Source organism: Micromonospora sp. RTP1Z1 (assembly GCF_033804685.1).
Taxonomy (GTDB): domain Bacteria; phylum Actinomycetota; class Actinomycetes; order Mycobacteriales; family Micromonosporaceae; genus Micromonospora.
Genome location: NZ_JAPFQV010000056.1, coordinates 1 through 43,942 on the forward strand (window position 1 = coordinate 1; position 43,942 = coordinate 43,942).

At 72.6% G+C, this 43,942-nt stretch carries 45 protein-coding genes and 3 pseudogenes; 28 read left to right on the forward strand and 20 right to left on the reverse strand.

Translation table 11 applies throughout. The features are described from left to right. Positions 1-8: 8 nt before the first annotated feature. The gene (locus tag SLP03_RS23885; protein WP_319462862.1) at positions 9-788 is read right to left on the reverse strand and encodes a D-Ala-D-Ala carboxypeptidase family metallohydrolase; all 780 of its coding nucleotides are present in this window, start codon (positions 786-788) and stop codon (positions 9-11) included. Positions 789-1,047: 259 nt separating this feature from the next. Here SLP03_RS23885 and SLP03_RS23890 point away from each other — a divergent pair, with 259 nt between their 5' ends. Both SLP03_RS23890 and SLP03_RS23895 read left to right on the forward strand, forming a co-directional pair. Beyond that, complete coding sequence (locus tag SLP03_RS23890; protein ID WP_319462863.1) at positions 1,048-1,689, forward strand: DUF6642 family protein; 642 nt, start codon at positions 1,048-1,050, stop codon at positions 1,687-1,689. Between the two features lie 62 nt (positions 1,690-1,751). Further along, positions 1,752-2,216, forward strand: coding sequence for a PPOX class F420-dependent oxidoreductase (locus SLP03_RS23895; protein ID WP_319462864.1), 465 nt, complete (start codon positions 1,752-1,754; stop codon positions 2,214-2,216). Positions 2,217-2,287: 71 nt separating this feature from the next. On the opposite strand, the gene SLP03_RS23900 is transcribed toward SLP03_RS23895, so the two are convergent. Both SLP03_RS23900 and SLP03_RS23905 read right to left on the reverse strand, forming a co-directional pair. Continuing rightward, the gene (locus SLP03_RS23900) at positions 2,288-3,406 is read right to left on the reverse strand and encodes a permease (RefSeq protein ID WP_319462865.1); all 1,119 of its coding nucleotides are present in this window, start codon (positions 3,404-3,406) and stop codon (positions 2,288-2,290) included. A gap of 328 nt (positions 3,407-3,734) precedes the next feature. Further along, complete coding sequence (locus tag SLP03_RS23905) at positions 3,735-4,376, reverse strand: NAD(P)-dependent oxidoreductase (protein WP_319462866.1); 642 nt, start codon at positions 4,374-4,376, stop codon at positions 3,735-3,737. 160 nt (positions 4,377-4,536) lie between these two features. On the opposite strand from SLP03_RS23905, the gene SLP03_RS23910 reads away from it, so the two are divergent. After that, entirely contained in the window at positions 4,537-5,586 is a 1,050-nt protein-coding gene (locus SLP03_RS23910) for a hypothetical protein (protein ID WP_319462867.1), read from the forward strand. A gap of 42 nt (positions 5,587-5,628) precedes the next feature. On the opposite strand, the gene SLP03_RS23915 is transcribed toward SLP03_RS23910, so the two are convergent. Then, entirely contained in the window at positions 5,629-6,861 is a 1,233-nt protein-coding gene (locus SLP03_RS23915; protein WP_319462868.1) for a serine hydrolase domain-containing protein, read from the reverse strand. Between the two features lie 65 nt (positions 6,862-6,926). Between SLP03_RS23915 and SLP03_RS23920 the strand changes: the two genes are divergently transcribed. The 4 genes from SLP03_RS23920 (at position 6,927) to SLP03_RS23935 (ending at position 9,540) form a co-directional block, all read left to right on the forward strand. After that, positions 6,927-7,520 carry a pentapeptide repeat-containing protein gene (locus SLP03_RS23920; protein ID WP_319462869.1) on the forward strand — a complete coding sequence of 198 codons (594 nt, stop codon included), beginning with the start codon at positions 6,927-6,929 and terminating at the stop codon, positions 7,518-7,520. A 141-nt stretch (positions 7,521-7,661) separates the two neighbouring features. Further along, positions 7,662-8,570, forward strand: coding sequence for a hypothetical protein (locus tag SLP03_RS23925; RefSeq protein ID WP_319462870.1), 909 nt, complete (start codon positions 7,662-7,664; stop codon positions 8,568-8,570). Between the two features lie 78 nt (positions 8,571-8,648). Continuing rightward, positions 8,649-9,086 carry a nitroreductase family deazaflavin-dependent oxidoreductase gene (locus SLP03_RS23930; protein WP_319462871.1) on the forward strand — a complete coding sequence of 146 codons (438 nt, stop codon included), beginning with the start codon at positions 8,649-8,651 and terminating at the stop codon, positions 9,084-9,086. A 103-nt stretch (positions 9,087-9,189) separates the two neighbouring features. After that, the gene (locus SLP03_RS23935) at positions 9,190-9,540 is read left to right on the forward strand and encodes a DUF1330 domain-containing protein (RefSeq protein WP_319462872.1); all 351 of its coding nucleotides are present in this window, start codon (positions 9,190-9,192) and stop codon (positions 9,538-9,540) included. Positions 9,541-9,782: 242 nt separating this feature from the next. Here SLP03_RS23935 and dacB (SLP03_RS23940) read toward each other — a convergent pair. The 6 genes and pseudogenes from dacB (SLP03_RS23940) to SLP03_RS23960 all read right to left on the reverse strand — a co-directional run. Further along, positions 9,783-10,367 (reverse strand): annotated as a pseudogene (gene dacB / locus SLP03_RS23940) (D-alanyl-D-alanine carboxypeptidase/D-alanyl-D-alanine-endopeptidase); the annotation flags it as partial. Between the two features lie 144 nt (positions 10,368-10,511). Next, positions 10,512-10,685 (reverse strand): hypothetical protein, encoded by a 174-nt coding sequence (locus tag SLP03_RS23945; RefSeq protein ID WP_319462873.1) that lies wholly within the window; start codon positions 10,683-10,685, stop codon positions 10,512-10,514. 116 nt (positions 10,686-10,801) lie between these two features. After that, positions 10,802-11,554, reverse strand: coding sequence for a GntR family transcriptional regulator (locus tag SLP03_RS31735; RefSeq protein WP_413644740.1), 753 nt, complete (start codon positions 11,552-11,554; stop codon positions 10,802-10,804). Between the two features lie 178 nt (positions 11,555-11,732). Next, positions 11,733-12,161, reverse strand: coding sequence for a helix-turn-helix transcriptional regulator (locus SLP03_RS23950; protein WP_319462874.1), 429 nt, complete (start codon positions 12,159-12,161; stop codon positions 11,733-11,735). Continuing rightward, on the reverse strand, positions 12,158-12,493 hold the full coding sequence (locus tag SLP03_RS23955; protein ID WP_319462875.1) for a type II toxin-antitoxin system RelE/ParE family toxin: 336 nt from the start codon (positions 12,491-12,493) through the stop codon (positions 12,158-12,160). Before SLP03_RS23955 ends, SLP03_RS23950 begins: the two co-directional genes overlap by 4 nt. Positions 12,494-12,572: 79 nt before the next feature. After that, entirely contained in the window at positions 12,573-12,857 is a 285-nt protein-coding gene (locus SLP03_RS23960; protein ID WP_319462876.1) for a hypothetical protein, read from the reverse strand. A gap of 271 nt (positions 12,858-13,128) precedes the next feature. Between SLP03_RS23960 and SLP03_RS23965 the strand changes: the two genes are divergently transcribed. Together SLP03_RS23965 and SLP03_RS23970 are read left to right on the forward strand one after the other, a co-directional pair. Next, positions 13,129-13,341, forward strand: coding sequence for a hypothetical protein (locus SLP03_RS23965; RefSeq protein ID WP_319462877.1), 213 nt, complete (start codon positions 13,129-13,131; stop codon positions 13,339-13,341). A 95-nt stretch (positions 13,342-13,436) separates the two neighbouring features. Beyond that, entirely contained in the window at positions 13,437-13,982 is a 546-nt protein-coding gene (locus SLP03_RS23970; RefSeq protein ID WP_319462878.1) for a hypothetical protein, read from the forward strand. A gap of 68 nt (positions 13,983-14,050) precedes the next feature. Here SLP03_RS23970 and dacB (SLP03_RS23975) read toward each other — a convergent pair whose 3' ends face one another. After that, positions 14,051-14,893, reverse strand: a complete 843-nt coding sequence (gene dacB, locus SLP03_RS23975) for a D-alanyl-D-alanine carboxypeptidase/D-alanyl-D-alanine-endopeptidase (protein WP_319462879.1) — start codon at positions 14,891-14,893, stop codon at positions 14,051-14,053. A 306-nt stretch (positions 14,894-15,199) separates the two neighbouring features. Here dacB (SLP03_RS23975) and SLP03_RS23980 point away from each other — a divergent pair, with 306 nt between their 5' ends. Continuing rightward, positions 15,200-15,481 (forward strand): adhesin, encoded by a 282-nt coding sequence (locus SLP03_RS23980; RefSeq protein ID WP_319462880.1) that lies wholly within the window; start codon positions 15,200-15,202, stop codon positions 15,479-15,481. A gap of 10 nt (positions 15,482-15,491) precedes the next feature. Here SLP03_RS23980 and SLP03_RS23985 read toward each other — a convergent pair whose 3' ends face one another. Next, on the reverse strand, positions 15,492-16,595 hold the full coding sequence (locus SLP03_RS23985) for a beta family protein (RefSeq protein ID WP_319462881.1): 1,104 nt from the start codon (positions 16,593-16,595) through the stop codon (positions 15,492-15,494). A 354-nt stretch (positions 16,596-16,949) separates the two neighbouring features. Here SLP03_RS23985 and SLP03_RS23990 point away from each other — a divergent pair, with 354 nt between their 5' ends. Next, complete coding sequence (locus SLP03_RS23990) at positions 16,950-17,342, forward strand: cupin domain-containing protein (protein WP_319462882.1); 393 nt, start codon at positions 16,950-16,952, stop codon at positions 17,340-17,342. A 42-nt stretch (positions 17,343-17,384) separates the two neighbouring features. After that, entirely contained in the window at positions 17,385-19,169 is a 1,785-nt protein-coding gene (locus tag SLP03_RS23995; RefSeq protein ID WP_319462883.1) for a glycoside hydrolase family 15 protein, read from the forward strand. Positions 19,170-19,254: 85 nt separating this feature from the next. Here SLP03_RS23995 and SLP03_RS24000 read toward each other — a convergent pair. The 4 genes and pseudogenes from SLP03_RS24000 to SLP03_RS24015 form a co-directional block, all read right to left on the reverse strand. Continuing rightward, positions 19,255-20,426 (reverse strand): annotated as a pseudogene (locus SLP03_RS24000) (threonine synthase). Beyond that, positions 20,417-21,616, reverse strand: coding sequence for a transposase (locus tag SLP03_RS24005; RefSeq protein WP_319462884.1), 1,200 nt, complete (start codon positions 21,614-21,616; stop codon positions 20,417-20,419). Before SLP03_RS24005 ends, SLP03_RS24000 begins: the two are co-directional and overlap by 10 nt. A 236-nt stretch (positions 21,617-21,852) precedes the next feature. Beyond that, a pseudogene (locus SLP03_RS24010) lies at positions 21,853-22,033 on the reverse strand (hypothetical protein); the annotation flags it as partial. A gap of 163 nt (positions 22,034-22,196) precedes the next feature. Beyond that, a complete protein-coding gene (locus SLP03_RS24015; protein ID WP_319462885.1) occupies positions 22,197-23,231 on the reverse strand; it encodes a DNA polymerase ligase N-terminal domain-containing protein in 1,035 nt (344 codons plus the stop codon). Positions 23,232-23,409: 178 nt separating this feature from the next. Between SLP03_RS24015 and SLP03_RS24020 the strand changes: the two genes are divergently transcribed. The 3 genes from SLP03_RS24020 (at position 23,410) to ctaD (ending at position 27,366) form a co-directional block, all read left to right on the forward strand. After that, positions 23,410-24,195, forward strand: a complete 786-nt coding sequence (locus SLP03_RS24020; protein ID WP_319462886.1) for an aldo/keto reductase — start codon at positions 23,410-23,412, stop codon at positions 24,193-24,195. Positions 24,196-24,375: 180 nt separating this feature from the next. Next, positions 24,376-25,482: an FAD-dependent monooxygenase gene (locus SLP03_RS24025; protein ID WP_319462887.1), complete on the forward strand. Its 1,107-nt coding sequence runs from the start codon at positions 24,376-24,378 to the stop codon at positions 25,480-25,482. Positions 25,483-25,608: 126 nt separating this feature from the next. Beyond that, positions 25,609-27,366 (forward strand): cytochrome c oxidase subunit I, encoded by a 1,758-nt coding sequence (gene ctaD / locus SLP03_RS24030; protein WP_319462888.1) that lies wholly within the window; start codon positions 25,609-25,611, stop codon positions 27,364-27,366. Between the two features lie 267 nt (positions 27,367-27,633). On the opposite strand, the gene SLP03_RS24035 is transcribed toward ctaD, so the two are convergent. From SLP03_RS24035 to SLP03_RS24050, 4 genes are read right to left on the reverse strand one after another with little or no spacing between them, the layout of a single operon-like run. Continuing rightward, complete coding sequence (locus SLP03_RS24035) at positions 27,634-28,872, reverse strand: MFS transporter (RefSeq protein ID WP_319462889.1); 1,239 nt, start codon at positions 28,870-28,872, stop codon at positions 27,634-27,636. A gap of 39 nt (positions 28,873-28,911) precedes the next feature. After that, positions 28,912-29,493 (reverse strand): isochorismatase family protein, encoded by a 582-nt coding sequence (locus SLP03_RS24040; RefSeq protein WP_319462890.1) that lies wholly within the window; start codon positions 29,491-29,493, stop codon positions 28,912-28,914. Between the two features lie 14 nt (positions 29,494-29,507). Continuing rightward, on the reverse strand, positions 29,508-30,794 hold the full coding sequence (locus tag SLP03_RS24045) for a nicotinate phosphoribosyltransferase (protein ID WP_319462891.1): 1,287 nt from the start codon (positions 30,792-30,794) through the stop codon (positions 29,508-29,510). A 16-nt stretch (positions 30,795-30,810) separates the two neighbouring features. Then, positions 30,811-33,489, reverse strand: a complete 2,679-nt coding sequence (locus tag SLP03_RS24050) for a LuxR C-terminal-related transcriptional regulator (protein WP_319462892.1) — start codon at positions 33,487-33,489, stop codon at positions 30,811-30,813. Positions 33,490-33,690: 201 nt separating this feature from the next. Between SLP03_RS24050 and SLP03_RS24055 the strand changes: the two genes are divergently transcribed. From SLP03_RS24055 to SLP03_RS24115, 13 genes are all read left to right on the forward strand, one after another. Then, positions 33,691-35,265 (forward strand): hypothetical protein, encoded by a 1,575-nt coding sequence (locus SLP03_RS24055; RefSeq protein WP_319462893.1) that lies wholly within the window; start codon positions 33,691-33,693, stop codon positions 35,263-35,265. A 115-nt stretch (positions 35,266-35,380) separates the two neighbouring features. Next, positions 35,381-35,671: an ATP-dependent Clp protease adapter ClpS gene (clpS, locus tag SLP03_RS24060; protein WP_319462894.1), complete on the forward strand. Its 291-nt coding sequence runs from the start codon at positions 35,381-35,383 to the stop codon at positions 35,669-35,671. Between the two features lie 2 nt (positions 35,672-35,673). Next, positions 35,674-36,186 carry a DUF2017 domain-containing protein gene (locus SLP03_RS24065; protein ID WP_319462905.1) on the forward strand — a complete coding sequence of 171 codons (513 nt, stop codon included), beginning with the start codon at positions 35,674-35,676 and terminating at the stop codon, positions 36,184-36,186. A 55-nt stretch (positions 36,187-36,241) separates the two neighbouring features. Beyond that, entirely contained in the window at positions 36,242-36,730 is a 489-nt protein-coding gene (locus SLP03_RS24070; RefSeq protein WP_319462895.1) for a M67 family metallopeptidase, read from the forward strand. A 68-nt stretch (positions 36,731-36,798) separates the two neighbouring features. Beyond that, a complete protein-coding gene (locus tag SLP03_RS24075) occupies positions 36,799-37,158 on the forward strand; it encodes a MoaD family protein (protein WP_319462896.1) in 360 nt (119 codons plus the stop codon). A gap of 12 nt (positions 37,159-37,170) precedes the next feature. After that, positions 37,171-38,136: a PLP-dependent cysteine synthase family protein gene (locus SLP03_RS24080; protein WP_319462897.1), complete on the forward strand. Its 966-nt coding sequence runs from the start codon at positions 37,171-37,173 to the stop codon at positions 38,134-38,136. Positions 38,137-38,360: 224 nt separating this feature from the next. Beyond that, positions 38,361-39,107, forward strand: a complete 747-nt coding sequence (locus tag SLP03_RS24085) for an MBL fold metallo-hydrolase (protein WP_319462898.1) — start codon at positions 38,361-38,363, stop codon at positions 39,105-39,107. A gap of 88 nt (positions 39,108-39,195) precedes the next feature. Further along, positions 39,196-40,338, forward strand: a complete 1,143-nt coding sequence (locus SLP03_RS24090; protein WP_319462899.1) for a glycosyltransferase family 1 protein — start codon at positions 39,196-39,198, stop codon at positions 40,336-40,338. Then, on the forward strand, positions 40,335-41,492 hold the full coding sequence (locus SLP03_RS24095; RefSeq protein WP_319462900.1) for a glycosyltransferase: 1,158 nt from the start codon (positions 40,335-40,337) through the stop codon (positions 41,490-41,492). Before SLP03_RS24090 ends, SLP03_RS24095 begins: the two co-directional genes overlap by 4 nt. Before the next feature lie 76 nt (positions 41,493-41,568). Further along, positions 41,569-42,297, forward strand: coding sequence for a ribonuclease PH (gene rph / locus SLP03_RS24100; protein WP_319462901.1), 729 nt, complete (start codon positions 41,569-41,571; stop codon positions 42,295-42,297). Beyond that, a complete protein-coding gene (gene rdgB, locus SLP03_RS24105) occupies positions 42,294-42,911 on the forward strand; it encodes an RdgB/HAM1 family non-canonical purine NTP pyrophosphatase (protein ID WP_319462902.1) in 618 nt (205 codons plus the stop codon). Before rph ends, rdgB begins: the two co-directional genes overlap by 4 nt. Positions 42,912-43,095: 184 nt before the next feature. Continuing rightward, positions 43,096-43,452 carry a hypothetical protein gene (locus SLP03_RS24110; protein WP_319462903.1) on the forward strand — a complete coding sequence of 119 codons (357 nt, stop codon included), beginning with the start codon at positions 43,096-43,098 and terminating at the stop codon, positions 43,450-43,452. 49 nt (positions 43,453-43,501) lie between these two features. After that, entirely contained in the window at positions 43,502-43,924 is a 423-nt protein-coding gene (locus SLP03_RS24115; RefSeq protein WP_319462904.1) for an IS607 family transposase, read from the forward strand. Positions 43,925-43,942 lie beyond the last annotated feature (18 nt).

Consider the following 43,942-nt stretch of genomic DNA (forward strand, 5'->3'; position numbering starts at 1 on the left):
CGGCTGGCTCAGTTGCCGACGCCGCAGTTCGGCGCGGACCAGGTCGTCGTGTTCGACGAACGGTCGCTGTTGTTCTCTCGACGGGAGTCCACGTGGACGTGGTTCGCGTGGCCCGGGTAGCCGGGACCGAAGATGCCGCTGAAGCCACGGCTGCGGGCCGTGCGGGCCACCTGGCACAGCGAGGAGCTGCCCGAGGTCAGGTCGGCGGCGTTGCCGTACAGGTGTTGGCTGTCCGACGCCCCGCCGACCTGCCTGTTGCAGGCGATGCTGCGGAAGCCGCTGTTCACGTGGAGCGGCTTGTCGCCGAGGCTGCGCCGCAGCGCCTCCAGCTTCCACATGGTGCGTAGCGCCTTCTCCCTCGTCGCGCTCGGTGAGAGCGGGCCCCCGCTCCACCCGCCCTTGCCGCAGCCGTTGTCCAGCTCGCTGTAGCTGAAGTGCTTCGGCGTGCAGTCGTCGTCCTGCAGGCTGTAGATCTTGGCGAAGGTCCGCGGGCCGGCGATGCCGTCGACGCGCAGCCCGTACGCGGACTGGAAGCGCTTGACTGCGGCGGTGGTCTCCGGTCCGTAGCTGCCGTCGACGGGGACGATGTCCCGGTAGGCGGCCCAGCCGGCCACCCGGATCTGCAGCTGCCGGACGTCCTCGCCGGAACGCCCCTGGGACAGGGGCCGTTGCCACGTGTAGCAGCCGTCCGCGTGGGCCGCCGGCGCGGCGACCACCGTGGCGATCGCGGCCCCGGGCAACGCCAGGGCGAACGCGACGACCGCCCGCTTCAGGGTGTTTGCGCGCACAGGAGTCCTCCCGATAGAAGATCCGATGGGATGGTGACCAGGGCATCGACCGGGACGTCCTGTCCCTTCCACCTTGGCAGCCTTCCGGGCGATTGGCGGCTGATAGTCAGAATCGTCCTCATATTTGTTTGTTCCTGAGCATCGCCCGGGGAGTCGCAGAGATGACGGAAACGGTGGTTCGGGGCACCCAGGGTGATGCCCGCTCGTGACCCGGGGCCGGTAACGTCTGCGCCGGGCTCCGCGAACGGGGGAGGTGGGCGTGGCGCGCGGTGGCGTCTTCTGCATCGAGGGCCAGTGGCACCGGGACCTCAACGAGCGCGGCTCCGTCCTTCCCACCCTCGAACTGCTCGAACGGCTCGGTCGGATCCGGTTCATCCACAAGGACGCGGCCACCCGCGACGAGCTCTACTACTTCCTCGACCGCTGGCTGCTCAAGCAGTACGCCGACTACCGGGTCGGCTTCTTCGCGATGCACGGCGAACCGAGCCGGCTCTGCCTCACCGACTGGGACTCCGTGGAGCTGGCCGACGTCGCCGAACGGATGGCTGGCCGGTGCGAGGGGCGGCGGCTCTACTTCGGCAGCTGCTCCGTGCTGCGCGCCTCCGACGCCGCGCTGCGGGACTTCCTCGACGTGACCGGAGCGGCGCTGGTCTGCGGGTTCACCCGCGAGGTCGACTGGGTCGAGTCGGCCGCCTTCGAAACCGTGCTGCTCGACGTGCTCGCCAACGGTCAGCGGCACAACGCCGCCGAGCTCCGGATGGGCTCGGCGCACTGGGCGCCGCTCGCGTCGTACCTCGGGTTCCGGGTGATCTACGCCAACGGCCGGGCCTGGCGGCCGACGGCCCGCCCCCGGGTGCCGGCGCAGTCGACCCCCGGCCGCGTCGCCGGCCGCTACCGCTGACGCCGCCCCGACCGGTCGGGGCGCACCCCGCCGGCCCGCCGGCGGCCTGGTAGAACCGGGGGATGGCACGCAGCATCGCGAGCAACACCCGGGTCGACCGGGACGCCCTCATCGACTTCCTCCGCCCCCGGCACAAGGTCGTGCTGATGACCACCCGCGCCGACGGCCGGCCGCAGTCCTCCCCGGTCTCCTGCGGGGTGGACGGCGCGGGCCGGCTGGTGATCTCCACCTACCCGGAGCGGGCGAAGGTGACCAACATCCGGCGCGACCCCCGGGTCTCCGCCTGCGTGCTCTCCGACGACTGGAACGGGCCCTGGGTGCAGGTCGACGGCACCGCCGAGGTGCTCGACCTGCCCGAGGCGCTGGAGCCGCTGGTGGAGTACTTCCGCAGCATCTCCGGCGAGCACCCGGACTGGGACGAGTACCGGGCGGCGATGGCGAAGCAGGGCAAGTCGCTGATCCGGGTCACCATCGACAGCTGGGGACCGATCGCCACCGGCGGCTTCCCCGCCCGGCTCGCCGACTAGTGCGAGGCCCGAGGTCCCCTCGCACACCCGGACATGACGCTGGCCCCTTGACCGCTCGGACCGCGCAGAGCTCACGAACGGTCGTCGGGGCTGCCGCCCATCATCTTCAGCATCGGCAACCCACCGGAAGTGAAGAACCGGGCCAGCAGCACCGCGGCTACGACCAGGAAGGCAATGTTGAGCCAGGTGGTGTAGTTCCAGGAGATGTGCGCCTCGATGACCGAGGCGTTGCGCTGCTTCGGGACCAGATGAAACAGGTTGAAGATCAGTTCGATGGCGTAGCCGGCGAAGACCATGGTGGCGTAAAACGTAGCGGCGATGAACGCGGCCATCTTCCAGCCGTAGTACTTCCGGTAGATGTTGAGGATCGGCAGGGTGATCAGGTCGGCGAAGATGAATGCCACCACGCCGCCGAAGCTGATCCCGCCGTTCCACAGCACGGCCGCGAGCGGCACGTTGCCGATCGAGCAGACGAAGCTGACCACCGCGACGATCGGCCCGATGATCGGCCCCCAGATCCCGGCGAGGACTGGATGGTCGGTGAGAAAGAAGCTCCTCCAGAAGTCCATCGGCACCCACGTCGCGAGGGCGCCGGCGATAAGCAGTCCGGCGGCGATGTCACGCCAGATGGCCGCCCACTCCATGACGAAGATGTGCGACACCGCGGTGAACCCGCGCGCGGAGGTCAGCCGCCGCCAGAACGAGCCGGGCCCGGCGACGGACATATCCATCGCGGCGTGGCCCTCCATCGAGCCGGCCACTCCCTTGTTGGCCTGATCGAGGGCGTCGGCGACCAGCCGTCTACGCAGGAAGATCCGGAACAGCACAGCCAGCGCCACGATCATGATCGGGCCGCCGATGAACTCCGCCAGGGTGAATTGCCAGCCCATCAGCAGGGCCAGGATGATGCCCAGTTCGATGACGAGGTTGGTGGAGGCGATCTCGAAGGCCATCGCCGCGGTGAAGCTCGCGCCCTTGCGGAACAGCGACCTGGCGAGGGCCACGGCGGCGTAGGAGCACGACGACGAGGCCATGCCCAGGCCGGTCGCCGCAGCGAGGGCGCCCGGCGAGTCGCTGCCCAGCGCCCGGACCACGGTCTCCCGCCGGACCACCGCCTGCACCACCGCCGACAGCGTGAACCCGAGGATCAGCGCCCACAGGATCTCCCAGGTCATCGATGCGGCGATCATCAACGCATGCCATAACCAGCCCATCGTCGCCTTCGCCTCTCACCCAGCGGCGCCGAGCAACGGCTCCTTCCGACCATGACCGTACCCCCGCTGGGTATCTGCGGAAGGGGGCACCGGAAATGCCCGAGCCAGCGCCGGGGTCTCGCAGCTGCGAGACCGGAGTTGGCCGGGGCCGTTCGGCCCAGACGGTTATCGGCTCACCGACCACTCCGCATAGCGCCGCGATGATCCATTCATCCGGGCGTGCTGCCAAGCCCTCGTCTGCGGTACATGTGGCGCATGAGCCGCAATCCGTGGCGAATGCATCACCCTCGATCAGGTAAGGGATCTAGTACGCCGCGGTGAACCGGGCGTTCGGGAACCGCGGCTCCTCGATCTCGTCCACGATCGCCACCGCCAGGTCCTCGTAGGTCAGCACCGAGCGGCCCTGCGCGTCCGTCACCGGGTGATCGGTGCCGGTGCGGTAGTGGCCGGTGCGCTCGCCGGGGTGGAACTCCAACGGCGGCGGGGAGACGTACGTCCAGGTCACCCCGTCGGCCGCGGAACGGTAGACGGCCAGCGCGTCGGCCTGGCCCAGCGCCGCGTCCCGGTACTCCTCGGGGAAGTCCGGCTCGTCGAGGAACGGGGTGTCCTTCGGTGTCAGCAGCGTCGCGCCGCCGCCGACGTGGATCACCCGGGGCGGGTCGGTCAGCCCGCGCAGGGTGTCGACCACCGTCTCCGCGGCGTCCCGCCACAGCTCCCGCTCGCCGCCGCCGACCGCCACCACGAACACGTCGGCGTCCTCGGCCAGCTCCCGTACGCTCCGCGCGGACGTCGCGTCGCCGGTGACCGTACGCACCCCGGCCGGCAGGTAGCTCGTCGCCTCCGGGCGGCGCACCGCCGCGGTGACCCGGTGCCCCCGTCCGACCGCCTCGGCGGTGATCCGCGACCCCGCGGTGCCACCGGCGCCGAACACGACGATGTTGCTCATGGCCTGACCGCCTCCCGCCCCGACCTGCCTCGCCTCCCAGGCTATGGAGCGGGCCGCCCGGCCGGTGCCGTAACGGCGATCCGGGGTCCATGGGGACGTGGAAGTCGCATCCATGAATTAACGTACGGGCGGCAAGATCCTCTCCACTACGGGGGAACCCATGAGTCGTCGTCCCACCCCACGCCGTCTGCTCGCCTGGACCGCGCCCGCCGCGCTCGCGCTGACCGCCCTCGCGCCGGCCCTCCCCGCCCAGGCCGCCCCGAAGCCCACCCCGACCGTGGTCGGCGCCCCGGTCGACAAGGACCTGAACGCCGACGGCGTGCCGGACCTCGTCACCGCCGGTGGCACCGCCGGCCTGAGCTCCGGCGTCTGGTCCGCGCCGGGCCTCAAGTCCCGCAAGACCGGCGTCGGCACCGGTCAGGTGCAGACCCCGGCCACCAACATCGGCCTCCGCGGCAACGGCTTCGGCGGCACCTATTCGGCGGCCGAGTTCGACGGCGGACAGGTCATCACCGGCCGCTTCTTCGGCGGAACCGAGGAGGACTTCGTCGTCTACTACCCGGGCGGGGTCTACGCCGGCAACGGCGCCGTCATCAAGGGCGCCGGCGACGGCACGATGCTCGACCCGGTCAGCGGCAACCAGGTGAACATCGGCCTGGACTACCTCCTCGACGCCAACGGCAACTCGCCGCTGACGCTGGTCAACGGATACGTCGCTGACGGCGTCGACAACGGCATCCCGGACCTGCTCGGCATCTCCGGTGACCCCACCAACGGCTACCGCCTCGGCTACCACACCAGCTGGGGCGCGCCCGGCGCTTACTACGGCACCACCTTGCTGACCAACCCGACCCCGACCGGCGGCACCGACTGGCAGAACTGGAGCCTCGCCAGCACCGAGACCGCCTCCGGCATCGCGCTCTTCCTGCGCAACGCCACCACCGGTGACCTGTACCTCTGGACAGGGGTCACCATGGTCGACAACGGCGACGGCACCGGCACGCTGAACCACACGCAGTACCAGGTCGCGGCCAACTGGAACACCGGCGTGGCGATCAACACCCTCTGGGCCGCCGACATCAACGCCGACGGCACTCCGGACCTGTGGACCGTGCTGCCGAACGGCACCTACCGGGCGTACCTGATCTCGGGCCTGCGCGCCGGCGGCACCGCGACAGTGACCGCTACCCGCGCCAAGCCGCTGGTCTGACCGGCGGGGCGCGTCGCCACCCGGCGGCGCGCCCCCGCCGGGTCAGTCGATCAGCGCGGAGTAGACCAGCTGGCGCAGCTGCGAGCGCAGCGGGTACGTGCTCGACGGCATGAGCTGGGTGAAGAGCAGCGCGGTGACCTCCTCCACCGGGTCCACCCAGAACGCGGTGCTGGCCAGGCCGCCCCAGTAGAACTCGCCGACGCTGCTCGGCACCCGGGCCGGTACCGGGTCCAGCACCACGGCGAAGCCGAGGCCGAAGCCGATCCCGTCGAGCACCGTCTCGGCGAACCCCTCGGGCGAGAACGAGGCCAGGTCGCGATCGCCGGGCAGGTGGTTGCGGGTCATGAAGCGCAGCGTCCGCGGCGCCAGCAGGCGTACCCCGTCCAGCTCGCCGCCGCGCAGCAGGAACTGGGTGAAGCGGTGGTAGTCGGCGGCGGTGGAGACCAGCCCGCCGCCCCCGGAGAACCAGCTCGGCTCGGCCAGCGCCGCCCGGCCGACGCCGTCCGCGCGGACCGCCTGCCCGGTCGCCGGGTGGGGGGTGTAGAGCGCCGCCAGCCGCTTCGCCTCCGGCTCGTCGACCCACCAGCGGGTGTCGGTCATCCCGAGCGGCCGGAGGATCCGCTCGGTGAAGAACTGGTCCAGCCGCTGCCCGGAGACCACCTCGACCAGCCGGCCCAGCACGTCGGTGGAGACGCCGTAGTTCCAGCTCGGGCCCGGCTGGAAGAGCAGCGGCAGCAGGGCCAGGCCCTGCGAGGCGGCCGCCAGGTCCGCGCCGGCCGGCACGCCCAGGTCGAAGCCCGCCGCCCGGTAGAGGCCGTCGACCACCGAGGTCTGGGCGAAGCCGTACGTCAGGCCAGCGGTGTGGGTGAGCAGGTGCCAGACCCGGACCGGCTCGACCGCCGGCACCGTGAACGGCTTGAGCACCGAGCCCTTGTCGTACACCCGGACGTCGGCGAACTCGGGCAGCCAGCGGCTGATCGGGTCGTTCAGCTCGAACCGGCCCTCCTCCCAGAGCATCATCGCCGCGACCGAGGTGATCGGCTTGGTCATCGAGTAGATGCGCCAGAGGGTGTCCGACTCGACCGGGGCGCCGGCCTCCCGGTCCCGCAGGCCGTAGGTCGACGAGTGGGCGATCTCGCCCCGGCGGGTGACGACGACCTGCCAGCCGGCGAGCCGGCCGTCGTCGACGTACCTGCCGAAGTGCTCGTCGATCCGCGCCAGCCGGGCGGGGTTGAAGCCGATACGGTCCGGGTCGGTGCTCACTGCCACGCTCACGTCGCCGAACCTACTCGCCGGTACGCCGGTCGGGAAGTGTCGGCCCGCGCCACTAATCTGGCCCGATGGCTGAGCCCACCGAGGACGTCACGTACCGCGACGAGGACTGGTACGCCGAAGAGCTGGTCGACCGGCACTTCGTCCGCTGCTCGTTCTTCCACGTCGACCTCACCGAGGCGGTCAGCCAGGGGGCGGTCTTCACCGAGTGCGTCTTCGGCAACGTGGCGTTCAACGCCTCCCGGCACACCGACTCGGCCTTCACCCGCTGCACGTTCAAGCGGTGCAACCTCTTCGAGGCCGAGTTCACCGGGTGCAAGCTGGTCGGCAGCGTCTTCGACCAGTGCGACCTGCGCCCGCTGCGGATCAGCGGCGGCGACTGGTCCTTCGCCGCGCTGCCCGGGGCGGACCTGCGCGGGGTGACCATCACCGACGTACGGATGCGTGAGGTCGACCTGACCGGCGCGAACCTGACCGGCGCGACGGTCACCGGCGTCGACCTGTCCGGCGCCCAGCTGCATGCCTCCCGGCTCTCCGGCGCGGACCTGCGCGGCAGCGACCTGACCGCGTTGGACCCGACCACCGTGGAGCGGGCCGGCGCGATCGTCGACGCCGCGCAGGCGATCGTGCTGGCGCAGGCGCTGGGCTTCGAGATCCGCTGACGACGTTCGCTACCGGCAGGTAACAAACTGGAAACGCACAGCCGTCCCCATATGGCGCATTCGCCCGACCGATGAAAACGTGAAGCGGGTCATGCCCCGCCCGTACCACCGGCCGGAGCGTGGTTGGGGAGCGGAGGTTCGGTGGCGGAGGAAGACCGCACTCGGGTCGGCGACGACACGTCGGCCCCGCCTGGGGTCGGGGAGTCCGGGTCCGCGTTCCGGCGGGTCGCGCGTGCCCGGCGACGCCGCCGCCGTCGGATGGTGGACGCGCTCGCCGCGTTCGCCTGCCTGGCCGCCCTCGTCGCGTACCTCGGCACCGAGCAGCACGCGGGACCCCGGGAGGAGCGGAGCGTCGTCCGGCCGGGACCGGCGCCCGGGGCCGGCCGGCCGGCGGTACCGTCCCCCCAGTGGCCCGGGGTCGACGCCGACGCCGCCTCGCCCGGGCTGCGGCCCCGGCAGCGGCCCCCGTCGCCGTCCCCGTCACCGTCGCCGTCCCGGCCGGCCGCCGAGCCGGTCCTCACCGTCACCCAGGCCGACGTGCCGGCGCACGTCAACCTCACCGCGGCCGGCCCGCTCGACTGGATCCACTGGGGACTCCTCCGCGCCGAGACGCCCGTCCGCAAGCGGAACGGCTCCGGGGCGGTCCGCGACGAGGGCGGGCGTGGCCGGCGGGAGAGCTACAGCAACAACCCCGAGGCGTACGCCTGGCGGGATGGGGCACCCGTCGCGTCCGCCAGCGGCACCACGTCCGGGGTCTACACCCGCGGCCAGGGCAGCGGCTTCGCGCTCGCCGTGACCGCCGACGGGGAGCCGCGCACGGTGCGGCTCTACGCCGGCCTCTGGATGGCCCGGGGCCGGCTCGACGTGCGGCTCTCCACCGGCGGGCCGACCAGCACCCTGCGGCTGGAGGACCCGCACACCCAGCACACCGCCGAGTTCACCATCCGCTTCCGGGCGGCCCGCGGCGGGAAGCTGCTGGTGAACTGGACGGTGGAGAAGTCCTTCGGGGACTGCGGCAACGTGAGCGTCCAGGCGGTCGCGCTGCGCTGACCCGCTGTTCGCCCGGTGCCGGCCGCCGGCCGGGAGTAGCGTGGGCGCGACGGCCGGCCGACGACGCGGGAGGGACCCATGACGGCGAGCGAGCAGGTGCTGGACAGCCCGGAGGGATGGGTCGCCGACCACATCCGCCGGTACGTCGAGACCGACGGCGCGGAGGGCCACGAGTGGCGTCCGGGCGTCTGGACCCTGCTGCTGACCACCCGGGGCCGGCGCAGCGGCAAGCTGCGGCGGACCGCGCTGATCTACGGCCGGGACGGCGACGCCTACCTGGTGGTCGGCTCCCAGGGCGGCGCGCCCGAACACCCCGCCTGGTACCTCAACCTGCTCGACGAGCCGGAGGTCCAGGTGCAGGTCGGCGCGGAGCAGTTCACCGCCCGGGCGCGGACCGCCACGCCGGAGGAGAGGCAGCGGATGTGGCGGACCATGACCGCGACCTGGCCGGCGTACGACGAGTACCAGACCAAGACCGACCGGGAGATCCCGGTGGTGGTGCTCGAGCGGGTCTGACCCGTCCCTACCTCGCGGGTAGTCGACCCCGGGACGCGCCGGCGGCAGAATCGGTGCCAGAGCCTGCGCCGGGAAGCCGGCGCACCTGCCCAGGGGAGGCACCATGCCCGCGTTCGCGCTCGCCCACCTGCATACCCCGCAGGTCAACGACGACATAGTCGAGTACCTGGAGAAGATCCAGGCGACCCTCGACCCGTACCAGGGCCGGTTCCGGGTGCACGGCGTCACGCCCGAGGTGATCGAGGGGGAGTGGCCCGGCACCGTGGTGATCATCGAGTTCCCGGACGTCGACCGGGCCCGCGGCTGGTACGCCTCCCCGGCCTACCAGGAGATCCTGCCGCTGCGGCTGCGGCACATCGAGGGCTCGGCGATCATCGTGCAGGGGGTCGGGCCGGACTACGACGCCGGCCGGACGGCCGCCCGACTCCGCGAGGGCGTGGCGAGCGCCGGCTGAGCCCGGGACAGGCTGTCCGTTGCGCGGCCACGGTGGCGTCGTACCGTCCGAAAGTGCCGGTCCGACCATCCCCTGTGGAGGCTTCATCGATGAGCAGCGGGTGCTCACGCTGCGCGGGCTGCCGGCGGCCGAGATCGACGCGCTGATCGAGCGCGGCGACCCGGCCGCTGAGCCGCGCCCGCACCGGCCCGGCGCCTGACCGTCGCCGCGGCCCCCTCCCCCGGGGACGGGCCCGCGGCGGTTCAGCAGGCGATCGGCTTCACCCAGGAGCACTCCAGGCCGTCCGGCACCCGCGGTGCCTCCGGCGCCGTCAGCCGCGCCGGGGTCGTCCCCTGCTCGGTGTACGAGGCCAGCGCGATCGCGATCTGATCCTCCAGCCCCTTCACCGAGGAGGTCAGGTAGTTGTTGAGCACGATCGAAAAGGCCAGCAGGTGGCCGTCGGCGTCGGTGACGTAGCCGGAGAGGCTCGACGCCCCGGTCAGGCTGCCGGTCTTGGCGTGAACGTTGTTCGCCGCTGCCGTCCCGCGCATCCGGGTGCGCAGTGTCCCGCCGACGAAGCGTTCGGCGTTACCGGCGATCGGCAGGGCGGCGTACCAGGTGTCGAACCAGGGCTCGGCACGGGCCGCGGCGAGCAGCGCGACGAGCTCGGCCGGCGGGATCAGGTTGCGCCGGGAGAGGCCGGAGCCGTTGCGTTGGCGCAGCGTCCCGGTGTTCACGCCGTTGTCGCCGACATACTCGCCGATCGCGGCGAGGCCGGCCGACCAGGTCCCGGAGCCGGAGAGGACCCGGCCGAGCTCCTTGGTCAGCACCTCGGCGTGGCCGTTGTTGGAGAGCTTGAGGTCGTGTTAGACACGCACGTTCGTGCTGGCAGGCAGCACGGAGCTGCCTGCCAGCAACTCAAGACTGAGCGCGCGGGAACTGCGTGACGTTGCTCCGCTCAGACCGGTCGACCAGGCTCTGCACAGCGGTCATCACTCGGTGTCCCTGTCGCCGTCACTCAGGAACACCCCAATCGCGTCGGGGATGGCTCGAATTTGACGGGCCTCGTGGTACTCGCGGATCTGATCACCCTCGGCGGCGCGTTTCCGGCCATCCCAGACGATCATCCAGGTGAGGGTGGCGGCGCAGGCGGTCATGCCGAGCACGATCGCGAAGGCAAGGAGTGTGGCGTGGCCTTGGGTGAGTGGCACGTTCGGTTCGGCTCGCGCGTCGCGGACTATGTACCCCCACACGAATATGGTGATGACGCCCAGAGCTGCGGCTATCGATGCGTGCACGACGGGGCCGGTGTGCGTTGCCGCCGCCCGAGGATGCGCCGCACGTCTCTCCCGTCTTCATCGCGGCCGAGTTCCGGAGAGTCGACTTGAGGGCGATAGATGCTGCACATGGTGGGTGGTGCTCCGATCGTTGTTGCGGGGAGGGGATCGGAGACGCGGTCCCCGCTGGGTGCGTCTCCCCGCCGCAGGGCCTGACCAAGAGGGGAGGGCGTGCGGCGGTTGCACCGCTCCAGGGGTCCGATGCCGGGAAGACGGGGAAGGTCAGCCGGAGGGCGGCGCTGGGGGGTGGTTGCGTCCGTTGTGGGCGCGGGTGTCGCCGCGGATGGGTTGTTGCTTGCGTGGAGGGCCGTCCACCTGTCGGCGGGTGTGGCGTGGGCTTGGCCGCCGGTGGCGGTGGCGCTGGGGTGGTTGCCGCAGCCGATGAGGTTGGTGCGGGACTGGGTGGGGGTGTCTCCGTTGGTGTGTGCCTGGGCGACGGCTGGCGCGGTGGCGTGTGCGCTGCTGGCGTGGTCGCAGCCGGGCGCGGGTGCCGTCGCCGGTTGGTAGGTGCGCGCCCTGACACCCAGGGGAATCGCGATGGCGTGACGGACCAGGTTGCGGCTGATGCCGTAGGTTTCTTGCAGCCACCGGTCGGACCGGATGCGGGCTCCGGGTGGCAGCTCCCCGGCGAGGATCTGCTCACGGAGCAGGGCAGCGAGCTCTTGTGAGCTGACCTGCGGCTGCCCCGGCTGGATCACCCGGCGATTGTGGGACTACCGCCGAGACGGACACGATTCGACTATGTCAGTACAAGTCTGAGCAGGCCGCAGCGTCGTGATTGACGCGCACAACAGACGGAAGCCCCCAGCCTGAGCCGGGGGCTTTCGATGAGTTGACCCCACCCCCGTCAGCAGGCGATGGGCTATGACACCGTGATTAGCAGGCGGCGTACTCGGCGCCAGTTGACGACTGTTCTGGCAGGTCCTTGCGTACCCGCCTGCCGCGGCCCGGCACTGGCAGCTTGGCGGCCCGCTTTGACTTGCCGGGCGCGTAGACCTGCTCCAGGTCGACGCAGCCGCTGGACACCTTCACCTCGAACGTCAGGCCGGTTGCCAGGGTTAGCTTGGCCAGGGTGCCGAGGGACGGCTCGTGCTCGCCTGATTCGAGTCGGGCGATCGCAGGCTGGGTCAGCCCGGTCAGCTTGGACAAGGCGCGCTGGGTGAGCTTCTGCTTGGCTCGATAGGCGGTGACGGTGGTGGCGACCGCGCGGGCGAAGGCAGTGCGGTCCCACTCGGCGCGGAACTCCGCATCTTGCCGGTGTTCGCGGACTGCCTCGTCAAGGGTCTTCATGCTGGAGAGCTTCATCGGTCGTCCTCCACCTCATCCAATCGTTGCTCGGCGACTTTCACTGCCTGCTTGAACCCTTTGGGGTTGACGTCCGCTTCGGGACCGATCGCGCCGATGACGAAGTCTTCTCCGAACTGGCGGTAGAAGGCTCGCCAGGGGCTCCGGCCGGCGCGGGGCCGTAGTTCGCGGAGGTTGGTGGCGCCCCGAACGTCGGAGGTGTGGGGGTAGCCGAGGCTGGGTCCAATGGCAGTGAGCTTCTCCATGGCATGGAGGACGGCGACCCGTTCACGTGCGGGGATTTTGCCGAGTTCAAGGTCGGCTTCTGGGTGCAGCATGACGGGCCATGTCACCCACCCAATATACCACGCTTGTTATCGGCAGGCGGGACTGTCAGGAGGGCAGGCGCCCGGGAAAGCGCTTCAGTGCCCGTCAACCGCGGACCAGCGCCCAATACGCCTTGGTCACCCGCCCGTCCCGCTCCCACTTCCGATTGAACCTCACCGCCTGCACCACCAGCCGCATCACGGTCACCTCCGGCTGCATGACCCGACCCACGCTGTCGGTCACCACTGGGCACACCGTCTGCGAGGTGACCCGGTCACCCGCCATCACCCGCTCGGCGTGGAAGGCGTGCCAGGTGTGGCACCTCTGGCATGGGGCCTTGAGCAGCCACCCGTCGCCGTCGGGCTGCAGGTAGCCGGGCAGCTCCACCACCTGCCCGCGGGCAGACCCGCGGCCTCCAGACGATGCGGCGGGTGGCATGTCGGTGGGTGTGCGTCGGTTGCCGGCAGCCATGATCAGACGTGCCATGGTCACGGCGTCGTGGGGACTGCTACCCGTCTCGCGAATGATCCGAGCCAGGTCCTGCAGTTCCTCCTTCGCCGGCTGACCCGGGACGGGCAGCAGCGCCGGGTCGCATCGGCTGCTCGGCCGCCTCGACAGCGAGCAGCTCGCCGCGGTCCTCGCCTGGAACTCCCCGGCCGGGATGCGCCGCGCCCTCGCCGAGCTCACCTGCGGGGTACCGGTGGAACGGCAGGCTCGCCGGTTCGCCGACCCCGATCAGGCCGACGAATGGTTCGACGAGCTGCGCGCCGACGGTTGGACGCTGGTCGGGCCGGAAGTCGCCGACTGGCGGCGGGCCAAGCCCGGCGATGTGGTCGCCACGGTCGGGATGTTCCGGTCGTCCCGCCGCGACTGACCGGCCACAACCACTGTCGCCTACCCGACACACCGCAGTTCAGCACCGCACAACCATTGACCATCGACAAGCCAACACCACGTGGGGAGCACCAGATGACCGACCCGCACCACACCCAGCAGCCGGAGCAGCCCTACCAGCAGGGCGCCCCCGCCTACCCGCCGCAGCAGTACCAGCCCGCCGGCCCCGTCCAGCCGCCGGCGCACACCCCGCCCGCGCCGGCCGCGAGCCCGAACCGGAAGCAGATCATCGTCGCCGTGGCTGCCGCGGTCGCCGTGCTGATGCTCACCGCCGCCGGCCTCGCCGTCTACGAAGGCTTCATCAAGGAGGACTCCGGTGTCGCCGCCTGCAAGGCCATGCGGGACGGCAAGAAGATGGACGGCAGCCCGAAGGCGTCGGGGGACGACAAGCTGACCGAGAAGGAGTACCGGGCCGCCCGGAAGGTGTTCGAGGATTCCCGGTACGCCGACATTCGGGAGCACGGCACCGGCCTGGTGGACATCGCCTGGCAGGTGCAGCAGCTCGGCGACGGTCAGGAGATGGGCGCGCTGGCGTTCATCGGACCGATGGGCACCCACGTGTCGGGGTTGCAGACGGCGTGCGCGAACCAGGGTGTGATCGTCAACCTGAACAAGAAGTAGTAGCCCCGCAACAACGAAACCGGCCACCCCTTCAACGGGGTGGCCGGCTTCGTCGTACGTGGCGAACATCAGTTGCCCGAGTCGTACTCCGGGTTGATCCCGTTGTGGTGGATCCGCGACAGCTCCTGACCGATGGCCAGCAGCGCCTTGATCTCCGCCAGCTTCAGCTGCTGGTCGATCGTCATCTCCTTCGACTTGAAGTCGAACTCGTTCACGGCCCGGTTGTCGATCCGGAGGTAGCCGTTGGGCGGAGTCATCGTCACCACCGGTGGCGCGCTCGCGCCGGCCGCCGGTGCGGCGTGCACGATCACCGTGCCGGCGTCGTAGTCGGTGTCCGGCGCCACGGTCAGCGCCGAGACCTGCGCGGCGTAGTAGTAGGACTCGTCGTCCCAGGTCCAGTCGGGACCGAGCCGGGTGTGGTCGTACCGGGTGTCGTCGGCGACGAGGTTCCCCGTCACCACCCGGACGCCCTCGGCGGCGACCTGCGCGGCCAGCGCGTCGTAGTCCCCGGCCAGCATCGTCGGGTCGCCGCCGCCGCGCAGGTAGAGGTTGCCGGAGAGCAGTCCGGCCCGTCGTACGCCGCCGCCGGCGACGTCGGTGGTGAAGCGGTGGCCCGGACCGAGCAGCTCCAGCGCCGCGGTCGAGGTGAGCAGCTTGGTGTTGGAGGCGGGCACCAGACGGCGGTCCCCGTTGCGCTGATAGCGGGTCTGACCGGTGGTGGTGTCCACGACGACGACGCCGGCCTGCGCCCCGACCAGGCGGGAGTCGGCGAGGATGGCGTCGATGGTGGCGTTCAGCCGGGTCTGCGCGGGGGTGGGCGACTCGGCCGTGGCGGTGGGGGCGCCGGCGGTGACCGCGGTGGCGACCAGCGCCAGCACTGCGAGCGCCCGGGGAAAGAGACGACGATCCATGCGTTGATGCTGTCATGGAGGTTTCTTCCGGAGAAGCCTCTGCGGCGAAAGTTATCTCCGATCAGGGGCCGCCACGACCCTGGTTACCCGTCCCGGGCCGGACTACTCCCGCCACCGGCCACCACGGTGTCGACTGACCCCGCTCTATTTGACGGATGCCCGATCAGGGGGCAACGTAGGCCATGAGGGGCGGTCAACCTGCCCTGGTTTGCACGGCGAACACCGATTCGCCTTCCTGGGTCCGGGCCCGGCCCGCGCGGCCGCGCCGACCCACCGAAATCCCGAACAACCACGAGGAGTTCCGCCATGCTGACCATGACCGACAACGCCGTCCTGGTGATCCGGGACCTCGCCAACCAACAGGACGTCGCCGAGGACGGTGGGCTGCGCATCGCGGCCGACACCGACGCCGGCTCGCTCTCCATCGAACTGGTGCCGCAGCCGGTGCAGGGCGACCAGGTGGTCGACGCCGAGGGCGCCCGGATCTTCCTCGACGCCGATGCCGCCGAACTGCTCAACGAGACCTCCGTCGACGCGATCGTGGACGACGAGGGGGTCGTGCAGTTCGGCTTCACCGAGAAGGAGTGACCGACGCGGCTCAGCCCGCGCGGCGGGTCTCCCCGCCCCGGTGCGGCCGACCGGACCGTCCCCGCTCGGGGGCGTCCTGGCCGGCGCCCCACGGCCCGGGTCGCTGCCCACGGTCCGGCCGGAGCAGCGTGCCCAGCACGTACGCCAGATGGTGCGAGGTGCTCCACGCCGCCCAGTTGGTCGGCGAGCCGGCACCCGCCCCGCGCCGGGCCCGGCGCAGGATCTCGTGGTCGCCCCAGGAGAAGGCCGCCCCGGCCGCCGGCCAGTGCGGGGCCGCCACCAGCGTCCGGCACAGGTCGGCGAAGCGGTCGTCGCCCCGACCACCCCGACGGGACCAGCGGTACAACCACCAGGCCCCGTCGGCCGTGTAGCGCAGCGTCGGCAGTCGGTCGCCCGGCCCGTCCGCGCCGTGCACCGCGGGGCCGACCCCGTAGTCGCCGTACCCCACGCCGAGGTCGGCCAGGCGCTGCCAGAGCTGCCAGTCGAAGCGGTCGAGCCGTACCGGTTCGTCGGTGGGGAGGCGGACCAGCGTCGGCGGCATCCCCCCGGCCACCACGGTGACCGAGCGCCAGGCATGCCGTCGGGCCCAGTCCAGCAGCCGCCGGATCCGCGGCTCGGCCAGCCGCACGTCCGCCGGGCAGCAGACGTCGCCCGCGTCGACGATCAGGTCGCACTGCTCCGGGACCAGCCGGGTGAGCCGCCAGATCCGCTCGACCGCGGTGGTCGCCGCGTCCGGGCCCGCCCGGTCCTGCCCGGTCCGCAGCCGGACCACCGCCCGCCCGGCGTACGCCCGCGCGGCCTCGCCGTGCGCCACCAGCCGTCGGTCGCTCTCCGCGAGCCCGACCACCGGCACCAGGGGTACGCCCCAGCGGACCAGTTCGCTCTCCGGGGTGTCCGGCAGGCGGGAGACGTCAACGGCCGGGAGCAGCCCGGCCGGCAGCCGGCCGACGATGTCCACGGTGCTGGGATCGACCACGCAGAGGTCGAGGACCGGAGCGAGCAGCGCAGCGGCGGCGTCGTCGAGATGGGCCAGTGCCTCCAGCTCACCCCGGCGACCGACCAGAATGGGGCGGTAGACCGGTTCCGCCGCCCGACCCTCGTTGGCGGGCACCATGCTTCAGGATAGTGCGGTGTCCACTAAAGGTTCGGCGGGCCACGCCGGCCGGCCCTTCCACCTCGCCGTTCTGGCCTGAGCCGGGGGTGGGGCGGCCGAGCGTCGAGAGTCGGCGCACACGAGCGCACGGCGCCGCTCGACCTCAGGTCGTAACGTCGCCGCGCTCTGGCCGTCTCCCACCACCGCAGCCGTACGGCGGTACGACAGCGGGGACCTGGCTCGACCGGCCGTCCGTGCACCGGTCTTGGCACTCCAGGTGCCCGTCCTGAGGGGATCCAAACCACCGAGCAGTGGGGAATTCCACCATCTGCGAGTCCCGGCGTGACCGCAGGTCCGGCCGGGTATGTGAGCGCCATGGAGCATTTCACGATCGCGACCGTCGCCGAGAGGAGCCCGGACTTCCGCCGGGTGCTCTGGACCGGGGAGCACACCCAGCTGGTGATCATGACGATCCCGCCGGGCGGGGAGATCGGCGAGGAGGTCCACGAGGGCATCGACCAGATCCTGACCTTCGTCAGCGGCACCGGCGAGGCCCGGGTGGCCGGCGAGAAGAAGGAGGTCGTCTCGGGCGACCTGGTGGTCGTACCGGCCGGCACGAAGCACAACTTCGTCAACACCGGCCCCAACCCGCTGGTCCTCTACACCGTCTACGGGCCGCCGGAGCACGCCGACCAGGCAGTGCACCGGACCAAGGAGGAGGCCGACGCGGCGGAGGCGGCCGGCCAGGACGAGCCGCCGACCGCCTGACCGGCCCGGCCTGAACGCCCCGGGTCCGGGTACCCGGCGCGGGTGCATCACCCGGCGATCTCCGACTACGGATTCATCTCCGACTGTCGCTCCGGTGCCCTGGTCGGCCGGGACGGGTCGGTCGACTGGTGGTGCCCGGACCGGTTCGACTCGGCGTCGGTCTTCTGCCGGCTCCTCGACCCGGCCGGCGGGCACTGGCGGATCGCGCCGCTGGCCGCGAGCCGGGTGGAGCGTGCGTACCGGCCGGACACCCTGGTGCTGCGGACCGTCCACCACACGCCGGAGGGGAGCGTCGCGGTCACCGACGCGCTCGCCGCCCAGCTGGGCGCCCGCGGCCACCAGCTGGGGATGAACTCGCCGGCGGTGCTGCTGCGGGTGGTCGAGGGGCTGACCGGGCGGGTGCGGATGCACCTAGACTTCGCCCCGCTCCCGGAGTACGGGCTGCTCACCCCGTACCTGCACGAGCAGCCGGACGGCGGGGTGCTGGCCACCGCCGGGTCGGTGGCGCTGGTGCTGCGCGGGGACGGGCAGGCGCTGCGCGTCGACGGGGACCGGGTCGGGCACGCCTTCGAGGTCGCCGCCGGCCAGACGGTCGGCTTCGACCTGGCGTACGCCCCGGTCTACGGCCCGCCGCCGGCCCGGTTGGACCCGGTCGCCACGCTCGCCGAGACGGTGCGGGCGTGGGAGGCGTACCGGGAGGTCCACGAGTACGACGGCGAGTACGTCCCGCAGGTCCGGCACAGCGCCACCGTGCTCACCGGCCTGACGTACACCCGCAGCGGCGCGGTCGCCGCGGCCCTGACCACCTCGCTGCCCGAATGCATGGGCGGCGACCGCAACTACGACTACCGCTACTCCTGGCTGCGCGACTTCTCGATGACGATGCGCGCCCTCTGGGTGGCGGCCTGCCCGAACGAGGCGTCCCGCCTCGTCGCCTGGGCGGCCCGCTCGATCGGCCGGATCGGCGACGCGCCGGTGCCGGTGCTCTTCGGTCTGGAAGGGGAGCGGGACCTCTCCGAGCACGAATGCCCGAACCTGCGCGGGCACGCGGGCAGCCGGCCGGTGCGGATCGGCAACGACGCCTGGCTGCAGCGGCAGCTCGACGTGCCCGGCGAGGTGATCTCGGCGGTCTGGCAGCTGCACGACTACCTCGGCGACACTTTCGAGATGGAGCTGCGGGAGATGGTGGTGGGCCTGGCCGAGCAGGTCGCCAAGACCTGGCAGCTCCCGGACCGGGGGATGTGGGAGACCCGGGAAACCGAGCGGCACTACCTGTCGTCGAAGGTGCTCTGCTGGGCGGCGCTGGACCGGGCGGTGAAGCTGGCGCCCCGCCTCGGTGACCGGGCGGATCCGCGTCGCTGGGCGGCGATCCGGGACGAGATCCGGGCGACCGTGCTGCGCGAGGGCTGGAACGACCGGATCGGCGCGTACACCGGGGCCTTCGGCTCGGCGGAACTGGACGCCTCGGCGCTCTACCTGCCGGTGGTGCAGTTCCTGCCGGCCACCGACCCGCGGATGCGCTCCACCATCGAGGTGGTGGAGCGTGAGCTGGGCACCGACGCCGGGCTGGTGCGGCGCTGGAACACCGACCCGGCCGGCTTCGTGCTCTGCTCGTTCTGGCTGGTGGAGTGCCTGGTGATGGGGGGCGAGCGGGACCGGGCCCGGGCGCTGTTCGAAAAGGTGCTCGGGCACGCCAACGACCTGGGCCTCTTCGCCGAGCAGATCGACCTGCGCACCGGCGCCCAGCTCGGCAACACCCCGCAGGCGCTGTCGCACATCGGGCTGATCAACGCCGCCTGGCGGCTGACCGACCCCACCACCGACTGAGCGGGCGGGATCCTGGCCGGCAGGGACAGCATGCTCGGCGCCGGCCGCGCCCCGCGGACCGCACGGTCCGCGCGGCGCCGGCGTCTCACAGCACCGGTACGCCCGACACGTCCACCGTCTCCGGATACTTCAGCCCCGCGCCGGTGTTCAGCACCACCACCCGCTCGCCGGCCCGGATCCAGCCGCCGGCCCGCAGGTGTCGGGCCGCCGACAGGCCGGCCGCCCCCTCCGGGCAGAGCAGCAGCCCCTCCCGGGCGGCGAAGTCCCGCAGGTCGGCCAGGATCTCCGTGTCGTCCCGCCGCTCTCCCGCAGCGCGTCCAGGATCAGCTCGTCGCCGAGCGGCGACGGCACGGTGATGCCGAAGGCCACGGTGTGCGCGTCCGCCCACGGGGTCGCCCGCGGCTCCCCGGCGGCGAACGCCCGGACGATCGGCGCGCAGCCGGTGGACTGCACCGCCACCAGCCGGGGCAGCTTGTCCTCCACCCAGCCCAGCTCGCGCAGCTCGTGCAGCGCCTTGTGGATGCCGATCAGCCCGACCCCGCCGCCGGTCGGATAGATGATCACGTCGGGCACCTGCCAGCCGAGCTGCTCGACGATCTCGTACCCCATGGTCTTCTTGCCTTCCAGGCGGTACGGCTCGCGCAGCGTGCCGGCGTCGAAGATCCGCCCGCCCGACTCGGCGACCAGCCGGGCCACCCACCGGCCGGCGTCGCTGATCAGGCCGTCGACCAGCCGCAGGTCGGCCCCGGCGGCCAGGCACTCGCGCCGGCAGATGGTCGGCGCGGAAAGCGGCATGGCGATGGTCGCGCCCATCCCGGCGCGGGCCGCGTACGTCGCCCAGGCGGCTCCCGCGTTGCCGTTGGTGGGCATGGCGATCCGCTCGACGCCCAGCTCCCGGGCCCGGCTCACCCCCACCGCCGCGCCGCGCGCCTTGAACGACCCGGTCGGGGTGAGCCCCTCGTCCTTGACGATCAGGTCCGGGATGCCGATCTCCGCGCCGTACGCCGGGGCGCGCAGCAGCGGCGTCCAGCCCTCGCCCAACGTGGTGACGAACCGGGCGTCGGCCACCGGCAGCAGCTCCCGGTAGCGCCAGAGGTCCGCCGGGCGGAGTCCGAACTGCTCCGGGGTCACCGCGGCGGCCACCGCGGCCAGGTCGTAGCGGGCCAGCAGCGGGGAGCCGCAGTCGCAGAGGTTCTGCAACTTGTCCGCCGGGTGCTCCGCACCGCAGCGCGGGCACTCCAGGTGTGTCAGGTGCACGATGCTGCTTCCTGCTTGTTGCTCATTGCTGAGCGGTTCGGATTATTCGCTCTCCGCTCGGCGGTGGCCGGGCTGGAGTCCTGGACCGGCAGTCTGGTCCGGTGGCGATCGGTCCTGTCCTGCAGGATCTGCTTCACCTTGTGGTGCGGGGTGTGCAGGGCGATGTCGGGGTCGCCTGCTCGTTGCAGGATGTTGATCGCGGCGTTCACGTCGGCCTGCCACACCACCCCGCACGGGGTGCAGTGAAGCCGGTCCCCGTTGCGTCGGCCGAGCCGGCCGCAACGGTGACAAGCTTGTGAGGTGTAGGCGGCGTTGACGTGCACGAGCGCAGAACCTCTGCGCTCCGACACGTTCGCCAGCGCCTCGGCGGTGACCCCTCTGGTCCACGCGGCCAGACGCCGATTCACGTTCTTGCCGAGCATTTTGCGCCCGGCGAAGCGTTTGGTGAGGTCTTCGGCGACCACGCTGGCCGCCTTGTCGACGACCCGGTGCACGGCGGTGAAGATCTCCGTGCGCACCCGGGCCCGGTGGCGGGCGGCCTGCCGGTCCCGCTTGACGGTCCCGAGGTTGTTGACGGTGATCCGGTGCGCTTTCGCGTGGTCACCACGCCCGGCGGCGCTGTTCGCTATCGAACGCAGCCTCGCCCGCCGCCGGTTGCGTTCCTTCAACCGGTCCGACTCGCTGGCCAGCAGCACACCTAGACGGCAGCCGTGGCGGCCGCCCTCGGAGTCGGTCAGGACTTCGGTGTAACCTTTATCAACGCCGACCGTCCGGTCACCGCAGGGCCGCTGCGACGACCGCATCTGCGACGCGTCGATCTGATAGTGCACCTCGACCCGGCCACCGCGCAGGATCAGCCGCAGCGTCCCAGTCGGGGCGACCGTCGTGGACAGCGGGATCCGGACCATCCGGCGGCGTTGCAGACCGGGAACCGCCAGCCACAACCGGCCCCGCCCGTCGACGACGGTGTTGTGCTGATCGGCGCGGACGACGATCTGATCATGCGTGCGATTCCGGCCCCGCTTCCAGTGCTGGCGCATCTGCCGCGCCAAGAACGGATCGCCTGCCCACCGGTCGGCCTTCAACGCGGCCAGCATCCGCTTCTGCTCGGCCGGATCGCTGGTGCGCCGGAAGACCGCCCGACGCACCTGCACCTTCGCCGCTGCCAGGTTCGCTGCGATGTCGGCCATGGCGTCGCGGACTGTTTCCTTCCACGGATTCGCCAACAGACAGAACCGCACATGCGTGCCGTCGGCCAACCACCGGTCCCGCACCTGCCGATCCGTCAACCCGGACCCGGCGCCGCCGACCGACCCGTACCGCTGCCATACCTCACTACGAACCCGACCCAACCGGCGAGCCTGCTCCACCAACGCTGCATACTTGCCCGGATTCAGGGCCGTCGAGTAAGCGATCCGGGTGACCTTCACCGATCGCCCTCCACGGTCTGGTCCGCCCCCTTTAGCTCCGTCTCGTAGCGTCGCAGCCCGTACAGCCGGCACGAAAAGGCGTGCACGACCGCCAGCATGTCCTCCACCCGCTCCCGCTGCGGACAACGCCACCTGATTCGCGACGACGATCTCGCAGCCGCCACGCGCCGCCGCATGCTCGAGGCAGACGGCGAGCCGTGATCCCGCCCTCCGCCTCCCAGCGGCGCACTTGCTCACCGAGCAGCCCACCCGGTTGGCAAACGCCCCGATCCGATATCCGTCCCCACAACGGAAAATATAGATAGATCTGCGGAGGGAACCGACCACTAGTCACTCCTCCTCAGCTCGTGTCGATGCTCAGCCAGTGCCGGCTGCGCCGACCCGGCTCGTACGGGGACTCGAGTCGTTTGGCCACCACCCCGGGGAGCCCCTGTTCGCGGGCGGTCCCCAGGGCGTCCGCGCCGACGCCGGGGAACCACGGCGGGGTCTGCCAGTGGGTGCCTGCGAGCGCCAGGCCGTCGAGCAGCTCACGGCGCTGCGCGTACGGCACGTCGAGGCTGGTCGCGCCCTCCAGCCAGAGCAGGTCCACGACGAGGAACTGGCCGTCCCGGACGCTCGGCGCCCGGACCCGCCCGGCGGGGTCGATGCGGACCAGCACCCCGTCCAGCACCGCCTCGGTGGGGGCCAGCACCTCCGCCATCGCGCGCAGCCAGGGGTACGCCCCGGTGATCTCCTCGTCGGCCTCGTCGAGCAGTCGCAGCCGGCCGCCCGAGACGTACGCCATCGCCCGCACGCCGTCCCAGCGCAGCTCGTACCCCCAGGCGGCCTCGTCCCTCGGCAGCTTGCCGGCCTCGGTGGGGTGCATGGGGCGGACCAGCTCGGGCATCGGCGTCCAGCCCTCCGGGGGCGGGTCGGTGCGCCGGACCATCCAGTCCCGGCCCCGGCCCCCGGTGGCGAAGAGCACGTACCGGCCCCGGGTCCGCTTCCCGTCGAGCACCACGATCACCTCGTCGTCGCGCCACTTCTCCGCGCGGTACGTCCCGGTGTCGTGGATGGTCATCTTCCCGCCGCCGTACTCGCCGGCCGGGATCTCGCCGTGGAAGGTGAGGTACTCCATCGGGTGGTCCTCGGTGTGCACGGCCAGGTGGTTGCGGCCGGGGTCCCGGGGCAGGCCGCGGGGCACCGCCCAGGAGGCCAGCACCCCGTCGTGCTCCAGCCGCAGGTCCCAGTGCAGGCTGCGGGCGTGATGCTGCTGGATGACGAACCGGGCCCGCTGCCGGCCGGCCCGCATCGGCGCGGGCGTCCGGTCGGGCACCGGCTCGGGGGTACGCTTCGCGTCCCGCTTGCGCCGGTACTCCTCCAGCCGGTCAGCCACCCTCGCATTCTGCGGCACCCCGGGGCGCTCCGCAGCGCGCAAGCCGGGCGGTTCATCCCGTTACACGCTGGCCGGGGGTTTCCGGGCCTGGCCGCGTCCGCCGTCCCGGTACGGCCGGTCGGCGCGCTCCCGGCGGGTCGCCGGCATGCCGGCCGTGATCAGGGGTAGAACAGCCGCCATGACCACCGCTGAACAGCCCACCGTCCCGCTCGCCGGCGACGTCCGGATGCCGCTGCTCGGCTTCGGCACCTGGCAGGCCACCGGCGAGGCCGGCTACCAGGCCGTGCTCGCCGCCCTCGACGCCGGCTACCGGCACATCGACACCGCGACGATGTACGGCAACGAGGAGGAGGTCGGCCGGGCGATCCAGGAGAGCGACCTGCGCCGGGAGGACATCTTCCTCACCAGCAAGCTGCCGCCGGACCGGGTGGGCCGGGAGCGGGAGACCATCGAGGCGAGCCTGCGCGCCCTGGACACCGAATACCTCGACCTGTGGCTGATCCACTGGCCGCCGTCCGCGCCGGGCGACAGCATCCCGGTCTGGCGGGAACTGCTCGCCGCGCGGGACGAGGGACTGGCCCGCACCGTCGGGGTGAGCAACTACAGCATCAGCCAGATCGACGAGCTGATCCAGTCCACCGAGGAGACCCCGGCGGTCAACCAGATCCGCTGGAGCCCGTCGCTGTACGACCGGCAGACGCACGCCGCTCACCGGGACCGGGGCGTGGTGTTGGAGGGCTACAGCCCGTTCAAGACCAGCGACCTGTCCGACCCGGTGCTGGTGCGGATCGCCCAGGCGCACAACGTCTCCCCGGCGCAGGTGGTGCTCCGCTGGCACATCGACCACGAGATCGTGGTGATCCCGAAGTCGGTCACCCCGGAACGGATCCGGGCCAACGCCGACATTTTTGGCTTCTCGCTGACCGCCGAGGAGATGCGCGACATCGACGCACTGGGGAGCTGATTGGGCCGGACCCCGTCGTCGCGTAAACGCCGACGGAACGACGTTCAGCAGGCCGGAAAGAAATCTCGGCCGCCGGGAGGGGCGACCGGGGCGGGACGATCGGCCCTGGTGGGCACCGATTGCGCCGAGTAATGTCTTGCCTCCAACGCGTGCCGAACCCCTCCGGAGGCGTACACCACCATGGGTGGCTTCCCCCTGCGCATCCTCGTCGTCGGCGCGGGCATCGCCGGTCTGGCCGTGGCCCGGGCGCTGCGGCTCGCGGGGTTCCGGCCCGACGTCACCGAGAAGCTGCCCCCCACCGAGCTGGTCGACACCGGCCTCTACCTGCCCGGGAACGCCGCCCGGGCGTTGCGCCGGCTCGACCTCGACGGCCCGGTCCGTCCGCTCGGCCAGGTGATCCACCGACAGCGCTTCCTGGACGCGGCCGGCGCGCCGCTCTGCGAGGTCGACCTCGACGCCCTCTGGGCCGGGGTGGGGGAGTGCCGCGCGCTGCCCCGCGCCGAGCTGCACCGGGTGCTGCTCACCGGGGCCGGCGGCGCCGTCCGGCACGGCGCCGAGGTCAGCACCGTCGAACCGCTGCCCGGCGGGGTCGCCGTCGGCTTCACCGACGGCACCTGGGGGGAGTACGACCTGGTGATCGGCGCCGACGGGCCGCGCTCGGCGATCCGCACCCTCGCCGCCCTCGGCGGTCCGCCCCGGCCCGCCGGGCAGGTGGTCTACCGGAGCGTGGTGCGCGGCGGGCCGCGGATCGCCGACTGGACCGCCCTGCTCGGCCAGCGGTCCGGCTTCCTGCTGGTGCCGATCGGCGCCGGGCGGCTGTACTGCTACGCCGACGAGGCCGGCACCGTACCGCCGGCCGATCCGGCGGCCCGGCTGCGGGAGCTCTTCGCCGGCTACCGGGGGCCGGTGCCCGAGGTCCTGGCCGCCCTCGACCAGGTGCACGTCGCCGTCACCGAGGAGGTGGAGCTGGGCCGCTGGTTCCACGGCCGGGTGCTGCTGATCGGTGACGCGGCGCACGCCACCGCGCCGACCCTCTCCCAGGGTGCGGCCATGGCGCTGGAGGACGCCGTCGTGCTCGCCGAGTCGCTGAAGGCGGCCGGCAGCGTCGAGGCCGCGCTGCTGGCGTACGAGAGCCGGCGGCGACCGCGTACCCGATGGGTGCGGGACCGGACCCGGGACCGCAACCGGACCCGCGACGTGCCGCCGGCGCTGCGCGACCCGCTGCTGCGCGGGCGCGGCGGACGGATCTTCCAGGAGCACTACCGGTTGCTGGTCGACCCGCTGTAGGGGCGGTGATCGTAGCCCGCCACCCCACGCGGCGATGCCACCTGCCGGGGACTATCCTCCTTGCGGATGACGGCTCGCAGATCAATCAGCGTGCCAAGCGGGACAACCGAGAACCGGAGGCCACTCGTGACCACCGTCGCACCCAAGCCGGTCGTGACCCGGCCCTGGCCGGTCCGAGAGCCGGTCAAGGGGTCGGCAATCGCGCGGCTGCTGCGCACCACGGACGCGAAGCAGATCGGGATCATGTACATGGTCACCGCGTTCGCGTTCTTCATGATCGGTGGCCTGATGGCCCTGATCATGCGCGCCGAGCTGGCGCGACCGGGCCTGCAGTTCCTGTCGCCCGAGCAGTACAACCAGCTCTTCACCATGCACGGCACGATCATGCTGCTGTTCTTCGCGACGCCGATCGTGTTCGCCTTCGCGAACTTCGTGGTGCCGCTGCAGATCGGCGCGCCGGACGTGTCGTTCCCCCGGCTGAATGCCTTCGCCTACTGGCTGTACCTGTTCGGCGGGACCCTGGCCGTCGCCGGCTTCATCAGCCCCGGTGGCGCGGCCGACTTCGGCTGGACGGCGTACACGCCGCTGAGCTCCGTCGAGCACTCGCCGGGCGTCGGCGCGAACATGTGGGTGGTCGGCCTGGCCATCTCCGGTCTGGGCACCATCCTCGGCGCGGTCAACCTGATCACCACGATCCTGACCCTGCGCGCCCCCGGGATGACCATGTTCCGGATGCCGATCTTCACCTGGAACATGCTGGTCACCAGCCTGCTGGCGATCCTGGTCTTCCCGCTGCTCGCCGCCGCGCTCTTCGCGCTCGCGGCGGACCGGATCATCGGCGCCCACGTGTACGACCCCGCCACCGGCGGGCCGATGCTCTGGCAGCACCTGTTCTGGTTCTTCGGGCACCCCGAGGTCTACATCGTGGCGCTGCCGTTCTTCGGCATCATCTCCGAGATCATCCCGGTCTTCTCCCGGAAGCCGATCTTCGGTTACAAGGGTCTGGTCGCTGCCACCATCTCGATCGCCGCCCTGTCGATGAGCGTCTGGGCGCACCACATGTTCGCCACCGGTCAGGTGCTGCTGCCGTTCTTCAGCTTCCTGAGCTACCTGATCGCCGTGCCGACCGGTATGAAGTTCTTCAACTGGATCGGCACCATGTGGCGGGGCCAGGTCACCTTCGAGACGCCGATGCTCTGGGCGGTCGGCTTCCTGGTGACCTTCCTGTTCGGTGGTCTGACCGGCGTGCTGCTGGCCAGCCCGCCGCTCGACTTCCACCTCACCGACTCGTACTTCGTGGTGGCGCACTTCCACTACGTGCTCTTCGGCACCATCGTGTTCGCCGTCTTCGCCGGCATCTACTTCTGGTTCCCGAAGATGTTCGGCCGGATGCTCGACGAGCGGCTCGGCAAGGTGCACTTCTGGCTGACCATGATCGGCTTCCACACCACGTTCCTGGTGCAGCACTGGCTCGGCGCCGAGGGCATGCCGCGTCGGTACGCCGACTACCTGCCCGGCGACGGCTTCACGTTCCTGAACACGTTCTCCACGATCGGCGCGTTCATCACCGGTCTCTCGACCCTGCCGTTCATCTGGAACTGCTGGAAGTCGTACAAGACCGGCCCGGTGGTCGAGGTCGACGATCCGTGGGGTCACGGCAACTCGCTCGAGTGGGCGACCAGTTCGCCGCCGCCGCTGCGCAACTTCGACCGGATGCCGCGGATCCGCTCCGAGCGCCCCGCGTTCGACGCCAAGTTCCCGGAGCTGGCCGCCGGCCAGAGCATTGCCGGCCCGCCGGAGGGTGGCGCCAAGCCGCTGACCAGCGAGTCCAACGGTGGCGCCAGCTACCAGGAGGACACCGCCGGCAACCTCGACCGGCGCTGACCCGCTGCGACACCGCGCCACGGGCGCCGCACCCCTGAGCGGGGTACGGCGCCCGTCGCCGTTTCCTTCGGGTCCCGGCTCCCGGTCAGCCCCGTCGCCCCGGGCGGCACCGGGCAGCCGGGCGTCGAACCGGCAGGCCCGGTGCCCGGCGACTGCTGCTGCGGTGGTCGAGCACCACGTGCGGGAAGTTGGGGCCTCCGCGGCGGTGCGAGGCCGTGTCTCGGAGGCCTGGGCCTGGGCCCGGGCCGGCGTCCGCGGACGGTGGCGTCAGCTGGTGACGGTCGCCAGCTCGGCGGGGACACCCTTGCCGACCGACTCGCGGCGGTGGCGCAGCTCGACGGGGAGCACGACCAACGCGACCAGCGCGCCGACCGCGCCGGTGACCGCGAAGCCCCAGAGGGGCGCCGAGGCGTCGATCACCGCGCCGGCGAGCGGGGCGCCGACCGCGATGCCGACCGTGACCGCGGAGCCGTGCAGGCCCATCGCCTCACCGCGTACGCGGGCGGGGGCGAGCCGGCTCACCGCGTCGGAGGTGGCGGCGATGGTCGGGGCGCAGAGCGCGCCGGCCGGGACGAGCGCCAGGCAGAGCAGCCACCAGTGCGACCCGCCGAGCCCGACCGGGATGGTGCAGAGGCTGAGCGCGGCCATCAGCGCCAGCGGCGAGAACGACCGGCTGACCGCCCCGTACGCGAAGCCGCCGACCAGCGACGCGACCGCCCACATGGCCAGCACGGCGCCGGTCCAGCCGACCTCGCCGCTGGCCCGCAGCACGGCGACCACCGCGACGTCCGTGCCGCCCAGGACGAGGGTGGCGGCCAGGCTGACCGCCAGCACGGCGAGCAACCGGGGCGTGAGCCACTCGCCGCGGGGCACCTTCCGGTGCGGGCCCGCCGGCTCATCGGCGCTGCGGGTGGGCGGGTTCAGCAGCCAGAACGCGACGCCGGACGCGACGATCCCGGCACCGACCGCCCAGAGGGTGGTGCGCGGCGAGACGGCGGTGGCCAGCGCCACGGCCAGCGCCGGGCCGACCATGAACGACAGCTCGACCGACATCGAGTCCAGCGCGTACGCCGGGCGGCGGCGCTCGGCCGGGACCAGCGCGGCCACCGACTGGCGGACGACCGAGAAGACCGGCAGGGCGAGCAGCCCGGCCAGGAATGCGGCCGGCAGCAGCACCGGGTACGACAGGGCGGGGGCGCTGGCCCAGAAGGCCGCCTCGGCGACGGTGGTCAGGGCGAGCACCGGTCGCAGGCCGCGCCGGTCCACCAGCCGGCCGAGCAGCGGCGAGCCCAGCGCGGCGCCGATGGTCGACGCGGCGCCGACCAGGCCGGCCGCGCCGTATCCCCGGCCGAGGTCGAGGACCACGTAGAAGGTGAGCGTCACCCCGGTCGCGGTGAGCGGGATGCGCGCCAGCACCGACACCAGCAGCAGCGACCGGAGACCGGGCAGGGCGAGTGCCTGCCGGTAAGGCTTCAAGTTCACGACGGTCCGTACCTCCGGCGTCATCCTCGACGCCGGGTACGACAGTCGCAAGCGATTACCTGGTCAAGCGGTCCTGATCACAGGCTCCCCGACCATGGTGACCCCGGCGCCGTCCATCGCCCGCAGCGCCACGTCGAGCGTCTCCGGCGCCACGGCGGCGGTGAGGTCCAGCAGCACGGTGGTGTCGAAGCCCTCCCGGGCGGCGTCCAGCGCGGTGGCCCGGACGCAGTGGTCGGTGGCGATGCCGACCAGGTCGACCCGGTCCACCCCACGGGCGCGCAGCCAGTCGGCCAGGCACTCGCCGTCGTCCGCGTGCCCCTCGAAGCCGGAGTACGCCGCCGCGTACTCGCCCTTGTGGAAGATCGCCTCCACCTGCCCGGTCTCCAGGTCCGGGTGGAACTCGGACCCGGGGGTGCCGACCACGCAGTGCCGGGGCCAGCATTCGACGTAGTCCGGCGGGTCGCCGAAGTGCGCCCCCGGGTCGACGTGGTAGTCCTTGGTGGCGACCACGTGGTCCCACCGGTCCGGTTCGGCGGCGAGCAGCCGGGAGATGCCGGCCGCGACGCCGGCCCCGCCGGCCACCGCGAGGGACCCGCCCTCGCAGAAGTCGTTCTGCACGTCCACGATGATCAGCGCGTTGGCCATCGGAGCGCCCTTCCTCAGCTCGCGGGTACGACGGTCACCGGGACGGCCGGGTCGCCGCCGGAGAGCTTCAGGCCCTCCCACGGGATGGAGATCAGGCACTCCCGGAGGTGCTCCCGCGACTGGTCCAGCGTCGGCAGCGCCACCGGCTCGCCGTCCACGACGAACGAGCGCTGGAGCAGTCGGTCGTTGGGCTGCCGGTCGGGTACGCCCTGCGGCACGATGACCTCCTCGGTGGCGGTGCCGGTCGGCTTGTGCCGGCGTACGGCCACCTTCCGGCCGCCGATGGTGGCCTTGTGCTCTGAGCGCTTGACCACCGGCCGCCCGTCCACCTCGACCAGTTTGTAGACCAGCCCGGCGGTGGGCGCGCCGGAGCCGGTCACCACGGCGGTGCCGGCGCCGTACATGTCGACCGGCTCGGCGGCGAGCGAGGCGATCGAGTACTCGTCGAGGTCACCCGAGACGATGATCTTGGTCTCGGTGGCGCCGAGCGAGTCGAGCAGCTCCCGGGACTGCTGGGCGATCACCGCCAGATCGCCGGAGTCGATCCGGACGGCCCGCAGCTCCGGCCCGGCCACCTCGATCGCGTTGCGGATGCCCTGGCTGATGTCGTACGTGTCGACCAGCAGCGTGGTGTCCTTGCCCAGCGTGGCGACCTGCGAGGCGAACGCCGCCTTCTCGTCGTCGTGCAACAGGGTGAACGCGTGCGCCGCGGTGCCGGCGGTGGGGATGCCGTACCGCTGGCCGGCGGCCAGGTTCGAGGTGAACCGGAAACCGGCCAGGTACGCCGACCGGGCCGCCGCCACCGCCGCCTCCTCGTGCGCCCGGCGGGACCCCATCTCGATCAGGGCGCGACCCCGGGCGGCGGTCACCATCCGGGCGGCCGCCGCGGCGACCGCGCAGTCGTGGTTGAGCACCGACAGCACCAGCGTCTCCAGCACCACGCACTCGGCGAAGCCGCCGGAGACGGTGAGCATCGGGGAGTTGGGGAAGAAGAGCTCACCCTCGGCGTACCCGTCGACGTCGCCGGTGAAGCGGTAGTTGGCCAGCCAGTCGGCGGCCCGGTCGTCCACCACGCGGGTGCGGCGCAGGAAGTCGACCTCGTCGGCGTCGAACCGGAAGCCCCGGATCATCTCCACCAGCCGTCCGGTGCCGGCGACCACGCCGTACCGGCGGCCCGCCGGCAGCCGCCGGCTGAACACCTCGAAGACGCAGCGGCGGTCGGCCGTACCGTCCCGCAGGGCGGCGCTGACCATGGTCAGCTCGTAGTGGTCGGTCAGCAGCGCGGGGCGAAGGGTGCTCACCGGTCCAGCCTAGAGTTCAGGCGGGATCCGTGCCTTCGTGGCCCGGCAGCGACCGGAGGACGGCCTTCAGCGCGGCCCGCCCGGCCACCCCCAGCTTGCTGTAGACGCGCTGGAGATGGTTCTCCACCATGCGGCTGGACAGGTAGAGCCGCTCCGCGATGGCCCGGCTGGTCACGCCGTCGGCGGCGAGGCGGGCCACCTCCCACTCCCGGTCGCTCAGCGTCGGCCGGAGCTGCCGCAGCGCCGGCGTGGAGATCTGGTCGCAACCGTCCAGCAGGGCGGCGAGGCGTTCCCGCGCCGGGCCGGTGGCGGCGGACCGGGTCTCCCGCAGCCGGTACAGCGCCATCGCGGCCGCCTCGGCGGCGTACACGGTCAGGCCGAGCCCCGCCAGGCCGTCAGCGACGGCGAGCAGTTCGGCGGGGGAGCCCGCCGCGGCGGCGTGGGCGTACCGGGCGAGCAGCGGCGGCAGCACCCCGTCGACCTGCTCGGAGAGCTCGGCCAGGCGTTGCGCCACCGTACGCCGGCCGCCGTCGGTGCAGGTCGGACCGACCGGGGCGGCGGCCTGGTCCAACCGGACCAGGTCGAGCAGGACCAGCACCTCGTGCCCGGTGAGCCCGTCCTCGCGGAGCCGGTCGGCGAGCTGGCCGAGGTGCTTCGTCGCGCCGGGCAGGTCGCCGGCCGCGGCGAGCACCGCGCCCCGGGCCTGCTCCAGCCAGGGGTAGAGCACAGCCATGCCGGGGGCGTGGGTGCGGTCCGCCTCGGCCATCGCCTCCGCGGCGTGTGCCGCGTCGCCGCGCAGCGCCGCCGCCTGGGCGCGTTCGGCGTGCGCCAGCCCGGCGTACACCCGGCTGGTCGCGAGCACCGCGCAGGCGCCGAGGCTGATCTTCAGCGCCTCGTCGCTCTGCCCGCGCAGCCGCGCCGCGTACGCCTGGAGGATGGCCAGGTAGCCGGTGCCGAGCCGGAAGTCGCCGGCGCCCGCGAGGTCGGCGAACTCGTCGGCCACGATCGCGTCGATGCCGGCCAGGTCCCCGGAGAGCGCCAGCCGGGTGCCCCGCGCCAGCTCCATGGCGAGCTGGAGGTACGGCATGTCGCCCCGCCAGCGTGCCGCCTCGGCCTGCACCCGGGCGATCGCGGTCGCGCTGCGCCGGAACTGGCCCTGGGCGGCCTGGAGGTGGGCGACGGTGCACCGGGCCAGCTCCCGGGCGGCCACCGAGGCGGCCGGGCGGTCCAGCACGGACTGGGCCAGCCGCAGCGCGACGTCGGTGTCCAGCCGGTGCAGCCGCATGATGGCCTCGAAGGCGCGGACCCGGGCCAGGTCGGCCAGGTCGGTCAGCTCCGCGCTGCGGGCGGCGATCTTCTCCACCGTGGACTCCCGGCTCAGCCCCCAGTAGCTGACCATGCCGCGCACGGTCAGCCAGCGGCTGCGCCGCCGGTCGGAGCGGACGTCCGCGGCGACCGAGTCGAGCACCTCGATCGCCTTCTCCGGCCGGTCGGCGAACATCAGGATGGTGGCGAGCAGCTCGGCGGCGTCGAACCCGCCGCCGGCCTCCAGCGCCGCCCGGGCCAGCCGGGTCGCCAACGGCACGTCGTACCGGCCGAAGGCCTGGGCCGCCGCGTCGAGCAGCAGGGCCGGGTCCTGCGCGGTGCCCGAGTCCAGCCGCCACACCGCCACCCGGAGCAGGTCGTCGCGGCGCCGTTTGCCGACCTGTTCCAACAGGTCGGCCAGGGTCGCCTGGAGGCGGCGGGTCCGGCTCACCGGGCACTGCCGGCGCATCACCTCGCCGTAGAGCGGGTGGGCGAGCCGTACGTTCAGTCGCCGGTCGTCGAGCACCAGGCTGATCAGGCCGCGTTCCTCGGCGGTCTCCACGTCGATCGGCTCCACCGCCCGCTCCAGCAGCTGCAGGCCGAGCGGCTCACCGAACGCGACCAGCTCGACCACCGACCGGACGCCGGGTGTGAGCTGGCCGATCCGGGTGCCGATCAGGTCGGTCAGGCTCGGCGCCAGCTCCAGCCGGCCGGTCCACTTCCAGATCCCGTACGTGCGGGTCAGCTCGCCGCCACCGGCGGCGGCCAGCACCAGCTCGTGCAGCAGCAGCGGGTTGCCCGCGGAGAGCCGGAACAGCCGCTCGCCTGACCCGGCGTCGACCGGCCCGCCGAGGACCGCGGCGAGCAGCCCGGTGATCTCGGCGGAGCTCATCGGGCCCAGCTCGACCAGCTCGACCAGTTCGTCGGTCCAGAGCGCGCGGATCGGCAGCGGGATCTGCTCGCCGTTGCGCAGCGTCCCGAGCACGGTGGCGTTCTCGGCCCGGGAGATCAGGTGCACCAGCGCCGCCGAGGGCGGGTCGAGCAGATGCGCGTCGTCGATGGCCAGCACGATGGGCCGCCCCGCCGCCTGCTCCTGCAGCACGTCGACGGCCCAGCGCAGGACGCCGGCGGGGGAGAGGCCCTGCGGCTGGTCGGCCGGGAGCACCTGGACCAGCCCGCCGAACGGCAGCGCGGCGGTGGTGGCGCTGGCCGAGACCGACCAGATCGCGTACCGGTCGGCGGACAGGGCCGCGACCCCCTCCCGCAGCAGCCGGCTCTTGCCGACCCCCGCGTTGCCGCTGAAAAGCAGCCCACGCCCCTCCGGACCGCCGACCGCCGACAGCAGACGGTTGAGCTCATCCGTGCGGCCGACGAAGTCCCACCGACTCATCGCAGCAGCATATCGACGGTTGTCCGTCCGCGTGTATACCGTTACTCAGTGAAGTTGAGTAACCTCGTGGTTACTGATGAGTATCCGATGTGTTCGACGGAGGCGTTCTGTGCCCGTACTCTTGCCGGGCATCCGGATGCCACCACCGGATTTCCTCGCGACCGGCCCGCAACCCGGTCGCCCTCACCCGGAGGCCGTCTGATGAAGCCGGGTCCTCTCCGCTCGGTCCACGTCCCCGACGACGTGGATGAGTCGACACAGCGGCTGTGCCCCGGGCCGCTGCCCACCCGGCTCGGGGTGACCGCACCCTGCCCGGACCAGCCGCTGGCCGTGGTCGCCGCCGGCCCGGCCGGCGCCGGCCGGCGCGAGGTGCTCGCCGCCCTGCTCGGGCTGGAGCCCGCGATGCTCGTGGTGCCCGCCGGCAGCTGCCTGGTGGTCAACCACGCACGGGTGCCGGCCCGCGCGGCATACGTGCCGGGCTACCGCCAGCCGCACTCCTACGGCGCCGACCCGGCGGCGGCTGGCCCGGCGCTGGCCCGTCCGCCGCGCCGGGTGGAGCTGAGCGTCCCCGATCCGCTGCTGCGGCACTTCGCCGTGCTCGACACACCCGACACCGGCTCGCTCGGCGTGGCCGGCGGACGGGTGCTGCTCGACGCGGTCGGCCGGGCCGGCGCGCTGCTCTTCGTGATCTCCGCGGACCAGGCGTTCACCGCCGCCGAGCTGCACCTGCTGGCCCAGGTCGCCCGGGCACCGGTCGAGGTCTTCTTCGTGGTCAGCCCGGGGGCGGCCGGCTGGGGCCCGGTCCGGGACGGCGGCTCGGCGGAGGACACGGGAACGTCCCTCGCGCCGCCCGTCCGCACCGGGGCCCCGGTCCAGGGCCGGGCCCGGGTTCCGGTCGACCCGGCCGCGGTCTCCGTCGCGGCCCACCGGGCCGCCCTGCTCGCCGCCGTGCCCGGGCTCGCCGCCGCCCGCTGGTACCCGGTCCGCCAGGCCGATCCCGCGGTGCTGCGCCGGGCCCTGGTCGGCTGGGCGGCCGACGAGGGGCTGCGCCGCGCCAGCGCGCAGCCGCCCGTGCTGCCGGGCGACCACGGCCGGGTGGCCGTGGTGCCGGGCTTCGACCCGGGTGACCTCGGCGACCGACTGGACCGCGAGGTCCGCTCCTGCGCCCAGCGGATCCGTCAGCACCTCGCCCTGGAGCTGGCCAACATCCACCTGCGGGTGGTGCAGGAGATCGTCTTCGGGGTCGGCTGCGCCGGCCTGCCGCAGCTGCTCGACCGGGAGATGGAGGCCCTGTCGCTGCTCGCCACCGCCCAGTGCGATCAGGCCGGCCGGGCCATCCTCGACGAGGCGGCCGCCCGGGTCTTCGGCGCGCCCCTCGCCGAGGGGGTGCGCCGCCGGATCGCCCACGCCGTGCGTTGGGGCCTCGGCGACCACCCGGCCGGCCAGGAGCTGGACCGTGTTCTCCTGGTCACCAGCACCGCCGGGGTGGCCGGGCTGAGCGGCGCGGGCGCGATCGACGCGCTGGCCGGCTTTCCCGGCGCGGAACGCGTCGAGGTCCTGCCGCCGGTGGGGGTGGCCCTCTCCGGGGGCTGCTGGCAGCACTGGCGCGGGCCCGGCAACGACGACCCGAACAGTGCGCGCTCCTGGGCGCAGCGGGCGCTGCGCGAGGTCGAGCTGGAGCTCTCCACCGAGGTGTCCCGCCGCTTCGAGGTGATGCGTCTCTCGTTGGGCACGGTGCTCACCGATGCTGTCGACCACGGCATCCTGCTCGCCTGAGGTCGGCCGCGCCGACCCGTCCCCCGGGTCGCCGCCGGCCGCCCGGGAGGGTGATCCGGGCCGACGCGGCCTTCCGGTTCATCAGTTCGCTGAATCCGGTGGCACGATGGGGGGCATGGCGGCTCCACAGGTTGCACCGGTCGAGACGCCGGACATCGACGAGGTGCCGGTCTCCGACCGGCCATGGGTGACGATCGTGTGGGACGACCCGGTGAATCTGATGACGTACGTGACCTGGGTCTTCCAGAAGCTTTTCGGGTACAGCCGGGAGAAGGCCGAGCAGCTCATGCTGGACGTGCACCACAAGGGTCGGGCCGTCGTGTCCAGCGGCGCCCGGGAGCGGATGGAGCACGACGCGTCGCAGCTGCACGCGTACGGGCTGTGGGCAACGGTGGACCGGTCGTGAGCATGTTCCGTCGTCAGGGCGACCGGTACGTCGCCAGCCTCGCCGTGGACGAGGTCCGGGTGCTGCGCAAGGTCGCCTCCGAGGTGGTGGGCCTGCTCACCGACGGTTTCGACCACACCGACCCGGTGGTCGGCCGGCTCTTCCCCGAGGTCTACCCCGACGACTCGGCGAGCACCGCCGAGTTCCGCCGGTACACCGAGGGCGACCTGAAGACCGCCAAGATCGACCAGGCCGGCGCCATCCTCGCCGCCCTGCCCGACTCCGCCGACTCCTCGGGCGAGGCCGGCGGCGAGGTACGCCTCGACGCCGAGGCGGCCGAGGCGTGGCTGCGCGCGCTCAACGACGCCCGGCTGGCGATGGGGGTCCGCCTTGAGATCAAGGACGGCACGGATCTGGGGGAGGAGCTCGACGACGCGGTCGCCGCGGACCCGACCTCGTCCCGGGTGTTCCAGCTGTCGGTCTACGCGTACCTGGGCTATCTGCAGGAGTCCCTGCTCAACGCCCTGATCGACTGAGCCGTGACGGTCGCCACCTCGCCGGGCGTCGGCGGCAGGCGCTAGGCTGGTCGGTGTGCTGAGCATCGACCGGTCGATCGTCGACGCGATCGTCGCCCACGCGCGCCGGGACCACCCGGACGAGGCGTGCGGCGTGGTCGCCGGTCCCGTCGGCAGCGACACCCCGACCCGGCACATCCCGATGGAGAATTCCGCCCGGTCCATGACGTTCTACGAGTTCGACTCGCTGGAGCAGCTGCGGCTGTGGCGGGAGATGGACGACCGCGACGAGGAGCCGGTCGTCATCTACCACTCGCACACCGCGACCGAGGCCTACCCGTCCCGCACGGACGTCTCCTTCGCCGGCGAGCCGGGAGCGCACTACCTGCTCGTCTCGACCCGCGAGCTCGACACCGAGGAGATCCGCTCCTTCCGGATCGTCGACGGCGTGGTGACCGAGGAGCCGGTCCGGATCGTGGATGCCGCCGTGGACCCGAACGCCGTCCAGTCCTACATGTTCGGGCAGAGCCCGGCGACGGTCGACTACGAGTGTTCCGGTCGCTGACCTCTCAGCACCGGCTCGCTCCCTTCCTTCCCGTCACCGCGGCACACCCGATCAAGGAGCACGACATCATGGCCATCGAGGTTCGCATTCCCACCATCCTGCGCAGCTACACCGGCGGCGCGAAGGTCGTCGAGGGCGCCGGGGACACCCTGGGCGACCTGCTCACCGACCTGGACTCCCGGCACGCGGGGCTGAAGGCCCGGCTGGTCACCGACGCCGGCGTGCTGCACCGGTTCGTCAACGTCTACGTCAACGACGAGGACGTCCGTTTCCTCGGCGCGCTCGACGCCAAGCTCAACGACGGCGACAGCATCACCATCCTGCCGGCCGTGGCGGGCGGCGCGTTCGGTTTCGCCGCGGCAGCGGCGATCGCGCAGCACAGTGCCGCCGCGCGCGCAGCGCGCGGCGCGGCCGTCGCCGCCCGCTGAGGGGGGGTCCCGATGGCGCGGTACGACAGCCTGCTCGACGCCTGCGGCGGCACGCCCCTGGTCGGGCTGCCCCGGCTCTCGCCGACGGTGCCCGAAGGGGCGCCGCCGGTGCGGCTCTGGGCGAAGTTGGAGGATCGGAACCCGACCGGCAGCATCAAGGACCGGGCCGCCCTGTTCATGGTGCGCGCGGCCGAGGCGGCCGGTCGGCTCCGCCCGGGTGACACCATCCTGGAGCCGACCAGCGGCAACACCGGCATCTCGCTGGCCATGGTGGCCAAGCTACGGGGGTACCGGCTGGTCTGTGTGATGCCGGAGAACGTCTCCACCGAGCGCGTCCAGATGCTCCGGATGTACGGCGCCGAGATCATCTTCTCGACGGCCGCCGGCGGCTCGAACCAGGCCGTCGCCACCGCGAAGCAGATCTCCGCCGAGCACCCCGACTGGGTGATGCTCTACCAGTACGGCAACGAGGCGAACGCCCGGGCGCACTACGAGACGACGGGGCCGGAGCTGCTGCACGACCTGCCCACGCTCACCCACTTCGTGGCCGGTCTGGGCACCACCGGGACCCTGATGGGCACCGGGCGCTACCTGCGGGAGAAGGTGGATGGCATCCAGGTCGTCGCCGCCGAGCCCCGCTACGGCGAGCTGGTCTACGGTCTGCGCAACATCGACGAGGGGTACGTTCCGGAGCTCTACGACGCCACCGTGCTGTCGCGGCGCTTCTCGGTGGGCACCCGGGACGCGGTGCTGCGCACCCGTCAGCTCGTCGAGGTGGAGGGCATCTTCGCCGGTTTCTCCACCGGTGCCATCCTGCACGCCGCCCTGGCGGTGGCGCACGAGGCGGTCCGGGACGGCCGCCGGGCCGACGTCGCGTTCGTGGTCTGCGACGGCGGCTGGAAGTACCTGTCGACCGGGGCGTACGGCGGCACCCTCGCGGACGCCGAGGACGCCCTGGACGGGCAGCTCTGGGCCTGACGGCGACGGGGTCGGCCGGCGGTGTCATGCCGCCGGCCGACTCGTTGCGTTACGGCCGCCGAGCGACGCGTACGGGTGTCACGTTGATGACATCTTGCGGCAGATGATTCTTGACCCGCAGTGGCGGCGCGTAGGCTGCGCAGCGTGGCGTACGCGTCGGTAGAGATCATCGGCGGGGCGGTTGCCGGCGCGTCGACTACGCGGCGTGACATCAGGACGACCGGATGAGACTGACCGTCCTCGGCTGCGCGGGCAGCTTCCCCGGCCCGGAATCGCCCTGCTCCGCGTACCTGCTGGAGGCGGAGGGCTTCCGGCTCCTCATCGACTTCGGCTCGGGGTCGCTCTCCACCCTCCAGCGCTACGTGGGGCTGCACGCCCCCGACGCCATCCTCCTCACCCATTTGCACTGCGACCACATGCTCGACGCGGTGTCGTATGTGGTGGTGCGCCGGTACGCGCCGGACGGGCCGTACCCGCCCATGCCGGTCTACGCGCCCTCCGGCGCGCCGGACCGGCTGGCCGCCGCGTACGGGCCGGACGACAACACGGTCGACGACGTCTACCAGTTCTACGGCCTGCAGGCGGGCACGTTCCCGATCGGTCCGTTCAGCGTCACCGCGGAGCGGATGAACCACCCGGTCGAGACGTACGGCGTGCGGCTGGAGCACGACGGCAGGGTGTTCTGCTACTCGTCGGACACCGCACTCTGCGACGCGTTGCTGCGGCTGGCCCAGGGCGCGGATCTCTTCCTCTGCGAGGCCAGCTACCTGGACGGCGTGGAGAACCCGCCGGACCTGCACCTCACCGGCCGGGAGGCGGGCGAGGTGGCGACCAAGGCGGCGGCCGGCCGGCTGCTGCTCACCCACCTGGTGGCGGCCTGGGGCAGCGAGGCGCACACCCTGGAGTCGGCCGCCGCCGCGTACGCCGGTCCGCTCGAGGTGGTCCGCCCCGGCGCCTGCTACGAGGTCTGACCGCCCGGCGCACCGCGTTGCCGTACTGTTCGCCGACCGGTCAGCGGCCGGTCGCCTGCCGCTCCGGTGCGGCCTTCACCCTCGGGCCATGCGGATCGCCATCGTGACCGAGTCGTTCCCGCCGGACGTCAACGGCGTGGCGCACTCCGTCGTCCGGACCGCGGAGCACCTGCTGGCCCGGGGGCACGAGCCGCTGGTCATCGCGCCGGCGCCGGCTGGCGCGCGGGGTCGGGCGGCCGACCGGATGCCGTACCCGGTGGTGCGCATCCCCAGCGTGCCGCTCCCGCGGTACCAGGGCTTCCGGCTCGGCGTGCCGAGCACCCGGCTGGCCGGCGCGTTGCTCGGCCACGAGCCGGACTTCGTCCACCTGGCCAGCCCGTTCATCCTCGGTGCGGCCGGCGCGACCCTGGCCGGCCGGCACGGGCTGCCCACCGTTGCGGTCTACCAGACCGACGTCGCCGCCTACGCCCGGGCGTACCGGGTGGGGTGGGGCGAGACGGCCGCCTGGCGGCGGCTGCGGGAGATCCACAACTCGGCGCAGCGCACCCTCGCGCCCTCCACCCGGGCCGCCGCCGACCTGATCGCCAACGGGGTGCAGCGGATCTGGCTCTGGCGCCGGGGCGTCGACGCCGAACGGTTCCACCCGACCAGGCGCTGCGAGTCGCTGCGGCGGGCGCTGGCGCCGGACGGTGCGGTGCTGGTCGGCTACGTGGGGCGGCTGGCCCCGGAGAAGCGGGTCGAGCTGCTGGCGGCGACCGCCGCGCTGCCCGGGGTGCGGGTCGTGGTGGCCGGCGACGGACCGGTCCGTCGGCAGCTCGAGCGGGCCCTGCCGGCGGTGCGTTTCCTCGGCGTCCAGCACGGCGCGGAGCTGGCCCGGCTCTACGCCAGCCTCGACGTCTTCGTGCACACCGGCCCGCACGAGACCTTCGGTCAGACCCTCCAGGAAGCCGCCGCCAGCGGGGTGCCCGTGGTCGCGCCGGCCAGCGGCGGGCCGGTGGACCTGGTCGAGTCCGGGGTGACCGGGCTGCTGGTCCCGCCCGCCGACGGGCGCGCGCTGGCCGCCGCCGTGGCGGAACTCGCCGCCGACCCCGCCCGCCGCAAGACGTACGGCCGCGCAGCCCGGATCGCGGTCAGCCTGCGGAGCTGGAGCGCGGTGGGGGACGAGCTGATCGGCCACTACCGGGCCGTGGTGGCCGGCGCGCCGACCCGCGGCCTGCCGGCGCTCGGATGAGCGGGCAGCTGGCTCGCCCGGCGCTGCGGATCGTCCGGGTGGCCAACTTCGTGACCGGCCGCTCCGGCGGCCTCCGTACCGCGCTGCGGCACCTCGGCGAGGGCTACCTCGCCGCGGGCCACGAGCCGGTGCTGGTGGTCCCCGGCGAGCGGTACGGCGACACCCGGCGGTCCTGGGGGCGGGTGGTCACCCTGCCCGGGCCGGTCGTCCCCGGCAGCGGCGGATACCGGCTGCTCACCGACCGGCGGCGGCTGGCGGCGGTCCTCGCCGACCTCGCCCCCGACCGGCTGGAGGTCTCCGACCGGAGCACCCTGCGCTGGACCGGCCGCTGGGCGCGGGAGCACGGGGTGCCGTCGGTGATGGTCTCCCACGAGAGCCTGACCGGACTGCTCGGCCAGTGGCGGCTGCCCGCCGGGCCCGCCCGTCGGGTCGCGGACCGCCTGAACCGGGAGACCACCCGGCGGTACGACCGGATCGTCTGCACCACCAGGTGGGCGGCCGAGGAGTTCGAACGACTCGGCGCGCCCCGGGTCGAGCTGGTGCCGCTCGGCGTCGACCTCACCACGTTCCACCCGCACCGCGCCGACCCGGTGCTGCGCGAGCGGTACGCCGACGCCACCGAGGTGCTGCTGGTGCACTGCGCCCGGCTTTCCGTGGAGAAGCGACCCGAGCTGGCGGTGGACGCGTTGGCCAGGTTGCGTCAGGCGGGCGTGCCCGCGGTGCTGGTGATGGTCGGTGACGGGCCGTTGCGGGCCGCGCTGGTGCGGCAGTCGGCGGGCCTGCCGGTGCACTTCGCCGGCTTCCTTCCCGACCGGACCGCGCTCGCGGCGCTGCTGGCCGCCGCGGACGTGGTGCTCGCGCCCGGCCCGGTGGAGACCTTCGGACTGGCGGGGCTGGAGGCGCTGGCCTGCGGGACGCCGGTGGTGGCCAACGCGGCCAGCGCGCTGCCTGAGGTGATCGGGCCGGCCGGGCTGGCCGCCTACGGCACTCCCTCGGCGATCGCCGCCGCGGTCGTCCGGTTGCTGGCGCGCCCGACGGCGGACCGGCGGGCGGCGGCCCGCCGTCGAGCCGAGGAGTTCGGCTGGCCCGCGGCGGTCGCCGGCTTCCTCCGCGCGCACGGCGTCGAGCCCGGGCACGCGCCGGCCGTCTCCTGACCACCCCGGCCCGCTCCGCCGACGTCCCGGGCACACCCCGGCACGGTTCGATCACCCCACCGCATAGGGTGCAGGCATGGCGCGACCTGACGGGCGGCAGCCCGACCAACTCCGACCGGTGACCCTGACCCGCGGCTGGAGCACCCACCCGGAGGGCTCGGTGCTCGTCGAGTTCGGCGGCACCCGGGTGCTCTGCACCGCGAGCGTGACCGAGGGGGTGCCCCGCTGGCGCAAGGGCTCCGGGCTCGGCTGGGTGACCGCCGAGTACGCGATGCTGCCCCGGGCCACGAACACCCGGTCGGACCGGGAGAGCGTGAAGGGTCGCGTCGGTGGCCGTACCCACGAGATCTCCCGGCTGATCGGGCGCAGCCTGCGGGCCTGCATCGACCTGAAGGCGCTCGGCGAGAACTCGATCGTGCTCGACTGCGACGTGCTCCAGGCCGACGGTGGCACCCGGACGGCCGCGATCACCGGCGCGTACGTGGCGCTGCACGACGCGGTGGGCTGGCTCGCCGAGCGCAAGTCGCTGTCCGGCAAGCCGGAGAAGGTGATGCACCGGTCGGTGGCGGCGGTCAGCGTGGGCATCATCGCCGGCGAGCCGCGGCTGGACCTCTGCTACGAGGAGGACGTGGTGGCCGAGGTCGACATGAACGTGGTCTGCACCGGTACCGGCGACTTCGTCGAGGTGCAGGGGACGGGCGAGGCCGGCGTCTTCGCCCGCGACCAGCTCGACGCCCTGCTCGACCTAGGCGTGGCGGGCTGTCTGGAACTGGCCGACGCACAGCGGAAGGCGCTCGCCTCATGAACAAGGTGCTCCTCGCCACCCGGAACCGGAAGAAGCTCGTCGAGCTGCAGCGGATCCTCGACGGCGCGCTCGGCGCGCACCGGATCGCCCTGCTCGGCCTCGACGACGTCGAGGAGTACCCAGAGCTGCCGGAGACCGGCCTGACCTTCGGCGAGAACGCGCTGATCAAGGCGCGGGAGGGTGCCCGGCGGACCGGCCTGCCGACCATCGCCGACGACTCCGGGCTGGCCGTGGACGCGCTCAACGGCATGCCCGGGGTGTTCAGCGCCCGCTGGGCCGGCCGGCACGGCGACGACCGGACCAACTTCCAGCTGGTGCTGGACCAGATCGCCGACCTGCCGGACGAGCACCGGACCGCCTCCTTCGTCTGCACGGTGGCGCTGGTGTTGCCGAGCGGCAAGGAGCACCTGGTCAACGGCCGCCAGGCCGGCCGGCTGCTGCGCGCGCCGCGCGGCGACGGCGGCTTCGGGTACGACCCGATCTTCCTCGGCGACGGGCAGCAGCGGACCAACGCGGAGCTGACCCCGGAGGAGAAGGACGCGGTCAGCCACCGCGGCAAGGCGCTGCGCGAGCTGGCCAAGCTGGCCGCCAAGGTGCTGCCGTCGGCGGCCTGACCGCCCGGTCCCTTCGCCGGCGGACGCGTTGCGCCGTCAGGCGCTGCCCGTGCTGGTCGGCGTGGCCGCTGGCCGGCTGAGTGGACCAGCGGACCGGCACGTGTCCGACGCGCCGTCCGCTCGGTGGCGGTCCGTTTGTTCGCCCCGTCTACCCTGACCGCACCTCTGGCAGGGGAGGGTGGCCGTGCAGATCACCGAGGTCAGCGAGCTGGGGCTGCGGTCCGCCGTGATCACCCTGGACCGGTCCGGATCACCGATGCGGATCGTGCTCTTCCCGATGGTCCACTTCGGGCTGCCGTCCTTCTACCGGCAGGTGGCCAGCCGGCTCTCGACGTGCGACCTGATCGTGGCCGAGGGGTACGACGGCCCGAGCGGTACCGGCCTTGCGTACGCGATCGCCAACCGACTGACCCGGCAGCGCGGCGGGAGCGGGCTCGTCAACCAGGACATCGACTACCGGGCGCTCGGCGTACCGGTGGTGTGGCCGGAGCGGCTGACCGGTGGGGGGCGACGGGACCGGCTGTCGTGGTGGGGTTGTTAGCTGTTGCATGTTGTTTCATCTTCTATCAATGTCCTTATAGGATAGTCGTGTGAGGTTGGGCGAGTGGGCGGCACGCAGCGGTGTGCATTACCGGATCGCTTGGCGGTGGGCTAGGGACGGCAAGATGCCCGTGTCAGTGGTGCGTACCGCTACCGGGACTTGGCTGGTGCAGGAGCCTGACGCCCCTGCGGCTGGCCGGGTGGTGGCGTACTGCCGGGTGTCCTCGTCTGACCAGAAGCGTGACCTGGATCGGCAGGTTGCCGGGGTGGTCGCGGGAGCGACCAGGGTCGGGCTTGCGGTGGGGGAAGTCGTCACGGAGGTCGGCTCCGGACTGAACGGCCGGCGCCGCGAACTCGCCCGTGTCCTCGCCGACCCCGAAGCGGCGGTGATCGTGGTCGAGCACCGCGATCGCCTGGCCCGCTTCGGTGTGGAGCACCTGGAGGCCGCCTGGCCGCCTCGGGTCGTCGCCTGATCATCCTCGATGCACAGG

Bases quoted from the DNA above. Each gene is read 5' to 3' on its own strand.
- SLP03_RS23895 (WP_319462864.1), top strand. From the start codon at position 1,752: ATGGCACGCAGCATCGCGAGCAACACCCGGGTCGACCGGGACGCCCTC.
- SLP03_RS23900 (WP_319462865.1), bottom strand. From the start codon at position 3,406: ATGATCGCCGCATCGATGACCTGGGAGATCCTGTGGGCGCTGATCCTC.
- SLP03_RS23905 (WP_319462866.1), bottom strand. From the start codon at position 4,376: ATGAGCAACATCGTCGTGTTCGGCGCCGGTGGCACCGCGGGGTCGCGG.
- SLP03_RS23910 (WP_319462867.1), top strand. From the start codon at position 4,537: ATGAGTCGTCGTCCCACCCCACGCCGTCTGCTCGCCTGGACCGCGCCC.
- SLP03_RS23920 (WP_319462869.1), top strand. From the start codon at position 6,927: ATGGCTGAGCCCACCGAGGACGTCACGTACCGCGACGAGGACTGGTAC.
- SLP03_RS23930 (WP_319462871.1), top strand. From the start codon at position 8,649: ATGACGGCGAGCGAGCAGGTGCTGGACAGCCCGGAGGGATGGGTCGCC.
- SLP03_RS23935 (WP_319462872.1), top strand. From the start codon at position 9,190: ATGCCCGCGTTCGCGCTCGCCCACCTGCATACCCCGCAGGTCAACGAC.
- SLP03_RS23950 (WP_319462874.1), bottom strand. From the start codon at position 12,161: ATGAAGCTCTCCAGCATGAAGACCCTTGACGAGGCAGTCCGCGAACAC.
- SLP03_RS23965 (WP_319462877.1), top strand. From the start codon at position 13,129: ATGCGCCGCGCCCTCGCCGAGCTCACCTGCGGGGTACCGGTGGAACGG.
- SLP03_RS23970 (WP_319462878.1), top strand. From the start codon at position 13,437: ATGACCGACCCGCACCACACCCAGCAGCCGGAGCAGCCCTACCAGCAG.
- dacB (WP_319462879.1), bottom strand. From the start codon at position 14,893: ATGGATCGTCGTCTCTTTCCCCGGGCGCTCGCAGTGCTGGCGCTGGTC.
- SLP03_RS23980 (WP_319462880.1), top strand. From the start codon at position 15,200: ATGCTGACCATGACCGACAACGCCGTCCTGGTGATCCGGGACCTCGCC.
- SLP03_RS23985 (WP_319462881.1), bottom strand. From the start codon at position 16,595: ATGGTGCCCGCCAACGAGGGTCGGGCGGCGGAACCGGTCTACCGCCCC.
- SLP03_RS23990 (WP_319462882.1), top strand. From the start codon at position 16,950: ATGGAGCATTTCACGATCGCGACCGTCGCCGAGAGGAGCCCGGACTTC.
- SLP03_RS24005 (WP_319462884.1), bottom strand. From the start codon at position 21,616: ATGGCCGACATCGCAGCGAACCTGGCAGCGGCGAAGGTGCAGGTGCGT.
- SLP03_RS24020 (WP_319462886.1), top strand. From the start codon at position 23,410: ATGACCACCGCTGAACAGCCCACCGTCCCGCTCGCCGGCGACGTCCGG.
- SLP03_RS24025 (WP_319462887.1), top strand. From the start codon at position 24,376: ATGGGTGGCTTCCCCCTGCGCATCCTCGTCGTCGGCGCGGGCATCGCC.
- SLP03_RS24035 (WP_319462889.1), bottom strand. From the start codon at position 28,872: ATGACGCCGGAGGTACGGACCGTCGTGAACTTGAAGCCTTACCGGCAG.
- SLP03_RS24040 (WP_319462890.1), bottom strand. From the start codon at position 29,493: ATGGCCAACGCGCTGATCATCGTGGACGTGCAGAACGACTTCTGCGAG.
- SLP03_RS24050 (WP_319462892.1), bottom strand. From the start codon at position 33,489: ATGAGTCGGTGGGACTTCGTCGGCCGCACGGATGAGCTCAACCGTCTG.
- SLP03_RS24055 (WP_319462893.1), top strand. From the start codon at position 33,691: ATGAAGCCGGGTCCTCTCCGCTCGGTCCACGTCCCCGACGACGTGGAT.
- clpS (WP_319462894.1), top strand. From the start codon at position 35,381: ATGGCGGCTCCACAGGTTGCACCGGTCGAGACGCCGGACATCGACGAG.
- SLP03_RS24065 (WP_319462905.1), top strand. From the start codon at position 35,674: ATGTTCCGTCGTCAGGGCGACCGGTACGTCGCCAGCCTCGCCGTGGAC.
- SLP03_RS24075 (WP_319462896.1), top strand. From the start codon at position 36,799: ATGGCCATCGAGGTTCGCATTCCCACCATCCTGCGCAGCTACACCGGC.
- SLP03_RS24080 (WP_319462897.1), top strand. From the start codon at position 37,171: ATGGCGCGGTACGACAGCCTGCTCGACGCCTGCGGCGGCACGCCCCTG.
- SLP03_RS24085 (WP_319462898.1), top strand. From the start codon at position 38,361: ATGAGACTGACCGTCCTCGGCTGCGCGGGCAGCTTCCCCGGCCCGGAA.
- SLP03_RS24090 (WP_319462899.1), top strand. From the start codon at position 39,196: ATGCGGATCGCCATCGTGACCGAGTCGTTCCCGCCGGACGTCAACGGC.
- SLP03_RS24095 (WP_319462900.1), top strand. From the start codon at position 40,335: ATGAGCGGGCAGCTGGCTCGCCCGGCGCTGCGGATCGTCCGGGTGGCC.
- rph (WP_319462901.1), top strand. From the start codon at position 41,569: ATGGCGCGACCTGACGGGCGGCAGCCCGACCAACTCCGACCGGTGACC.
- rdgB (WP_319462902.1), top strand. From the start codon at position 42,294: ATGAACAAGGTGCTCCTCGCCACCCGGAACCGGAAGAAGCTCGTCGAG.